46 protein-coding genes and 1 riboswitch (1 of these 47 only partly in view) are annotated in these 52,832 nt (G+C 48.1%); of the genes, 37 read left to right on the top strand and 9 right to left on the bottom strand.

What is annotated here, in order from left to right; all coding sequences use genetic code 11:
- A partial coding sequence (locus tag REC12_RS12810) for an ATP-binding protein (protein WP_308895010.1) occupies window positions 1-254 on the top strand: 254 nt, incomplete at its 5' end.
- Window positions 255-549: 295 nt separating this feature from the next.
- Here REC12_RS12810 and REC12_RS12805 read toward each other — a convergent pair.
- A complete protein-coding gene (locus tag REC12_RS12805; protein ID WP_308895009.1) occupies window positions 550-3,786 on the bottom strand; it encodes a DEAD/DEAH box helicase in 3,237 nt (1,078 codons plus the stop codon).
- A gap of 89 nt (window positions 3,787-3,875) precedes the next feature.
- Between REC12_RS12805 and REC12_RS12800 the strand changes: the two genes are divergently transcribed.
- Together REC12_RS12800 and REC12_RS12795 are read left to right on the top strand one after the other, a co-directional pair.
- A complete protein-coding gene (locus REC12_RS12800) occupies window positions 3,876-5,810 on the top strand; it encodes an APC family permease (RefSeq protein ID WP_308895007.1) in 1,935 nt (644 codons plus the stop codon).
- Between the two features lie 225 nt (window positions 5,811-6,035).
- The gene (locus REC12_RS12795; protein WP_308895005.1) at window positions 6,036-6,623 is read left to right on the top strand and encodes a hypothetical protein; all 588 of its coding nucleotides are present in this window, start codon (window positions 6,036-6,038) and stop codon (window positions 6,621-6,623) included.
- Between the two features lie 133 nt (window positions 6,624-6,756).
- On the opposite strand, the gene REC12_RS12790 is transcribed toward REC12_RS12795, so the two are convergent.
- Window positions 6,757-7,893, bottom strand: a complete 1,137-nt coding sequence (locus REC12_RS12790) for an aldo/keto reductase (RefSeq protein ID WP_308895003.1) — start codon at window positions 7,891-7,893, stop codon at window positions 6,757-6,759.
- A gap of 282 nt (window positions 7,894-8,175) precedes the next feature.
- On the opposite strand from REC12_RS12790, the gene REC12_RS12785 reads away from it, so the two are divergent.
- The 19 genes from REC12_RS12785 to hypD all read left to right on the top strand — a co-directional run bounded on the left by REC12_RS12785 (window position 8,176) and on the right by hypD (window position 32,488).
- Window positions 8,176-9,564, top strand: coding sequence for an aspartate kinase (locus REC12_RS12785; RefSeq protein ID WP_308895018.1), 1,389 nt, complete (start codon window positions 8,176-8,178; stop codon window positions 9,562-9,564).
- A 9-nt stretch (window positions 9,565-9,573) separates the two neighbouring features.
- Window positions 9,574-10,029, top strand: a complete 456-nt coding sequence (locus tag REC12_RS12780; protein WP_308895001.1) for a YbaK/EbsC family protein — start codon at window positions 9,574-9,576, stop codon at window positions 10,027-10,029.
- A gap of 139 nt (window positions 10,030-10,168) precedes the next feature.
- Entirely contained in the window at window positions 10,169-11,164 is a 996-nt protein-coding gene (locus REC12_RS12775) for a DMT family transporter (protein WP_308894998.1), read from the top strand.
- 14 nt (window positions 11,165-11,178) lie between these two features.
- Entirely contained in the window at window positions 11,179-13,359 is a 2,181-nt protein-coding gene (locus tag REC12_RS12770; protein WP_308894996.1) for a DNA topoisomerase III, read from the top strand.
- A gap of 103 nt (window positions 13,360-13,462) precedes the next feature.
- On the top strand, window positions 13,463-15,055 hold the full coding sequence (locus REC12_RS12765; RefSeq protein WP_308894994.1) for a prenyltransferase/squalene oxidase repeat-containing protein: 1,593 nt from the start codon (window positions 13,463-13,465) through the stop codon (window positions 15,053-15,055).
- 193 nt (window positions 15,056-15,248) lie between these two features.
- Window positions 15,249-16,589 (top strand): ABC1 kinase family protein, encoded by a 1,341-nt coding sequence (locus REC12_RS12760; RefSeq protein WP_308894992.1) that lies wholly within the window; start codon window positions 15,249-15,251, stop codon window positions 16,587-16,589.
- The gene (locus REC12_RS12755; RefSeq protein WP_308894988.1) at window positions 16,586-17,539 is read left to right on the top strand and encodes an ABC transporter ATP-binding protein; all 954 of its coding nucleotides are present in this window, start codon (window positions 16,586-16,588) and stop codon (window positions 17,537-17,539) included. Before REC12_RS12760 ends, REC12_RS12755 begins: the two co-directional genes overlap by 4 nt.
- Window positions 17,508-18,308, top strand: coding sequence for an ABC transporter permease (locus REC12_RS12750; protein ID WP_308894986.1), 801 nt, complete (start codon window positions 17,508-17,510; stop codon window positions 18,306-18,308). The genes REC12_RS12755 and REC12_RS12750 overlap by 32 nt, the downstream gene beginning before the upstream one ends.
- Before the next feature lie 41 nt (window positions 18,309-18,349).
- Entirely contained in the window at window positions 18,350-19,384 is a 1,035-nt protein-coding gene (locus tag REC12_RS12745) for a class I SAM-dependent methyltransferase (protein ID WP_308894984.1), read from the top strand.
- Between the two features lie 18 nt (window positions 19,385-19,402).
- A complete protein-coding gene (locus REC12_RS12740) occupies window positions 19,403-20,212 on the top strand; it encodes an ABC transporter permease subunit (protein WP_308894982.1) in 810 nt (269 codons plus the stop codon).
- A 586-nt stretch (window positions 20,213-20,798) separates the two neighbouring features.
- The gene (locus REC12_RS12735; protein WP_308894981.1) at window positions 20,799-21,959 is read left to right on the top strand and encodes a branched-chain amino acid ABC transporter substrate-binding protein; all 1,161 of its coding nucleotides are present in this window, start codon (window positions 20,799-20,801) and stop codon (window positions 21,957-21,959) included.
- A 257-nt stretch (window positions 21,960-22,216) separates the two neighbouring features.
- On the top strand, window positions 22,217-23,137 hold the full coding sequence (locus REC12_RS12730) for a branched-chain amino acid ABC transporter permease (RefSeq protein WP_308894979.1): 921 nt from the start codon (window positions 22,217-22,219) through the stop codon (window positions 23,135-23,137).
- Between the two features lie 3 nt (window positions 23,138-23,140).
- Window positions 23,141-24,097 (top strand): branched-chain amino acid ABC transporter permease, encoded by a 957-nt coding sequence (locus REC12_RS12725; protein WP_308894977.1) that lies wholly within the window; start codon window positions 23,141-23,143, stop codon window positions 24,095-24,097.
- Between the two features lie 130 nt (window positions 24,098-24,227).
- Window positions 24,228-24,998 (top strand): ABC transporter ATP-binding protein, encoded by a 771-nt coding sequence (locus REC12_RS12720; protein ID WP_308894975.1) that lies wholly within the window; start codon window positions 24,228-24,230, stop codon window positions 24,996-24,998.
- Window positions 24,995-25,711 (top strand): ABC transporter ATP-binding protein, encoded by a 717-nt coding sequence (locus REC12_RS12715; RefSeq protein ID WP_308894974.1) that lies wholly within the window; start codon window positions 24,995-24,997, stop codon window positions 25,709-25,711. Before REC12_RS12720 ends, REC12_RS12715 begins: the two co-directional genes overlap by 4 nt.
- A gap of 37 nt (window positions 25,712-25,748) precedes the next feature.
- Window positions 25,749-28,145: a glycyl radical protein gene (locus tag REC12_RS12710; RefSeq protein ID WP_308894971.1), complete on the top strand. Its 2,397-nt coding sequence runs from the start codon at window positions 25,749-25,751 to the stop codon at window positions 28,143-28,145.
- 7 nt (window positions 28,146-28,152) lie between these two features.
- Window positions 28,153-29,169, top strand: coding sequence for a glycyl-radical enzyme activating protein (locus tag REC12_RS12705; protein ID WP_308894969.1), 1,017 nt, complete (start codon window positions 28,153-28,155; stop codon window positions 29,167-29,169).
- Between the two features lie 17 nt (window positions 29,170-29,186).
- Window positions 29,187-30,092 (top strand): glycyl-radical enzyme activating protein, encoded by a 906-nt coding sequence (locus REC12_RS12700; RefSeq protein ID WP_308894967.1) that lies wholly within the window; start codon window positions 29,187-29,189, stop codon window positions 30,090-30,092.
- A gap of 38 nt (window positions 30,093-30,130) precedes the next feature.
- Window positions 30,131-32,488 (top strand): trans-4-hydroxy-L-proline dehydratase, encoded by a 2,358-nt coding sequence (gene hypD / locus REC12_RS12695; protein WP_308894966.1) that lies wholly within the window; start codon window positions 30,131-30,133, stop codon window positions 32,486-32,488.
- Between the two features lie 172 nt (window positions 32,489-32,660).
- Here the strand turns inward: hypD and mazF are convergent, their stop codons facing one another.
- From mazF to REC12_RS12680, 3 genes are all read right to left on the bottom strand, one after another.
- Window positions 32,661-32,999, bottom strand: a complete 339-nt coding sequence (mazF, locus tag REC12_RS12690) for an endoribonuclease MazF (protein ID WP_308894964.1) — start codon at window positions 32,997-32,999, stop codon at window positions 32,661-32,663.
- On the bottom strand, window positions 32,993-33,226 hold the full coding sequence (locus REC12_RS12685) for an AbrB/MazE/SpoVT family DNA-binding domain-containing protein (protein WP_308894963.1): 234 nt from the start codon (window positions 33,224-33,226) through the stop codon (window positions 32,993-32,995). The genes mazF and REC12_RS12685 overlap by 7 nt, the downstream gene beginning before the upstream one ends.
- Before the next feature lie 363 nt (window positions 33,227-33,589).
- Entirely contained in the window at window positions 33,590-33,958 is a 369-nt protein-coding gene (locus REC12_RS12680) for a hypothetical protein (protein WP_308894961.1), read from the bottom strand.
- Between the two features lie 203 nt (window positions 33,959-34,161).
- On the opposite strand from REC12_RS12680, the gene REC12_RS12675 reads away from it, so the two are divergent.
- The gene (locus REC12_RS12675) at window positions 34,162-34,326 is read left to right on the top strand and encodes a GyrI-like domain-containing protein (RefSeq protein WP_308894959.1); all 165 of its coding nucleotides are present in this window, start codon (window positions 34,162-34,164) and stop codon (window positions 34,324-34,326) included.
- 114 nt (window positions 34,327-34,440) lie between these two features.
- Entirely contained in the window at window positions 34,441-35,160 is a 720-nt protein-coding gene (locus REC12_RS12670) for a phosphoglycerate mutase family protein (protein ID WP_308894957.1), read from the top strand.
- A 468-nt stretch (window positions 35,161-35,628) separates the two neighbouring features.
- Here the strand turns inward: REC12_RS12670 and REC12_RS12665 are convergent, their stop codons facing one another.
- Together REC12_RS12665 and REC12_RS12660 are read right to left on the bottom strand one after the other, a co-directional pair.
- Window positions 35,629-36,648 carry a proline racemase family protein gene (locus REC12_RS12665; RefSeq protein ID WP_308894955.1) on the bottom strand — a complete coding sequence of 340 codons (1,020 nt, stop codon included), beginning with the start codon at window positions 36,646-36,648 and terminating at the stop codon, window positions 35,629-35,631.
- Between the two features lie 33 nt (window positions 36,649-36,681).
- Window positions 36,682-37,674, bottom strand: coding sequence for an ornithine cyclodeaminase family protein (locus REC12_RS12660; protein ID WP_308894954.1), 993 nt, complete (start codon window positions 37,672-37,674; stop codon window positions 36,682-36,684).
- A gap of 254 nt (window positions 37,675-37,928) precedes the next feature.
- On the opposite strand from REC12_RS12660, the gene REC12_RS12655 reads away from it, so the two are divergent.
- The 7 genes from REC12_RS12655 to REC12_RS12625 all read left to right on the top strand — a co-directional run bounded on the left by REC12_RS12655 (window position 37,929) and on the right by REC12_RS12625 (window position 43,394).
- Complete coding sequence (locus REC12_RS12655) at window positions 37,929-38,234, top strand: (2Fe-2S)-binding protein (RefSeq protein ID WP_308894952.1); 306 nt, start codon at window positions 37,929-37,931, stop codon at window positions 38,232-38,234.
- Complete coding sequence (locus tag REC12_RS12650) at window positions 38,231-39,325, top strand: NAD(P)/FAD-dependent oxidoreductase (protein WP_308894950.1); 1,095 nt, start codon at window positions 38,231-38,233, stop codon at window positions 39,323-39,325. The genes REC12_RS12655 and REC12_RS12650 overlap by 4 nt, the downstream gene beginning before the upstream one ends.
- Window positions 39,319-39,822 (top strand): 4Fe-4S binding protein, encoded by a 504-nt coding sequence (locus tag REC12_RS12645; protein WP_308894948.1) that lies wholly within the window; start codon window positions 39,319-39,321, stop codon window positions 39,820-39,822. The genes REC12_RS12650 and REC12_RS12645 overlap by 7 nt, the downstream gene beginning before the upstream one ends.
- Complete coding sequence (locus tag REC12_RS12640) at window positions 39,812-40,099, top strand: (2Fe-2S)-binding protein (protein WP_308894946.1); 288 nt, start codon at window positions 39,812-39,814, stop codon at window positions 40,097-40,099. The genes REC12_RS12645 and REC12_RS12640 overlap by 11 nt, the downstream gene beginning before the upstream one ends.
- Window positions 40,083-41,231, top strand: coding sequence for an NAD(P)/FAD-dependent oxidoreductase (locus tag REC12_RS12635; RefSeq protein WP_308894944.1), 1,149 nt, complete (start codon window positions 40,083-40,085; stop codon window positions 41,229-41,231). The genes REC12_RS12640 and REC12_RS12635 overlap by 17 nt, the downstream gene beginning before the upstream one ends.
- 107 nt (window positions 41,232-41,338) lie before the next feature.
- Window positions 41,339-42,970: an L-glutamate gamma-semialdehyde dehydrogenase gene (gene pruA, locus REC12_RS12630; RefSeq protein WP_308894943.1), complete on the top strand. Its 1,632-nt coding sequence runs from the start codon at window positions 41,339-41,341 to the stop codon at window positions 42,968-42,970.
- Window positions 42,971-43,076: 106 nt separating this feature from the next.
- The gene (locus tag REC12_RS12625) at window positions 43,077-43,394 is read left to right on the top strand and encodes a Uma2 family endonuclease (protein ID WP_308894941.1); all 318 of its coding nucleotides are present in this window, start codon (window positions 43,077-43,079) and stop codon (window positions 43,392-43,394) included.
- Between the two features lie 127 nt (window positions 43,395-43,521).
- On the opposite strand, the gene REC12_RS26500 is transcribed toward REC12_RS12625, so the two are convergent.
- Window positions 43,522-43,605: a putative holin-like toxin gene (locus tag REC12_RS26500; RefSeq protein WP_373887467.1), complete on the bottom strand. Its 84-nt coding sequence runs from the start codon at window positions 43,603-43,605 to the stop codon at window positions 43,522-43,524.
- 373 nt (window positions 43,606-43,978) lie between these two features.
- Entirely contained in the window at window positions 43,979-45,715 is a 1,737-nt protein-coding gene (locus tag REC12_RS12620; RefSeq protein ID WP_308894940.1) for a sigma-54 interaction domain-containing protein, read from the bottom strand.
- A 221-nt stretch (window positions 45,716-45,936) separates the two neighbouring features.
- Here REC12_RS12620 and REC12_RS12615 point away from each other — a divergent pair, with 221 nt between their 5' ends.
- The 6 genes from REC12_RS12615 to REC12_RS12590 form a co-directional block, all read left to right on the top strand.
- Window positions 45,937-47,907, top strand: a complete 1,971-nt coding sequence (locus REC12_RS12615; protein ID WP_308894938.1) for a sensor histidine kinase — start codon at window positions 45,937-45,939, stop codon at window positions 47,905-47,907.
- Window positions 47,908-47,909: 2 nt separating this feature from the next.
- Window positions 47,910-48,776: a response regulator gene (locus tag REC12_RS12610; protein ID WP_308894937.1), complete on the top strand. Its 867-nt coding sequence runs from the start codon at window positions 47,910-47,912 to the stop codon at window positions 48,774-48,776.
- 160 nt (window positions 48,777-48,936) lie between these two features.
- Window positions 48,937-49,521, top strand: a complete 585-nt coding sequence (locus REC12_RS12605) for a LytTR family transcriptional regulator DNA-binding domain-containing protein (protein WP_374214204.1) — start codon at window positions 48,937-48,939, stop codon at window positions 49,519-49,521.
- 76 nt (window positions 49,522-49,597) lie between these two features.
- Window positions 49,598-49,782, top strand: a riboswitch (cobalamin riboswitch).
- A 129-nt stretch (window positions 49,783-49,911) separates the two neighbouring features.
- Window positions 49,912-50,100, top strand: coding sequence for a hypothetical protein (locus REC12_RS12600; RefSeq protein WP_308894934.1), 189 nt, complete (start codon window positions 49,912-49,914; stop codon window positions 50,098-50,100).
- A 15-nt stretch (window positions 50,101-50,115) separates the two neighbouring features.
- Complete coding sequence (locus REC12_RS12595; protein ID WP_308894933.1) at window positions 50,116-52,032, top strand: heavy metal translocating P-type ATPase; 1,917 nt, start codon at window positions 50,116-50,118, stop codon at window positions 52,030-52,032.
- A protein-coding gene (locus REC12_RS12590; RefSeq protein WP_308894930.1) for a M20/M25/M40 family metallo-hydrolase crosses the window boundary here: on the top strand, window positions 52,029-52,832 show its 5' portion. Its footprint extends 519 nt past the window's final position; the window shows 804 of its 1,323 coding nt (coding positions 1-804); the start codon lies at window positions 52,029-52,031; its stop codon lies off the right edge, out of view. Before REC12_RS12595 ends, REC12_RS12590 begins: the two co-directional genes overlap by 4 nt.

Raw genomic sequence — 52,832 nt, 5'->3', positions numbered from 1 at the left:
GGAATGGTCTGGAGGTAACCCCGGAAGGCGGTAAAGTTGTCATAGGCACCTTTTTAAAAGCTGACAGCGTCGTCTTGACGATAAAAGATCAAGGACCGGGAATTCCCCCGGAAATCCAGGAAAAGATAGGAACTCCGTTCTGTACTACCAAAGAGACCGGTACCGGCCTCGGTTTAGCAATCTCTACCGGGATTGCCCAGAGTCACAAAGCTGCCTTTGTGTTTACGTCCGGCGACCAGGGCACCGTTTTCTAAGTAACTTTTCCTTTACACCCAAAATAAATTTATTAAATTATATAGATCGTGAGTAAATATTACCTTACCTATCGACCATGTGTTTGATTTTATTGGGGTATGATTTCATTGGGATGGATGAAATCCGGCCGGGCTTGTCCCAAGAATCTTACGCGCGTAAGATTCTTGGGACAAGCCGGGGACAAGGCTCTCATACTTTCTCAGAATTGCTCAGATTCTGATGGGGATATTGGGCGGAAAAATGGTAAGGTTCCGGTCGCTTACTGGGAAAGGGGGGGTGATTAGCAAATCTTAATTACGTTAAATCGAAAAGGTCTCTCAGTTCCTCTTCGGATAATTTAGAAAGAAAGGTTTCTCCCGGTTGAATGACCGAATCGACGAGAGCCTTTTTCTTTGCTTGTAAAGCATTAATTTTTTCTTCAATCGTGCCTTGGGCGATAAGTCTGATCACTTGAACGGCATTTTTTTGACCGATGCGGTGAGCTCTGTCGGTGGCTTGATCTTCCACTGCCGGGTTCCACCAGGGGTCATAGTGGATAACCATGTCGGCTCCAATTAAATTAAGTCCTGTTCCTCCCGCTTTTAAGGATATTAAGAAAACTTGCCCCGTTCCGGCATTGAAGGAATTGGACATTTTCAGGCGGTCGGCCGCTTTGGTTGTACCCGAGAGATAGAAGTGGTCTATTTTCTGTGCGGTTAGAAAGCTTTGAACGATATCGAGCATGGTTGTGAATTGGGAAAAGAGAAGGACGCGGTGCCCACTGTCTAAAGCTTCGGCGAGAATTTCCTGCAACAGGAGCATTTTCCCGCTTTCACCTGAATAATCGTCGATAAACATTGCGGGATGACCGCATATTTGCCGGAGTCTCGTCAGTGCCGCGAGGATTTTAATGTGGCTTTTGTTGAAGCCGGCAGTGGCCAGCTCTTGTGCTATCTGGCCTTTGGTTTCCTGCAAGTAGGCCAGATATAATTTTTTCTGAGGTTCGGTTAAAGGAGCGTAGAGCTGGGTTTCGATTTTATCCGGTAGTTCCTGCAGGACATCTTTTTTGAGGCGCCGCAAAATAAAGGGATTGACATGCCGGCTTAATTCTTTGAGCGAGGAGTTTTCGCCTTTGGCGATAGGTATTTCAAATTTTTTGCGAAATTCCTGAAAGGTGTGGAGATAACCCGGCATGATGAAGTTGAAGAGAGACCAGAGCTCAGAAAGGGAATTCTCAATAGGGGTTCCTGTTAAGGCAAAATATCCTTTGGCCTGAATTTGCTGCGCAGACTTGGCGTTTAGGGTCTGCGGGTTTTTCGTATGTTGGGCCTCATCAAGGAAGCAGTAAGAGAAGGTGAAATTGGTTAAGTTATCAATTTCACGCCGGATGATGGGGTAAGAGATTACCACGAGATCCCATTGCTCCAGACTTTCTATTTGGCTTTGTCTTTCTTGCGGAGTCCCGTCAACGACCAGGACTCTTAAAGAAGGGGCAAATTTTTGGGCTTCCGCCTGCCAGTTATAGAGTAATGAGGTTGGGGCAATGACGAGGGCCGGAGCAGTGGAGTCCTTTTTTGCGGATAAAATAAAGGCCAGAACTTGCAGTGTTTTGCCCAATCCCATATCGTCAGCCAGGATACCGCCCAAACCGTAAGACGCCAGAGTCTTTAACCATTGGAACCCTGTTTTCTGGTAATCTCTCAAAACAAGGCTCACTTCGCCGGGAAGTTCGTACTCGCCATCTTGCGGTTCAAGGATACTTTGGACGAGTTGTTTAAAGGCTTTGTTGCGCTGTATGCCTGGCAGATTCGTATCCCGGAGAAAGCTGTCAAGATACAAAGCCCGGTATTTAGGCAGGTTGATTAATGTTTGATCAAAATCATTGATATCCAGGTTTAAATTATCCAGGAGCTGAACCATAGAGGTCAGCTCAGGTTGGTTTAAATCAAGAAAGGAACCATCGCGGAGGCGGTGGTATTTTTTTTTGATTTGCAGAGAATGGAAAATATCGGCTAATTCGCCTGGATCAATATCATTATATAGGAAGGAGATTTCCAGGATGTCCAGGCTTTCATCTAAGCGGACTTGTCCGGAAAAGGCCGGTGCCAAGCGGATTTTAAGCTTGAATTGATCAGAATAGTATATTTCTGCCAGGTCTTGAAGCTGAGGCAGCCCTTTGGCGGCAAATTCAAAGACTTTATCGTCATCATCGAGGTAAATGGTGCCTTTAGAGACAAGAAAGTCCGCCTGCTCAAAGATGCCGAGGATTTTCCGTTCTTGAGTGACCGAACGAATGAGGATTGAATCGTCAGGGGCTTGAGGGTCACTTTCCCGGTTGGCGGAGAAAGGGTTAATCACCACATTTCCATAATGGAACTCTAAGCGGGCTGTGATAGCGGTACCGTCTCCCCGGTCAAAGTAGATTTTAGTCTCTAAAGCTTCCTGACTGAATTTGTCTTCCAGAATTGGGTCGATAGAGATTGTGCCGAGTTTTTCGATCAAAGGCAATGCCTCAGAGGCAAACAACTCTTTCTGAGTGGCGGGAATGACTAAGTCGTTTCTCAATTCTTTATTAAGGCTGCTTAAAAGAGAAGGAAGAAAATCTTTCTGGAAGGAAGATGCTTGATAAATTGTTTGATGGTACAGGTAATAGTAACCGTCCGAGGTCAATTGCAGGGGGATTTCCGCTGATTCCAGACTTAAGGCCAGGTCCTGTTCCTGAGAATGAAGGGAAAATTCGAGCGGCAGTTCCCGGCGGATAATACGGATGTTTTGTGGCTTAGAAGTATTTACTTTACAGAGAAATTCTTTATTGCCCAGGGAATCCAGGAATTTGCTCAGATAGTAGCCGGATAAAGGCAGGGATTTTTGGCTGAATAGGTTCGAGCTGTAAAAAGATCCCTGCATTTCGATGAGGGAAGCCTGTTGGTCATACATTTCCGTTAACATAGAGATTATTTCCTGGTCTTCCCGGCTAAACGCTTGCCTCGCCGGTTCCAAGGCGAATTGTTTGCCAAATTCCAGAGGCTGTCCTGTCTTGAGCGAGTTGAGAAGCTGCCCAATGTCTTTGACGACATAAAGGCGCTGGAGACCTAATTTGAATTGTGCCTGCGCAGATACCCGGTATGATGTTGTAATGCCGAGTTCGACATTCAACGCCAATTCTTCAAACTGGTGGACATCCTGGCGTTGGTTGGAGAAGGTTTGCAGGAGTTTTTCAACGATCCGGTTTTGAGTTGAAGGGTTTGTCCACGTTGCCGATTTTTGTTGAACGGTTTTCAGGACCGCAATCACATGCTTGCAGGCCCCCGGATATTCGGCAAAAGCCGGACAAGTACAGCGATAGGAGCGCAACGAGCCCTCGCTTGCAAAGGCAAGCTGTACGTCGTAACGTAAACCGCCAATGACGGAAGCGCTGACGATACCTTTGCTCGGTGTTACGCTTAAATTTCGCACTCGGTTCGTTAAGAAATAGGAAACTCCTTTTCTATAAACGTGGTCATTGTCAGATAAGTCCTTGATTTGTTGTTCAGAGATAGAAAATTTAGGCATGAAATTACTCCTTTGGCGGCATAATGCAGTATGAGAAATTTATTTGAAGATGTGAATTCTTCTATCAAGGGAGAGAGGACAGTTTTTAGATGGTAAATAACAATAGATTGTTATGGTTAAGATTACGCACTGCCATTTTTGGCCATCCCTTAGCTACGCGAAACGCTGAGGAAACCAAATTGGGCGTTAGCGGAGGAATCCCGGTTTTTGGCTCAGACATTATCTCTTCTCAGGGGTATGCTCCGGACGAGATATTATACGTCCTTTTACTTGTCGGATCGTTAGGCTACGCTTATATTCTAAAGGTTTCCTTTACCATTGTTGTGCTGGTCATTAGTATTTTTCTTGTTTACCGCAAGGCAATTCAAAAATATTCCGAAGGCGGAGGGTCCTATACCATTGCTAAAGCTTATCTTGGCGAAAACTTTGGCCTTATTGCCGGAGCCAGTCTGACTCTGGATTATGTACTGACGGTTGCGGTCAGTGTCAGTTCGGCGATAGAGAACCTGACGGGAATTTTTTCCTGGCTGGCCCCAACGGATCATAAAGTTTTAGCGGATTGTCTTGTTATCGTATTTATGGCCTGGGTCAATTTGCGCGGTTTAAAAGAATCTGCCCGGCTGTTTGCCATTCCGGTTTACCTTTATATTTTAACATTAGGACTTCTAATTGGAACCGGTGTGATTGAGATTTTTGTGCACGGGGTGACTCCTGCGGCAGTAGCAACAGAAAATTCGGCGCTATCTTCGGCAAGCGGGATGACCTGGTTTATTTTTGCCCGGGCCTTCGCCGGCGGGACGACGGCTTTAACAGGATTTGAAGCAGTGAGCAATGGAGTAACTGCGTTCAAAAACCCCGCTCAGAAACGGGCCGTTCACACTTTATTTGTTCTTGCCGCTATAGTTTCAGTCGGATTAATAGGTTTAACCTATTTAGCGGGTGCCTATCACTTAGTTCCCTCAGAGGGAAATACCGTCTTAAACCAGTTAGGTTTAATTGTTTTCGGAAAAACCTTGCCCTATTTTGTGCTCATGGGGACCGCCGCTGCCATTCTCATTATTGCTTCCAGCACACCCTATGCCGGACTGCCGATTCTCTTGGGTTTAATGGCGCGAGACGGATACACACCAAGGTATTTTAAAAATTTAGGAGATCGCTTGGTTTACAGTGTAGGGATTTGGACGTTGTTTTTTGTTTCCTGCGTGCTGATTATTATTTTTCATGGGGATACCCATACGATGCTTCCTCTCTACGCTATTGGCGTGTTTATCTCTTTTAGTTTAACAGGCGCGGGCTTGGCTAAAAATACCTGGCAAGAAAAAGGTCCTAAGTGGAAGTCTGATTTTGCGATTTTTTGCTTTGGCGGTATTGTCTCATTTCTGGTTTTACTTGTTTTCATCACCACAAAGTTTACCCAAGGTGCCTGGATTATCCTGATAATTATGCCCTTCCTTGTTTTGCTGTTTCGGCGTATTCGCTTTATCTATAAAAGTGAAGTTCAAGAGGTTGAGGTTACTGAAGAAGATACGAAAGTCTTTCACAACTACGTGACTAAAGTGAAACGGCGGAGGGCGCACGTAGAATTGGCGGATTATAAAAATAAAATAATTATTCCCGTTTATGACCTCAACTTAATTGTCTTGAAAACTTTAAAATATGCCTATGCCTTAACTCCTCAAGTTACAGCCGTTCATATAGCTTCCGACCCGGGCCGCACGGCAAAGCTTCTCAAACACTGGGCGGAGCACCACATAGAAATTCCCCTGGAAATTGTTGAGTCTCCTTACCGCGCCACAGTCCATGACTTTTTGAATTATATTGACAAAGTCGAGAGAAAGGGAAATTTCGAAACAATAACCGTAGCAATTCCGGAATACGTTCCTGAAAAATTACGGCATAATATTCTTCATAATCAGACGGGACAATTAATGAAACTCATGTTGCTCTTTCGCAAGAACATTTTAGTAACAAGTGTCCCCTATCATCCGGAGGAGAGAGTAGATTGCCCGGAAAAGACCGTTTAAGGATTTTGCCATGCACCTGGCGCGAAAATGTGTTTTGGGCACAAACTAAGTTTTCTTTAGGCAGATTGCTCGAATATTCAATTTGTGCGGAAAATAGAGCTGCTTTTTAGTATATCCTGATAAATCGTCGGGATAATGTCTGCCCCCCGGTTGCAGGATTAACGGAGGCATATGTAGAAAGGAGATAGACAAGCTAGAATATGAAGCTTTGGGGGGAGATGTGCTATGCTTATCACTTGTGACAACAATATGCAAATGGGCTATATTTACTTGATGCCCACTGAGACAACTGTTGAGTATACCCTCGAGGAAAGCGATATTGGACTTTATTACGACCTCGAAAGCCTCAGTATCCCAAGAATTAAATGGCTGGGCATGGGCCAGGTTTTGAGTAAAATGCGTTTGGCGGTGAAGACCTACCGGGAAGCCGTTAACAATGTGTTTCACTGCGAATACTGGAATGACCTCGATGGAGAGGGCTATATGATGGGAATTGAGCTCTACCTGACAGAGGAAATACTCTTGCCTCTCGTGGCTCATCAGGCCTTTAAACTTTACGATGTGCGCTGGCGGAACCAAGATTTTAGAGTGCTTACCCTGGAAGCCTATCTGGATGTTTTAGATAAGAACAACGTGATTTATCCCTTGACCTCCCAAAAGGATGCCTTTGTAATTCTTTCCATTGATCCCGTTTCCAAGGTAGCCAGAGTTATGGCGCTGATCTCAGCCCGGGATGACCTTTACCCGGTCGATTATCTGCAAAAGCCATTGTTTATGCTGGCTAATTCCAGCCGCTACTATAATAGAGAATAATAAGGTCTTTGCCTTTAGCGGTTCTGAGGATAACTTAAAAGGATATAAATAATAGGGTTTTAACAGGCTTTTTCTAAATAAGTCTTGTTAAAACCCTATTATTTTAAGGCGGCTATGGATTAATTACTAGGGACTATTGGTCAAAGGCTTTTTGGATTTCTTTTAAATGCTCCCGAATAGGAAGCTGCTGGGGACAAGCTTCTTCACAAGCGCCGCATTCGCTGCAGGCCGAGGCTTTGCTTTCCGGTGTAAAGAAGGTGTTGTAGGCGAAACGGGAGGAGCCAAAGTCGTCATAAATGTGGGCGTCATTATAGAGTGCGAAATTACCGGGTATGTTTACGCCGGAAGGGCAGGGCTGACAATAACCGCAGGCTGTACAGTCAACCTTGTTCAAGGATAAATATTGTTTTTTCACCTCGTCGATCAAAGCCAGTTCCTGCTCTGTTAAGGTGTTAGGTTCGGCGACGTTGGCCAAGCGCAAATTTTCAGCAACCTGTTCTTTGGTGCCCATCCCGCTTAAAAGCAAAGAGACCTCCGGATGGTTCCAGACCCAGCGCAAAGCCCACTCGGCCGGGGAGCGTTTGACAGCGGCTTTATCCCAAAGTTTAAGTATGGAAGGCGGGGGATTTTTGACCAGCTTTCCGCCTTTGAGCGGTTCCATGATGACGACGGCCAGGCCTTTTTCAGCGGCATAGCGCAAGCCCTTGGTGCCGGCTTGAAATTCCGTGTCCATATAATTATATTGAATTTGGCAGAAAGTCCAGGGATAAGCGTCAACAATTTCCTGAAAAACAGGGTACTTATCGTGAAATGAGAAACCTGCATAGTTAATTCGGCCATCGGCCAGAGCCTTTTCCAGAAAACGTTCATAGTTAAGACTTTTGACCCTGTCCCAGGTGGCTTTGCTTAGTCCGTGCAGGAGGTAGAAATCGATGTGGTCTGTCTGGAGTTTTGCCAGTTGTTCATCCAGGAAGCGGTCAAAGTCGGCAAAGCTTTGGCAGCGGGAAACCGGGAGCTTCGTAGCCAGTTTAACCTTTGCGCGATAGCCGTCCTGTAAAGCTTTGCCGACGAGAATTTCACTTTGGCCTTGGTGGTAGGGAAAAGCGGTATCAAGGTAGTTTACCCCGTTATCAATGGCCTGGCGGATTAAAGAGATGGCTTCCGGTTCGTTGATTTTACTGGGATCTCCGTCTAGGATAGGAAGGCGCATACAGCCAAATCCCAGAATTGAAGTTTGAAAATCCAAACGACCAAATTTTCGGTAATGCATATCCTGGCATCCTTTCTCTTTGTCTTTATTTTAGAAGGTAAAATAATAGTATCAGCGTTATCGTATACTCTTGAGAGTGACAATGCAAGTCCGCAAGGGTTAATTTTCAAGCTTAAGGATTTGCTGACTAAGTTCATAAAATTGGAGGGATAGTTCTTAAAGGGTGGACAATTGTAGCTGATAGATGTATAACTAAGATACATGTGTTTTAGCCGATCCGGTCTCAGGAATGGTTGGCATTAATTGTAGAAGTAATAAATGAAGAGGGGTTCTGTGTTAACTATGCTAACGGTGGAAAAAATCGGTGGTACGTCCATGTCCCAATTCCAGAATGTGCTTAAGGATATTATCGGTTATCCGGACTCTGAAAGCTTTCGTTACGGCAGAGTCTTTGTAGTCTCTGCCTATGCCGGCGTGACAAATTGGCTGCTGGAGGATAAAAAAACAAAAGCCCCTGGAGTTTATCAGCATTTCATTAAAGGAGAAAACTATGAGTCCTCGATAGAGCAATTATTAGAGAGGGCGCTTCAGATTAACGAGTCTTTTGTGGAGATTGGTTTAGATTACCAGGTTTGCCGCGATTTTATACTGGAACGGGTTAATCAAACCAAAGCCTATCTGAGCAGCATGGAAGACATCATTGCTTCGGGCTACGTTGAAAGGGCGAGCATTTTCTCAGCCGCCAGGGAATTACTGGCCTCCATCGGAGAGGCCCACTCGGCCTTTAATACGGTAAATATTCTGCGGAATCAGGGAATTCGCGCCGAACTGGTAGACTTGACGGGTTTTCGCGATCCTAAACAGCTTTCTATCAGCGACCGCATTGAGAGGACCTTCAAAAACGTCAATCCTTATGAGGCAATTATTGTAGCCACAGGTTACACTAAAGGGACCGAAGGAATCATGAGGGAATATGAGCGCGGCTACTCGGAAATTACCTTCTCCAAAATTGCTACCCATCTGCACGCAGATGAGGCGATTATTCACAAAGAGTTTCACTTGTCCTCCGCCGACCCCAAAATCGTCGGGGTGGAGAAAGCGATCCCTGTGGGCAGGACAAATTACGATGTGGCGGACCAGCTTGCGGATATTGGCATGGAGGCTATTCATCCCAATGCTTCCAAACCTTTGGAAATGGCCGGGATAAACCTGCGCATCAAAAATACCTTTGAACCCAGCCACCCCGGGACTGTTATCTCCCAAGATTATATCGGTCCCAGGGCCAGAATAGAAATTATCGCCGGCTCGGACAAAATTGTGGTTTTAGAGATTCACGATACCTTAATGGTTGGAGAAACAGGTTTTGACTATGAAATTATGAAAAAGTTCAAAGAACACAACATCAGCTATATAACCAAGGCAACCAATGCCAACAGTATTTCCTTGGTAATCTGGGAAGCAGATTTGAATGACCAATTGGTTGCGGAACTGGAAGCGAGTTATCAAACGGTAACGGTTCAAGCAGCGGCTGTCGTCTGTGTCATTGGCTCCAATATTGCGATGCCGAGGATTCTTGCCCGGGCAGCTTATGCTTTGGCCAAAAATGATATCAATATCAAATGTGTTTCACAATCCCTGCGTCAAGTGAACATGCAATTTGTCATTGACCGCAAAATGTATGCCAAGGCGATTATTTGCCTCAATGAAGATCTGTGCGTTGCGGAATATTAGGAGGAAGCTATGTCGGTTGAAGTTGTCAAGCAGTTTTTGCAAGCAAAGAATCGAGAGATGGAGATTTTAACCTTTGAAGATACCAGCACTGTTGCCAAGGCGGCTGAGTCTTTGCAGGTGACTCCCGGAGAAATTGCCAAGTCATTGCTCTTTAAAGTAAAAGATAATTTTGTTATGATTTTGATGGCCGGAGATAAGCGTTTGGACAACAGAAAATTCAAGGATATTTTCGAAGGGAAGGCCAAAATGCCTGAGGCCGAGGAAGTCGTGGCCGTAACCGGCCATCCTGTGGGCGGGGTTTGTCCTTTTGGCTTAAAACAGCCCTTGCCCGTCTATCTGGATTATTCCCTGCAAGCCTATACCCATGTCTTCCCCGCGGCCGGAGAGCCCAATACAGCTCTGAAATTAACCGTCGCTGCTTTGCAGGAATTAACCAATGGTCAATGGATTGATGTCGTTCAATAGAGGAAATCCGTTAAAATTATTTGGTGTTTGGGGAAGGAACCTTATTGGGGTTCTTTCTTTTTGTATATTTGACCACTCTGCCAAGAAGCATTAATATGAAAAGCAGACAAAGGATATCTTATCGAAAGGACAAAACTATATGGATCTAAGGACTCAGAAAAAAGACTCAAGCCCTCAAAATTATTTGCAGCGCAAATACCTTGTCATTCCTATTGCACTTTTTTGTGCGATCCTCTGGGGGAGCGCTTTTCCCGTATTGAAAATCAGCTATGAGGAGCTGAGAATCGCGGCTGATGATCAGTCGGCAATTATTGTCCTGGCGGGAATGAGGTTTCTTCTCGCCGGCTTATTGCTTTTTATGCTGCTGGTCTTAGGGGTTCGGCGTTCGCCAAAGGTCAGCTGGAAGGTTTTTGGCCAGCTCTTTCTCTTAGGTTTGCTGCAAATTAGTTTGCAATATTACTTCTTTTATAATGGTTTAGCGCATACTTCAGGGATGAAAGGAGCCATTCTATCTTCGGCGAGCATTTTCTTTGTGGTTATTTTAGCCCACTTTGTCTACACGGATGACCGGCTGGACTGGCGCAAAATCATCGGCCTTATCGCCGGCTTTGCCGGGATTGTTGTCATTAATTCAGGCCAGAATTTTACCCTGGATTTTTCCTGGCAGGGCGAGGGGTATATGATTTTGTCCGGTCTTGCCAATGCTCTGGGGACCATCTGGGCCAAAGGTATTTCCAAGAAGATTCATCCGTTTGTGATGACGGCCTGGCAAATGCTCTTGGGATCGCTGCTTTTGATTGCCGTTGGGCTGCCCGGATTAAGGCCGGGGACGATGATCTTTACTCATAAAGCCCTGCTTCTCCTTGTATATTCGGGCTTCCTTTCGGCAACCGCTTTCTCTTTATGGTATGCTATTTTAAAATACAATAAAGCCGGGGAAATTAGTGTCTACAAATTTATGACTCCTGTCTCCGGCGCTTTTTTAGCTGTGCTCTTTATTCCGGGGGAGAGTTTAACTCGAAATATGTTTATAGCTTTGGTGCTTGTGGCAATTGGTGTCATTGTGGTTAACTATCAGGCCCGGGGTTCCAAGAATCCTGCAGCGAAACCTCAAGATGCGGGAGATAATCATTGAGATAGGAGTAGGACATGGGAAAAACATTAGTTTTAACTGAAAAACCGTCGGTTGGCCGCGAAGTGGCCAGGATTTTGAATTGCTCTCAGAAGGGAAACGGGTGTTTTATAGGATCGAAATACATTGTGGCTTGGGCTTTAGGGCATTTGGTAACGTTAGCGGACCCTGAAGTGTACGACGCCAATTATAAGACCTGGAGAGCTGAAGATTTGCCGATGCTGCCTTCCCAAATGGAATTAGTGGTCATTAAAGAGACCGCCAAGCAATTTGGGGTTGTCAAGAATTTAATGAAGAATCCAGAGGTGGATGAGCTGATCATTGCGACGGATGCGGGTCGTGAAGGTGAGTTAGTCGCCCGCTGGATTATTAAAAAAGTAGGCTGGCGCAAACCGATTAAACGCCTGTGGATTTCCTCTCTCACTGAGCGGGCGATCAGGGAGGGCTTCAGTCATTTGCGGCCCGGGAAAGACTTTGAAGCGCTCTATTCCGCCGCGGAGTGCCGTGCCGAGGCCGATTGGCTGGTGGGTTTGAACGTGACGCGGGCTCTGACTTGCAAGTTCAATGCGCAGCTTTCCGCCGGCCGGGTGCAAACCCCCACTTTGGCTATGGTTGTTGAGCGGGAAAAGGAAATTAAGGAATTTGTTCCGCAAAGTTTTTGGACGGTGGTTGCTGCAACAGCGTCCTTCGTCCTTCAGTGGCAGGATAAAAACGGGCAGGCTCGAATTTTTGCCAAAACGAAAGCGGATGACATTTTGGCTAAAGTAACGGGGCAGCCCGGAGAAATTGTGGATCTGAAAAAAGAGGCCAGAAAGGAACCGCCTCCCTTAGCTTATGATCTGACGGAATTGCAGCGGGACGCCAATCGCAAATACGGTTTTTCGGCGAAGACAACCTCCAACATTATGCAGCAGCTTTATGAAAATCATAAGGTCGTGACTTATCCGCGCACTGATTCACGCTATATCAGCGAGGATATTGTGCCGACCCTTCCCGAACGGCTTAAAACTGTGGCTCAAGGTCCCTATGCGGAGCTGGCCCGGACGATTCTCAGAACCAAGCCTAAGGTTAGCAAACGTTTTGTGGACAACTCCAAAGTCTCGGATCACCACGCGATTATACCTACGGAACAACCTGCTATGCTGGCCAGGCTCAGTTCAGATGAGCTCAAGATTTACGATTTAATTGTGCGGAGGTTTTTGGCGGTCCTCTTGCCGGCCTTTGAATTTCAGCAAACGACGGTTAAAGTGAGAATCAATGGTGAGATTTTTACAACGAAAGGAAAAATTGTCCTGGGGCAAGGCTGGAAAAAGGCTTATTCAGGTTCTTTTTCAGATATGGAGACTGACCCTGAAGAAGCGGAGGAAAGTATTCAATCCTTGCCGGAGATCAATCTGGGGGATAAACTGAACGGTTTGTCGTTTAAGCTGGAGACTGGTAAAACGAAACCGCCGGCCAGGCATACGGAGGCAACCTTGCTTTCCGCTATGGAGCATCCCGGCAAACTGATTGAAGACCGGCATTTGCGGGACGTGATGGATCAAAGTCACGGTTTGGGGACTCCGGCAACCCGTGCCGAGATCATCGAGAAGCTGTTTAATTCATTCTATATGCACCGCCAGGGCAAAGAGATCGTTCCCACGTCGAAGGGGATTCAACTAATCAGTCTCGTGCCCGGCGAACTTAAGTCCCCTGAATTAACCGCTCAATGGGAGCAGCAATTGAGCGAGATAAGTAAGGGGCAGGCCAAGCCTCAGGTTTTTTTGCGAGGAATGAGGGAGTATGCGGCTCAACTTGTTTCCACAGTCAGTGACAGTGCTCATACGTTTAAGCATGATAACTTAACAAGAACGAAGTGTCCTAATTGCGGAAAGTTTCTTTTGCAGGTCAAAGGCAAAAAAGGCGAGATGTATGTCTGTCAGGACCGGGAGTGCGGCTACAGAAAAGGGATCTCCCAAATTTCTAATGCCCGCTGCCCGGAATGCCACAAAAAAATGGAGATCCGGGGAGAGGGAGAAAACAAACTGTTTCACTGTACCTGCGGATATCGCGAAAAGCTTTCCGTTTTTAAAAAGCGCAAAGAAAATGAAAAAGGAAGCGTCAATAAAAGAGAAGTCAGTTCTTATTTGCAGCAGCAAAATAAGGAATCCTTGGTTAACACCGCTTTGGCCGATGCTTTGGCGAAACTTAAAAAGTAAAGGTTGTTTAAACTGAGGCAAGAACTGCCTTTGGAACGCTTCTCCGTCCTCCGACATAAATCATATTATGGTGTGCTTTAAATTGGAGGACGGAGACGGTGCTATGGAGCTAAAAAGTGAAGTCAGCGAAAGCCTTGTGAAGGCAAGGGAGTATGTGGTCGAGGGTGTCGAAAGAATCCTGGCAGGAAAGCTGGACGAAATGCATGGGGTATCTCCGAGCCCGGGCGCGTCGGCACTTGCGGCACTAGCATTACTTGCTGTCGGCAGAAGGTTTGAAAGTTCTCAGAGGCGAGGAGTTCAGTGGTTATGGCAAAATCGCCGCGGAGGTTGGGGGAAATTTCCTGGTGACAAACCGGATGAAGAGATCACTAAGATTGTTAATTCGGTTTTACAAGGAAGCGAAGGCGGATGGAGGGCCAAAATCAGACTCTTATCTCAAGCCCGGCAATTTTCGGAAATGATTTTGTCCTTGGGTCAAAGGGTAGTCCCCGGCTTAGAAGGACCTACCCCGGAAGAAATTGTCCTTCCTAATATTCTGGAAAACAGAGTTTTGGCCAAGCTGCCCCTTTATGGGCGGCCTGTTGTTGTAGCGGCTTCGCTCCTTGCCTCGGACTCACCGGAAGGCATTAGGAGAGGAATCCAGTACCTGCTGGAAACTCAAATGCCTGACGGTTCCTGGGCTGAGGACATTGTGGCGACAAGTTTGGGGATTTTGGGGATCATGCGCCGGGGAGGCAATGCGGAGCGAGTGGAAAAGGCCGGACAGTGGCTGGCGGAAAAACAGTATCCCAGCGGCGGGTGGCCGGCCTTCGATCAATTGAAAATATGGGCAATGGGCTGGGCGGTCTGTATTTTTGCTGAAACAATGAAAAGGCCGTCAGACTATCCCTGGCTTCATCAGGCAGCCGTCTGGTTAAAGCAGGGGCAAAACTCAGACGGCAGTTATGGCAGCACTCCGCCACATACTCATCCGGATTTGGACGATACGTCAGTGGCTTTAATTGCTTTGCGTCAAGTCGGGGAGGAGAATTCAGAGGGGATTAAGCTCTTGCGGAGATTACAAAACCCTGAGGGAAGCTGGGGAACGTTCCCCAGCTTCCAAGGGACACCTCCTGCCGTTTCCTCGGAGTTTCCTGTCTATATTCCCAGCGTTGACGTAAGTATTCACGCTCTGGAGGCCTTGTGGCGGCCGGCTCGCTCTCAGGACGGAGCGATTTGGCGGGGATTGAATTGGATCTTGTCTCAGCAGGATGAGCAGGGAGCCTTTCCGGCATCCTGGTTTGAGGGAGGAGTTTACAGTACGGCTCAAGCCGTAGAGCTGCTCAGCAAGTGGAAGATAAGTTGGGATCACTGGACGACGCCGCGCACTATTTTGCTGGCCCGCAGAAAAGGGCTGGAATTTTTAATCAAGGCTCAGAAGGGCGATGGGGGCTGGGGCTCGGTTGTTGAGACAGGCTTAGCTCTATCTGGATTGTGGAGATATGCCAAAGCCGTTCCCGGAGAAGTGCTGGATAAAGGAATAACCAATCTTCTCGCCGCTCAAAATCCGGACGGCTCTTTCAAGCCTTCTTATCGGGGAATCTACGCTAAAGGCTGGAACTATGAGGAACCGTTAACCACTGCTTTGACGGCTATTCGGGCCCTACAGCGGTACCAGACCTTACAGGTGCCCAGGAGATCCTTCTTAAAACTGTAAAATAGCGAAAGACAAAGACATTGACCGAGCTCTTGTAAATGATTATGAGAACTCGGTCTCTTTTTATTTTTTGATTTAAGGAGAAACCGTTTGGCATATGCTGGAATATTATAGAGCATCACTTTTCCTGCCCGCGTAAGAGAATTTGTCTTAGAAAAGTGTTTTGGCAGTCTGAAAAAGGAGCGCGTTTCCTGTGCTTGCAACGATTTTCCGGCATTTCAGCCGGTATCAGGAGATCTTGTCCGTTCTAATGCGCCACGGATTTGGCTTTATTCTTTTGGAAAATATGGGTTCGGGCAATCGAAGAATAACAGAAGCGGGAATGGCTTCTTTAGGCCAGGGCATCCGGCGCGTTTTGGCTGACCTGGGTCCGACGTTTATAAAAATAGGCCAATTCGCCAGCACACGCCCTGACCTTATTCCCGGGCCAATTATCAAAGAATTGGAAAAGCTTCAAGACAGAGTGCCCCAGCTTCCTTTCGAGCTTATACGGCGAACCATTGAACAGGAACTGGGAGCTCCTCTCCAGTCGCTTTTCTCTGATTTTAATCCCTCCCCTTTGGCCGCCGCTTCAATAGGTCAGGTCCATTATGCGCGTTTAAAATCGGGAGAACCCGTCGCGGTCAAAGTACAACGCCCTAACATTGCCGGAATAATTCGCACGGATTTGGAAATCATCGCAGAAATTATCCCTTTACTGGAACGCCGTTTTCCTAAAGTCCAAAACTATTTTCTGTCAGGAATATTGAGAGAGTTTTCGCGCTGGCTGGAAAATGAGCAAGATTATCTCCGCGAGGGAAAAAATGCCGAAACAGTAGCCCAAGGGTTTGTTAAAGATCAGCGGGTTGTTTTTCCGAGTATTTATTGGAGCCATACAACCCGGCGTGTGCTGACCATGTCTTATCTTGAAGGGGTAAAACTTAACGAGCGGGAGAAGGTTTTAGCTCTTTATGACGGCAAAAGAATTGCTGAGCTTCTCAGCCACTCTTTGCTTCTGCAAATTGTAAGAGACGGTGTCTTCCATGGGGACCCGCATCCGGGGAACATTCTCGTTTTGCCCGGAGAGAGAATTGGCTATGTGGACTTCGGCATTGTCGGAACCTTGACTCCGGCTTTGAAAGGCGCTTTGTTTGATTTAATCATGGCCTTGAACCGGCGGGATACCCGGGCCATGGCTAAGGCGCTGCTGCAGCTGGGCTTAACTGCCCGAAATTCAGAGTTGGAGAGTTTGTGTCAGGATCTGGCGGAAATGCAGAGGAAACATTTAGACGTTCCCATCGCTCAAATAGCTCTGCATAACCTGGTGGATGACTGTATGAATTTGGCCTTCCGGCACGATATCGAATTTCCTCCGGAGTTCGTTTTATTGGGAAAATCCCTTTTGACCCTTGAAGGGATCGTTCATGAGCTTGATCCTGGCATGAGTCTGGCCGAATTAGTCAAGCCCTTCCGCAAACGCTTGATTGTAGAGCATTTTGCGCTGAGATCCTGGCTAAAGAAAGTTTTCACGTTGAAGAAGGTGTTAAAACCATGATCGAGGTTAAAGATCTGTCCAAAACCTATATTAGAGCGGGAGCAAAAAGCAAAAAAACGGCGGGGAGCAGCGTTGCCGGGCTGAAGGCGGTGACCTTTCAGGTTCGGGAAGGAGAAGTGTTTGGTCTCTTGGGGCCTAATGGAGCGGGGAAGACAACCGTGATCCGGCACTTAATGGGCTTTATTAAAGCCGATGCCGGCTATGCCAGAATTCATGAATTGGATTGCTGGCACAACTCTAAAGAGGTCAAAGCCTTGGTGGGGTATCTTCCCGGGGAAATGAATTTTCTCAAAGAGATGTCGGGGCTGGAGTTTTTAAATCTTATGGCCGGGATGCACGGGGATAGACCGGTTTTTTTCCAACGCCGTGCCGCTTTAGCGGAAGACTTGGATCTCAATCTCAAACAACCTATCAAAAAAATGTCCAAAGGCATGAAGCAAAAGTTAGGCATCATTAATACTCTGATGTTGGATGCGGAGGTTTTAATTTTGGATGAGCCGACATCAGGTCTTGACCCTCTGATGCAAAAAGTGTTTATCGATTTGGTTCTGGAAGAAAAAAAACGGGGCAAGACAATATTGATATCCTCTCACATGTTTCCGGAAATTGAGCGGACCTGTGATCAGGTAGGAATGATTCGGGCGGGGGAGCTGGTTGCTGTCGAGGAGATTCAAAAGCTCCGTCAGGAACAGCAGCGGACGTTTGAAATTGTGGTAGAAACTCCGGAACAGGCCGAATTTATCTTCCAGAGCGGTTTAAAAGTGTCCAGGGTTCAGGAAAATCAAGTTATCGTGGAAATTCAGGGGGATTTAAACCCGCTCTTAAAAACCTTGGCTCAAGTTCAGGTTAGGGAGTTCACTCAGAAAATGACGGAATTGGAAGAGGCGTTTATGTTTTTTTATGAGAGGGGGGAGGGTTTTGAACAGGGCATTATTCCGGGCCATGTTTAAGAAGCAAGGTAAAAAAACCTTCAATTATGCCCTCGGCCTGACGCTCTATAATCTTCTGCTGATCGGGGTTTTTCCGACTCTATCCCAATCGAAAGGCCTGGCGCAACTCTCCAAGGGCTTACCGAAGCTGGCGCGTGTCTTTAGGGTAACCTCAGATTCCGCGCTCAACCGTTTTGAGTCTTTTGTTGCCAGCCAATGCTTCGGGCAAGTTTGGATACTCGTGATGGGGATTTATACCATAAGTACGGCCAACGAATTAGTCGCTCAACTCGTTTCCGATGGAGGGATGGCCTATCTGCTTTCCTCTCCCGCGGGACGTCTTGATGTCCTGTCAACTCAAATCGCCGTAATCATCAGCGGCCTGGCTTTGATGCTGCTCTTAACGGAGCTGGGGATTTGGGGAGAAAGGAAACTCTTTGCCATCTCTCAGGATGAAGGGAATTATTTTTATTTGGGAGTCTTGGGCTTTGCCTTGTTCCTTGCGGTGGGCTCCTATAGTTTGCTGTTTTCAAGCTTATTCAGCAATGAAGAGCAGGTAATTTTAGCCTCGGCCTGTGTGACCTTTGGCTTCTATGTTCTGGATGTTCTTGCCAGTCTTGACGAGCGCTTTTCAGGGCTTAAAAACTTAACGATCTTTGGCTGGTTCCGCCCTCTTGAGGCCTTGGAGGGAAAGAGGCCTACGGCTCAGACTCTGTTATTATTGGCTCTTTCGGCTGTTTGCCTAAAGCTCTCCGCCTATATTTTTGCGGAAAAAGATCTTTGCGTTTAACTTGTGAAGAAGGTTAAAAAAACCAAGAGGAGTGAGATTACTTGGATGTAAGTATGTTGGCGTTGCTGGCCAAAACTACGAGTTTAATGGAATATTTAGGTTTTCTGTGGGTAGTTCAGACCGGTTTGGAATTGGATCTGTGGACAGAGATGGAAACGGCAAGCAGTTTGCACGAGGTGATGGTTTTACATCCGGGTTGGGATGAAACGCTGCTGGAGCATTGGCTGGAGCAGGCTTATTATCTGGATCTGCTCACTAAGCGGGAAGGCCGCTTCCAAGCGACGAAGCTTGCCAGAGCCATCAACAACTATAAAAACTTAGGCCTGCAAGCGTTATATAAAGAATTGATGGGGCATTGGGCGGCAGGGTTTGCCGAGCTCCCGCGTCTTATCACGAAACAGAGGGAGAAATTGAAGATAGGGTCCGATATGGAGGATGAACTGATTTCTAAAGCTTCCATGGCTTCCGAGCCTTTTGTATGGCCTTTCCTGCGCACGAAATGCCAAAAGGAGCAGTGGCGGAAGGTTCTGGATCTGGGCTGTGGGGAAGGCCGCTATTTAAAAAGGTTGGCCGATGAATTCCCGGAACTTCAGGGAGTGGGTTTAGAGATGAATCCCATTGTTGTTGGCCGGGCCCGGGAGCGGGTTCAGGACTGTGAAGGGAGAGTTCAGATTCTCTGTCAGGACATTTTAGCCCTCGGTGAGCAAGAAAACCCATTTCTCAAGGAATTCGGCCCCTTTGATCTTTGCCTTCTGAACAACAGTATTTACTATTTCAGCCAGGCCCAAAGGATCGAACTGTTAGAAAAAATTAAAGGGCTATTGGTCCCGGGAGGTCAAGTGGGGATCTTGACGGCCGTCCGTCAGGGTGATCCGGTCCGGGTTTTTCGGACTCATCTGCCCCAGAATCTTATGAGTTTCTTTCTAGCCTGCCATCAAGGCTTTGAGGGCCTGCCAACCGAACAGGAGGTTACCTCGGTTCTGCGGCAGACCGGATACAGGGACATCAATATTTCAGTGATGCCTTTGGGAACATCCCACTATTTCTTTGCCGCTCAAGGAGCGGATGAGGGCTAAAACATCGAGGTGACTTTTATGAATGACACCTTATATTGGGCAATGCTCAAACATGAAAGCAAAAAAATTCTGGGCTGTTCGCTGGGGTTGATTTTCTACGAATGGCTTGTAACCTGGGTTTATCCTGTTCTCGTCGAGTCCCCCGTAATAGAAGATATACCCCAAAGTTTTCCCGATCCTGTAAAGCGGGTCTTTGGGGTTTCCACGGGGGAAGAAGTAGATATGTCCTATGAGGCTTATATTTCGGCCCAGCTGTTAGGCCGGTTGTGGACGTTGCTTATTTCTGTTTATGGAATAAGCACATCAAATACTTTAGTGGCGCATATGGTTAAACAAGGTTTCCTGGCCTACCCTTTGTCCTCTCCCCTTTCCCGGTTCGAAATTCTCAATACTCAAATCGGCGTACTTTTAACGGAATTATTTATGGTTACGGGTGCAACGTTGGGGGGATTGTACACGACCACGTCTTTTTTCGGGGTGAAAATTCCCCGCTGGCAATATTTCCGAATGGCAATTTCAGGCTTTGGTTTGGGCGCTGTAGTAGGTGCTTACAGCTTGTTGCTGGGGGTGCTCTTTGATTCGGAGGAAGAGTCCCTGCGTCTGGCTGGTGCTTTAAGCGGTTGTTTCTACGGGCTTGATGTTGTGTCCTGTCTCAGTGAACGATTTTCTAATCTTAAATACTTCACACCCTTTGGCTTGTTCCGGCCTCAGGAAATTTTGCAAGGAAGGATTTTACCCGCGAAAGGGTTCCTTGTCTTAAGCTCCATCTCCGGGACAGCCTTTCTCCTGGCCGGAGCGCTATTTCGGCGGAAGAGTCTGGCTCTCTAAAGGTGCGCCTGGTCCTTCTATATAACACGAGAGATTAGCGGCGAGTATACAATATAATTATTGACAGAGTAAGTACTGGTACTATATTATCATAGTTAAAAAAAGAGTGAATTATTATAAAATATGTACTCGCTTTTATGGTGAAGTTTCAAGATTCGAAATAAAAGCGAAGACAAATAGTTTAATATATGGAAATTTTCTGCCTTCTAAAGAAAAACTAAATTACAAGCATACTTCTCTTTAACGGAGAGTATGGTACAGGTTTATACAAATTTATACGGATAAATGTCTTGTCCTTCTCCAATATACTTTGCTGGTGGCACCGCTCTTTGCGGCGCTTTGCCTTCTATAAGGATTCTCTTACTTCAACATTGAATGTTAGCGCTGTGAACTTTTTACCAAGTTTGAGCATAAAGGTTATTCACTGATTCCTTGGTTAGGTTATTTTGACCGGATCAAAGTGTTATGCAAACCATTTTGTTTAATTTTGGCGATAGTAAGTTGGGTCCGGAACTAGGAGGTGAGGCGTGGGAGGAAAAAGTTGAGGGTGCTACATAGGAAAGGAAATGAGGAGGGGTAATTTAAAATGTCCAAAAAGTTTCTCAGTACACTTGCGGTGACACTTCTTTCCATTTCGGTAATGGTTACAGGATGCGGCTCGCAGTCGGCCGCGTCGGCTCCCGGTACATCGAATACACAAACAGCCGGCAGCGGAGACATTAAAATAGGTGTGCCTTTGCCGATGACCGGTTCTGAGGCTACCTACGGAAAAGATATGGAGAACGCCATTAAAATGGCCGTGGATGAAGTGAATGCCAAGGGCGGTATCAACGGCAAGACTTTAGGGACTATTACCGGTGATGATGCCTGTGATCCGCAACAAGCAACAGCGGCGGCCAATAAGCTGGTTTCCGAAGGGGTCGTGGCCATCGTCGGCGGTTATTGTTCCGGTGCCGTTGTCCCGACACTGACGATTTACAATGAAAAGAATATTCCCTTTATCGTTGAAGCGGCTAATTCATCGAAAATTGCCGAGCAAAATCCCGGCAATACCTTCGAAATTAACGGCACAGCCGTCCACCAGACCCAGAAAGCGGTTGAACTCTTCAAAAAGTTGGGTGCTGCCAAGGTTGCCATTGTCGAACAAGGAGACGCCTATTCCTCCGATTTGGCCAAGCAGACTGAGACAGCCTGGAAAGCAGCCGGAAACACGGTTGTTTCCCATGATGTTACCACGAAGGGAGAGCAGGACTTTTCTTCTTTAGTGACCAGTTTGAAATCCAAAAATGCGGATTTGGTCTTCTGGACGGCCTACTACGCGGATGGGGCCCTGTTGATCAAGCAATTGCGCCAAGGCGGTTATAAAGGTTCAATTGTTGTTGGAGACGGGAGCAGCGATCCCAAACTCATCCAGATGGCCGGTGCCGCAGGTGAAGGCACCTATGTGCTCTCGCCGCCGGTTGCAGATTACCTGCCCGCAGCCAAACAGTTTGCCGATGCTTATAAAGCTAAATACAATCAGACCCCGGGGGCTTATGCTCCGCTGGCCTATGACGGCATTAACCTGCTTGCCGACGCTTTAAAACGGGCTGGAAGCACGGATGGCAAGGCTGTGATCAAAGCCTTGAACGAGACCAATGACTTCCCCGGTTTGGCCGGTAAAGTATCCTTCGCTCCGGATAAAACTTTAAAAGAGAGTAACTTCATCGTACTCCAAATTAAGGGCGGAAAATTCGTTTTGCAATAAGAATAAAGCTGTTTTTAAGGACGACCGGGAAGCTTTCCCAGTCGTCCTTAGACAACCGTAAGAAATTTCCGGAATAAAGCAGACTTGATTCAGGTGGAGTTTTTAACTCCATCTGAATCTTAGTCGCACTTATCCAGGGAATTAGCCGCTCTTAACTCACCGCTTCCGGAAGCGGGAGTCGTAGAGCGAATTAGTCAGCGGATAAAGAGAGAAAGAATTTTTTCTGCTAGCTCAAAGAGGGTGAGGGGTGTTGTGCCATGTCAGTGTTTTATCTCGTAATTCAGCAGCTTGTCAATGGGTTGATTCTGGGTTCCTTTTATAGCCTTGTCGCTCTCGGCTATTCTATGGTTTATGGAATTATTAAGCTCCTCAATTTCGCTCACGGCGATATTTATATGGTGGGGGCGTTTGTCGGCTTCGGAGCTCTTGGTATTTTCGGAAGTATATTAGGTGTCGGTTGGTTGGGAATTACCGTGGCCTTGGTGATCAGCATGGTTCTGGTGGGACTTCTGGGAATGGTGATTCATAGAGTTGCTTATCAACCGCTCTTAAATAAACGGGCACCGCGCATGTCGCTGCTGATTACGGCGGTAGGTGTCTCTTTCACCTTGTTTAACACAGTTATGGTTATGACCAGCGGAGAATATAAAGCTTTTACTACCAGTTTGGGCTATGACGGAATCAGCGTTGGTCCGGTAAATATTACTTATACTCAGATCATTATGGTCGTGGCAACGGCAATTCTGATGCTTTGTTTATACTGGTTCATCAACCGGACTATGTACGGCAAAGCTATGCGCGCGATAGCCCTTGATCAGGACGCCTGCCGTTTGATGGGGATTAATGTCACGAAAACCATCGGCCTGACTTTCTTTGTCGGCTCTGCTTTAGCGGCGGCGGCGGGAGTCATGGCCGGTGTCTATTACGGCAGTATTAATTTTTACATGGGCTTTATCATTGGCTTGAAGGCTTTTACGGCAGCGGTTATCGGCGGCATCGGCAGCATACCGGGGGCTATGCTCGGGGGTCTTATTTTGGGCCTTTTGGAAACTGCCGGAACGCAAATTCCTTTTGTTGGCTCCGCCTGGAAAGACGTTTTTACCTTTGGGATTTTAATCCTGCTGCTGGTTTCCAAACCGACGGGCATTTTAGGTAAAAGCGAGATTGAGAGGATGTAGAGGATGGGTAATTCTGTTGGCTCGAAAGAGGGTCTGAGAGAAAGACTGAATGGCAGCAAGACGCGCGGAATTTTCCTGACAATTCTGATTCTGGCCGTGGCTTTACTGCCTTTGGTAGCAAATAACTACGTTGAAGAAGTCATGACCAACACTTTTTTCTATGTCATTTTGGCTTTGGGTTTAAATATTGTGATCGGCTACGCCGGGTTGGTAGACCTGGGGTACGCTGCTTTTTTTGCGGTCGGGGCTTATACAACGGGAATTCTCATGCACTACGGTTTGAATTTTTGGCTGACCATTCCGATTGCGGTGATCTTCTGTGTTATTGCCGGCATTATCATTGGGGGGCCAACCTTAAGACTGCGCAGCGATTACTTAGCTATTGTTACTTTAGGATTTGGAGAGATTACCCGCATTACTGCCCGCAACTTAAAAATTACGGGCGGAGCCAGCGGCCTGGTAGGGATTCAGCGGCCGAGTATTTTTGGCTTTAAGCTTTATCAGATTACGCATTTTTACTACACATTTTTTATTTTAGTTATCATCGGAATTATCGTTGCCCTGCGCGTCCACAACTCCCGTTTGGGGCGGGCCTGGCAATATATCCGCGAAGATGAAGACGCTGCTGAAGCCATGGGGATTGATCCCGTCAAGACCAAGCTTTATGCTTACATGATCGGGGCGGCCTTTGGGGGAGTAGCCGGAGCTTTCTTTGCCGTTAAAATGACGGCCATCTCGCCGGAGACCTTTGCTTTTACGCAATCCGCCATGATTCTCCTGGCTGTAATCTTGGGTGGAATGGGTAAGATCCCCGGCGCTATTTTGGGGGCGGTTTTCTTAGTCTTTTTCCCGGAGATTTTCCGGGACATCGGGCAGATGCGGATGCTCCTTTTTGGCATTTTGCTGGTTATTGTTATGGTGTTCCGTCCACAAGGGCTTTGGCCAGAACGAAAAAGCTAGCAGGCCCTTTTCGTACTGTCAGAAAGTGGGACGGTGTTGCGCATTTATCCGGCAGGGAATTAGCGCCTCTCTGACTCCTTGCCCAAGGTGCCTGTAATTCCCGGAACTTAGATAAAGAAGGATGAGTAGAATGCCTATCTTAGAAGTAAAAAAGTTAACTCTGCGTTTTGGCGGGTTAACTGCCGTCAATAACCTCAGCTTTGATATAGAAGAGAATTCCATCATGAGCCTGATTGGTCCCAACGGGGCGGGCAAGACGTCGGCTTTTAATTGCCTGACCGGTTTCTATAAAGGCAGCGATGGCGACATTCTCTTTCAAGGGCAAAGTATTTTCCGCCAGAAACCGTATAAAATTACGAAGCTGGGGATGGCCAGAACCTTTCAGAATTTGCGTCTGTTTAAAGATATGACGGTTTTAGAAAATGTCATGTCCGGCATGCACAGCCGTACCTCTGCCGGAATTTTGGGAGCGATTTTCCGACTGCCCGGCCAGCTGCAGGAAGAGAAAAAAATCCGGCAGGTCAGTGAAGAATGTCTGGATTTCGTAGGTATTTTAGACAAAAAGGACCGTTTAGCCAAAAACCTGGCCTATGGCGACCAGCGACGGGTAGAGTGGGCCAGAGCTTTGGCGACACAACCCAAACTTCTTCTCCTCGATGAACCGGCCGCCGGGCTGAACCATGATGAGAAGGGACAACTCGTTGACTTAATTCGCCGTATTCAAAAGGAATTAGGGATTACGGTACTGTTGATTGAACATGACATGGGTTTGGTTATGAAAGTTTCGGAAAAAATCGTAGTCATTGATTATGGACAGAAGATTGCTGAAGGGACGGCGGAGGAAGTTAAAAACAATCCTAAAGTCATTGAAGCTTACCTGGGTAAGGAGGATGAGGAATGAGCGACTTGGCACTCGTCCTGAAAAATGTTGAGACGTATTATGGCAAAATTCATGCCTTGAAAGGGGTCAGCCTGGAAGTTCCCCAGGGGAAGATTGTGACTTTGCTCGGTTCCAATGGCGCCGGAAAGACCACCACCTTAAGGACGATTTCCGGTCTGATCCAGTCTTCCGCCGGCACGATGGAGTTTTATGGCCGGAATATTGCCAAAGAGAAAGCCCACAATATTGTCAGTATGGGATTAATCCAGGTACCGGAAGGACGGCGGGTTTTTAAGGATTTAACGGTCAAAGAAAATCTCGAATTGGGGGGATTCACCCTTAAAAACGAGACACTGCGCCGCAAGCGCATAGAACACGTTTATGAAATGTTTCCGCGCTTAAAAGACCGGCAGAAGCAAATCGGGGGGACGCTGTCCGGCGGAGAGCAGCAAATGCTGGCGATCGGGCGCGCCATGATGACTGATCCCAAACTGCTGCTGCTGGACGAACCGTCGATGGGTTTGGCTCCCTTGATCGTCCAGGATATTATGAGGATTATCAAGCAGTTGAATTCCGAAGGAACGACCATCCTGCTGGTTGAACAAAATGCCAAAATTGCCCTAAAGCTGGCGGATTACGGTTATGTTTTGGAAACAGGCCAGTTAGTGATGGAAGGGAACAGCTCTGAGCTAAAGGACAACGAGAGTATTACTAAGGCTTATCTAGGGGAGTAAGTGTTGCCTTTAAGGGATTTGCGAACGGGGGTGCGATATGTTTCAAGCAACTCAGATTCCGCACTACATGGAGCGGGTGAATCGTCTCAAGAGCCGGGTGCTGGGCACCAGGCCGGAGATGGACCTGGAGAACGCCGGGATTTTGACTGAGGGTTTTCGGGAGGCCGAAGGAGAGCCTCTTGTCCTGCGCAAAGCAAAAGCGTTTCGCAAACAGTGTCAGGAAAAGACCGTGCAGATCTGGGATGACGAGCTTATTGTGGGCAGTTCCGGCAGCAAGATGCGGGCAGGTATTTTGTGCGCGGATACTTGCTGGTCTGTGCTGGACGAGGAACTGGAAACGATTAATCAACGCCGCTATGACCCCTTTTATTTGAGCCCGGAGGACTGCAGAATTTTCGAGGAGAAAATCCGCCCTTATTGGCAGGGGAGATCCACCTATGAGGAGTGGCTGGCTCAGATTCCTGAGGACACGCGTCTGCTCCGGGATCACGGAGTCGTCTATATCGACCGCAAGGCAGTCCGTGGTTGGGGAGAGACGACGGCCGGTTATGAACTGCTGATCCGGGAAGGGGTCAGGGGCATCCTGAAACGGGTGCAGGAGAGAAAGGAAACCTTAGATATTGCGGTAGCGGGGGATTATGAAAAGGACTGCTACTTAAACGCTCTTCTGATCGTCGGCGAAGGGCTGATAAGCTTGGGAGAACGTCACGCTTCAGAGGCGGAACGTCTGGCGGCTCTGGAAAACGATCCTCAGCGGCGGCAGGAGCTTTTAGAAATCGCGGCCGTTTGTCACCAGGTCCCCGCCAACCCGGCACGGACCTTTCGCGAGGCCCTGCAGTCTTTCTATTTTTATCAGACGGCAATTTTCCTGGAGCAGAACGCCGCCAGTTATAACCCGGGACGTATGGACCAGTATCTCTGGCCCTATTATAAAGCGGATCTGGCAGCGGGACGCCTTACGGAGGAGGAAGCTCAGGAGCTCCTGGATTGTCTTTGGGTTAAGTTCAGCGAGCCTTGCCTCTTTCAGGATGCCCTTACCGCGGAGTTTGCCGCGGGATATCCGATGTTTCAAAATGTTTGCGTTGGTGGCGTAGATTCTACGGGCAGGGATGCCGTTAATGATCTTTCTTATTTAATTCTGCAAGCGACGATGGATGTGCAGCTCTATCAGCCGTCCCTGTCGGTGCGCTATAGCCTGGCCAAAAATCCCAACAAATTCCTGAGAAAAGTCGTTGAGCTTATTCGCCTGGGAACAGGATTTCCGGCCTTTCATAACGACGACATCGGGATCAGAATGCTTATGAATAAAGGAATTCCCCTCAAGGAAGCCTTTGACTGGAATCCCTGCGGCTGTGTGGAAACCAATCTTGAGGGCCGTTTGCGGCAGTACACGGCTCTGGCCGATATTAATCTGGGGAGTATCGTCGAGTTTGTGCTTCTGGACGGCAGAAACAGGAAGAGCGGCGACTATATATCCGTGCGAACCGGAAATCCCCTGAGCTTTAAAACCTATGCCGAGTTTCTGACGGCGGTCAAGAAACAGATTGAATATGTGACGCATGCCGTTGTGAAAGGGAGTCATGTCATTGACGAGATTGGCCTGCATCGTCCTGTCCCCGCCCTCTCTTTCACCTTTAAAGAATGTATCGAGCAGGCCAGGGATTATGCTTGGGGCGGCGCTAAATACAATGTCGGCAACGGAATCATCTTAATTGGGGTCGCCGATTTAATTAATAGTTTGGCCGCTGTCAGACATATCGTGTATGAAACGGGACAAGCGACTATGGAGCAGTTGCTTAAAGCCTTGGACTGTGATTTTGCCGGGTATGAGGAGATCAGGAAGCTCTGTCTGGCTTCACCGAAGTACGGCAACGATGAGCCCCTGGTCGATGATATTGCCGGGGATATCTTTACCTTTATTGCCGATGAGATTGAAAAATACAGCAGCAAGTTTGGACGCATGACCCCGGGGATTCTCCCTGTGTCCGGAAATACGCCCTTCGGGCTTGAGGTCGGGGCGCTTCCTTCCGGCCGCCGGGCCTGGAAACCCTTGGCGGACGGTGTCAGTCCGAGCGGGGGCACGGATTTCAACGGACCGGGAGCGGTCCTGAAATCCGTGGCCAATATCCCTCACGACCGCTTTGTTCAGGGAACGTTACTGAACATGAAAATCGAACCGGAACTGCTGTCGACGGAAAACGGCATCAGGCAAATGATGGCTCTGCTCAAGAGCATGTGCAGTCTGGGGGTCTTCCATGTGCAGTTTAATGTTATTGATCAGGAGAAACTGCTGCGGGCTCAAAAAAATCCTGAAGAGTACAGGGGCCTTTTAGTCCGGGTAGCCGGTTATACCGCCTATTTTGTGGAGCTGGGCAAGGACGTGCAGGATGAGATTATTGGGCGTACCGTGCAGCAGGGTATTTCTGTGGGGTGAGAGTGCGATGAGGGAACTGACTGACTGTCCGGCCAACGGGTTGACATCCATCAGGGGTACCGGGGATCAGCCGGGGAATAGTTCCGGCGAATTGACGGGGATGGTGCTCAGAATTGAACGGACCTCGATTCACGACGGGCAAGGGCTGCGCACCGTGATTTTCCTTAAAGGTTGTCCTTTGCGCTGCGCCTGGTGTTCGACTCCCGAATCTCAGAGGCCGGAACCCGAAAGAGGCTATGTTCCTGCCCGCTGTGAGGGCTGCGGGCTATGTGTCAGGGCATGTCCCGCAGGGGCCCTGGCGCTGTCCGCCCAGGATGGCAAGGTCAGCCTTGATCCGGCCAAATGCCGGCACTGTTTTACCTGTGCGGCCAAATGTCCGCACAATGCCGTTAAGCCCTACGGGCGCCTCCTGTCTGTGACAGAAACGGTTCGGGAAATCTCTAAGGACGAGATTTTCTTTTTTTACTCGGGCGGTGGTGTTACTATTAGTGGAGGGGAGCCTTTAAACCAAGCGGGGTTTGTGGCGGAGGTGCTCAGGCAATGCCGGGAACTGGGGATTCACACGGCACTGGAGACGAGTTTTTACGCCCCCTTTGAGAGTATCCAAAGTATCCTGCCTTGGCTTGATGTCCTCTATGTGGATATCAAACATATGACTGAGGAAGCTCACCGCCACTGGGTTGGTGTCAGCAACTCCCTGATTCTGGATAACCTCAGAAAGGCCGACAGCTCCGAGGATTCGCCGGATATCATCCTGCGCCTCCCGCTGATTCCGGGAGTCAATGATTCCGATGAGAATCTTGCCGCAGTTGCGGAATTTTGTCAATCTCTGAGGAGACTTCAAGAGATCGAGTTGTTGCCTTATCACCGGCTGGGTTTAGAAACCTATAAAAGTCTTCAGAAAGACTATCCCTTGCAGGATCTGGTGCCGCCGCAGCGGGAAAGGGTCCGGGAACGGGCTGTTTTTCTGGCCCGGCAGGTTCCCGCTGTACCGGTCAGAGCCGGCGGTGAGTTAGTAAAGTGACATACGGAGTGTGGAATGTGACAAAGGGTAACATTATCAATATCATGAAATATTCGATTCATGATGGACCGGGTATCCGCACGGCAGTTTTCTTTAAAGGCTGTCCTCTGAACTGTCAGTGGTGTCATAACCCGGAAAGTCAAAGGTATGACCAGGAGTTGTTCTATTGGCCGGACCGCTGTATCGGCTGCGGGCAGTGTTTGGCTAATTGTCCCAACGGAGCAATTAGAACGCTGTCGGGGAAACTGGAATTCCGGCGCGATCTCTGCAAGGTTTGCGGCGCCTGCTGCAAGGTCTGCCATGCCGGAGCCAGATCCCTTGTGGCCAAAAGGATGTCCGTCAGCGAGGTCATGGCTGAGGTCGAGAAGGATCTGATCTTCTATGACGAATCGGGGGGCGGGGTAACCTTTACCGGAGGAGAGGCTATGATGCAGCCCGCTTTTCTGGCAGAGCTGCTTAAAGCCTGCCGGAAAAAGGAAATTCACACGGCCGTTGAGACCTGCGGTTTCGTCAAGCCGGAAATCCTCCAAACCATCAGCGCCGAGGCGGATCTTTTTCTCTACGATCTGAAGCTCATGGATTCGCAGAAGCATCAGGCCTACACCGGGGCGGCGAATGACCTGGTCCTGGCTAATTTGCGCTGGCTGGCGGAGCGGCAGGCGGAGGTTCTTGTCCGTGTTCCCGTTATACCGGGGTGTAATGATGATCAGGAAAATCTTCACCAACTCGGGGAATTTTTAACCTCTTTGCCAAGGGTCAAGGAACTTCATTTGCTGCCCTATCACCGGGCGGGCGTGGATAAATATAAACGGCTGGGCCGGGAGTATTTGCTGCCAGAGGTTCAAGCCCCGGAGAATGAGCAGATGGAGCGGATTAAAGAGACTTTGGAGGAGTATGGTCTTAAGGTCAAAATCGGCGGTTAAAGTGATGCCGCAGTGTCTAAGGAAGGAGAGAGGTCTTAATGAATCAGCGGGTGGCTGCGCTCAGGCAGCAAAGTCTGGCAACCGAAGCCTATATTTCTGCCGAGAGAGCGGAACTGATGACGGAATTTTACCGCACGGCGGGCAATACGTCTGTCCCTGTGCGGAGAGCCCTGGCTTTTAAGTACATGTTGGAACACAAAGAGATTTGCATTAATCCGGGAGAATTAATTGTAGGGGAACGGGGGCCTGCTCCTAAAGCTACCTACACTTATCCCGAGCTTTGCTGTCATTCTCTGGCTGATTTGGATATCCTCGATTCGCGGCCCAAGATTTCCTTTAAAGTCAGCCCTCAGGTGCGCCAGGCTTATGAAGAGCGGATTATTCCTTACTGGGAAGGAAACTCCATGCGCGATCTTATTTTCCGGGAGATGTCCGGGGCCTGGAAAGCGGCCTATGACGCCGGTATTTTCACCGAATTTATGGAGCAGAGGGCCCCGGGGCATACGGTGCTTGACGATAAAATTTATCGCTTAGGTTTTGTGGATTTTATCCGGAAAATCGACGCCGGTTTGGCAGAGCTTGATTATTTGACGGATGCCGAGGCTTATCAGAAACAAGAAGAATTGAAAGCCATGCGGATCTGCGCCGAGGGAATTATCGCCTTTGCCGAACGCTACGCCCAAAAAGCTCGGGAAATGGCTCAAAGTGAGACGGATGCCCTGCGCAAGGCGGAGCTGGCGAAGATTGCCGAGGTTTGCGCTTACGTTCCCGCTCACGCCCCGAGAAATTTCTGGGAAGCTTTGCAAGCCTATTGGTTTGTCCATTTAGGGGTTATCCTGGAATTGAATACCTGGGATGCTTTTAACCCCGGAAGACTGGATCAGCATTTATATCCTTTTTATAAGAAGGGTTTAGCCGAGGGGGCGCTGACGGAAGAGGAAGCTAAAGAGCTTTTGCAGTGCTTCTGGGTGAAATTCAACAATCAGCCGGCGCCGCCTAAAGTAGGGGTTACTGCGGCGGAAAGCGGAACTTACACGGATTTTGCCAATATTAACAGCGGGGGGCTGAAAGCGGATGGCTCAGACGGCGTTAATGATGTCACTTACCTGGTTTTAGATGTGATTGATGAGATGCGCCTCTTGCAGCCCAGTTCCAATATTCAGTTGAGCAAGAAAAATCCCGACCGTTTCATCAGGAGAGCGGCCCGGATTATCCGCCAAGGCTGGGGCCAGCCTTCAGTTTTCAATGCTGATACTGTTGTCGAAGAACTGTTGCGCCAGGGCAAGTCCATCGAGGATGCCCGTCAGGGCGGAACCAGCGGTTGTGTTGAGACAGGGGCCTTTGGCAAGGAAAGTTACATCTTGACCGGGTATTTTAACCTGCCTAAGATTTTAGAACTGGTCTTGAATAACGGAATTGATCCCAAGACAGGGAAACAATTAGGCTTAGAGACGGGAGATCCCCGAAACTTCGGCTCCTACGAGGAACTTTTTGCGGCTTTTAAAAAGCAGCTGCATTATTTTATGGACATTAAAGTAAAAGGCAGCAATATTATCGAGCGCCTGTACGCTTTCTATATGCCCTCGCCCTTCCTGTCCATCCTGATCGACGATTGTATTCTTAGGGCCAAGGACTACAATGACGGCGGCGCCCGTTATAACACGAACTATGTCCAAGGAGTCGGTTTGGGAAGCCTCACGGATACGTTATCAGGCATTCGCTATCACGTTTTTGCCGAGAAGGACCTGACCATGGAACAGCTGCTCAAGGCTTTAGAGGAAAATTTCTCAGGGCAGGAAGGGGTGCGCCAGCTTCTTTTGAATAAGACTCCTCATTTTGGCAATGACGACGATTATGCCGATGAGATCATGACGGATATTTTTAATGCCTATTATCATGAAGTCAACGGCAGGCCGAACACGAAAGGCGGAGTTTACCGCATTAATATGCTGCCCACGACTTGCCATGTCTATTTCGGCTCGGTTATCGGGGCTACGGCTGATGGCCGCCGGGCCTGGGAACCTCTGTCCGAAGGGATTTCTCCGGTTCAGGGATCTGACCGTTTAGGCCCGACAGCAGTCATCAAATCTGCCGCCAAAATGGACCATGCCCGGACAGGAGGAACCCTGCTGAATCTTAAGTTTACGCCTCAAGTGCTGGAAGGGGACGAAGGGCTGGAGAAGTTAGTTCAGCTGGTCCGCTCTTATTTCAAATTGAGCGGTCATCATATTCAGTTCAATGTTGTGAGCGCCAAGACTCTGCGGGCGGCTCAAAAGGAACCCGAAAAATATCGCGATCTCATTGTCCGCGTCGCCGGGTACAGTGACTATTTCTGTGATCTCAGCGAGGCGCTGCAGGAGGAGATTATCGCCCGGACGGAGCATGCGGCATTTTAAGGCGAAGAGCCTGATTAAATTAAGGATTCTGTTGCAGCATCTGCTACAGCAAACGGTGATATCCGGCGTGATTTTGTCCTTAATTTTTGCTGGCAAGCCGCAAATAACGCTTAAAAATTCCAATAAGGCTGGGGGGTGGCTCAACGAACCAACTCCCAGCCTTATTTACAGCTCAGTTTATGATCGCTTCCAGTTTAAGAATAACCTCTTCCAGTGTTTCCTCCGGCACTTTGCCTATAAAACTCGCGTTTCTGGCTCTCCAGTCCAGGGATTTAATCTGATCGGCCAAAACGACGCCTCTGATTTCTAATTCCTCCGGAAGTTTAACTTCAAATGGGAATCCTTTTATCCGGCTTGTGATTGGACAAAAAATACCCATCCCGGTCTTGCTATTATATTCCTTTGCGGACAAAACCAAAGCCGGTCTGGTTCCCTGTTGCTCATGCCCGACCTGTGGATTTAACTGAATCCATACGATATCACCGCGTTCCGGTGTGTACTGGCTCACCATTTCTCTTCTCCCACTGGTTCTCCCCAATCAATTTCTTCCGGCTCGTAATCATCAGGAATCTGTGCGAGTAATTCCTTTAGGTTGTATTTTTTTCGGGTGACGATGATCTTTTCCCCATCAAGTTCGATATCAATTGGGGTTCCGTCATTGATTTTTATTGAATTAGCCATTGAAGCCGGAATTCTTATGCCGATGCTATTTCCCCATTTCCGGGCCATTGCTTGCATAGTGTCCCTTCTTTCCTTGAGCTTTGTTTATACAAAGTATAGACAATTTTATAAAATTTATCAAGTAAATTCTAATTTCAATCATTGATGTGGTATTTTGGCCGGGCTTGTACCAAGAATCTTACGCGCGTAAGATTCTTGGTACAAGCCAAGGAAAGGCTCTTATGCTTTTCATTCAGGATTGCTCAGATTCTGATTGGATATTGGGCGGTAATCTGATTGCAGGGAAGCCCTCATAGGCGAAATGGCAAAGAGAGCAAACAATACAGTTCACGCTTTACGCGCAGGAAGATAGGGTTGACTACTAGCGGAAACCTACGGTTCGGTTTGTGTTCCTGTAGATATAAGTTAAAAGAGTGTCGTTTAAAACAACACCCTTTTCAAATCTTTTATTTCCTTATCGTGGATAATGAATTTTATTTCTAAGGCTTCAACTTTAGTGCTTAATTCTTCAATCTTAGTCGTAACCTCAGCATTGAACTGTTTCTGTGTTTCGCGGAAGTCAAAGTACAAGGCATCAATTTTCCTAGTGAGATTTGTCTCTAATCGTGCTTGAGAATGTTCTACTGACGTGAGTCTGGATTTCACATCAGATAGTTCTGACTTTGCGCCGGATAATTCCGACCTCACATCGGAAAACTCCGATTTTACATCCTGTTTAAAGGTTTGGATTTCGCCAAATAATTTAGCAAATTGGTCGGCCATAAACTCTTGAAAATCATTGTTATCCAATGGCATCCCCCTTACCCTTTTTATCACGTTAAGTATAACATAGTTACCTGACAATATCTTGTCAGAATATGCAAGCCGCAGAAAAAGGGGATGTTGAAATGGAGCATCGTATTGGGAAAATTGATTCGTGGTGCGTTTTGTTGGAAAACGGCAAGGTATAAAAACTTCTCGTGCCTTCAAGGAGATTCTTGCTTTGTGGAGGTATGGAGGAACTTGATGCTTGGAAAAGGCTATATTCAGAATGGCTTCCTGCATCAGGCTATGAACTTGCAAATCAACCTTGTATAGAGCATTTTCTGGGACCAGGACATAAAACCAAACATGAGTTGTGGGTGCCGATCGTCGAAAAACAAGACTTATCTTGGTAAGTTGAGATAATGACAGCCAAGTGCAAAGCAGATTAGCAGGGGATTTGCTTCTTGTAGATATGGACTAAACTCACTTGCTGTCTGCAAAATAAGTGAAAGGAAGGTTATGTTATAATGAAAAAAATTTTAATTGGAATTTTAATAGTTATAGCTTTGGTATTTTGCGGATTGAAGTTTTTTCCTCCCAACAATCAGCTAGCGGCAACGGAATCATCAAAAAACTCCACATCCCAGAACAGTGAGACCAAAAGTTTAAAGCCAAAGCAAATTATCTTTATTCGTCATGGAGAAAAAGAAAATTCAGATGGCAGAATACAAAAGGCGGATCTTTCTTCTAACGGGTATAAAAGAGCAAATGAGCTTCCTGATTTCTTCAAAAATCATCTTCCTGCTAATATCAGTAAACCTGATGTTATCATAGCTATGAAGCAAAAGACAAGTAAAAATAGTAATAGACCCTTTGAAACAGTTGAACCATTGTCAAAAGCCCTTAATATACCAATAATCGCAAACTATAAAAAGACGGAAATCGGCCAAGCAGTTGAGGATATTAACAAATTTGGTGAAAATAAAGTAGTCCTTGTTTGTTGGGAGCATCAAAACATCGTTAAAATGGCGCAATTACTCGGAGCACCTGTGAATAGCTGGGGATATAATCCCCAAGCCCAAAAAGACAATAAAAATTATGATGCAATTTGGGTAATAACTAAAATCGATGATACAAAAGCTGAATTGGCAGTATACAAGGAGTTTTCAGTTCTTGATAATGGAGAAATATCTTACGGAGGAGTATCTAATTTACCATTGTATAAACAAGAATTTCAATATCAATAAATTTTTATAATTAGGGGTTTCACCATGCATCTTCATGGTATTCCGGATTTTACTTAGTGCTTGTGCAATTTATGCAGTCTGTTCATGCAGGCTTTATGCAGGGATATTGATAGAGTGGCATCATCGTATTTCAGACTGCTGCTTCGGAAGGGGTCAAAAACGTAGACAGCCGGTAAGTTATCAACAGGGCAGGCATACGCGTGTGACAATCTCATCTAAAATAAAGGTCCTGTCCTCAATACAAAGGCACCTTCGTATTGAGGACAGGACCTTTGATTCTTTGTCCATCCCAGTCTATTCACCTGCTTTAAAAAATTTTAGTGCCCGATTTCTTTTGCCTAATAAGCCTTTGCTTGTATTATTCCCCACAAAATAGCCTCAGGGTTCAGAATTACGTTGGGAAGTGAAGTGTTCAAGTTGTTCAAAGTGTTTAAACACTTTGAACAACTTGAACATATTAACGGCCTCTCAGCTGCCGATAATCCGAAATCCTTCGGGCAGCGGGTCCTTGGGATCAAGAACTAATTGATTAAAGCCCATAATCTGTGCCGTGCCGGCGACTTCAGTCACTACGGCAGGGTAATCTCCGACCATGGTTTCCTGGACCAGTCTGCCCGTAAAAGGGGTATTGATAATGCTGTAATTGACCAGGGTGTCTTCTTGGCGGAGCTCTCCTTTGTGGTAGTGCAGGGCAACTCTGCCGCCGGTTCCGGTTCCGGTAGGCGAGCGGTCGACCTGGCCCTCCGCGAAAATGCAAACGTTTTTGGTCAGGAGTTTGTCGCCTTCGCGCAGGGGTTTTTCATAAAATATCGTGCCGTAGAGCCAATTGACGCCTGAGGTCGGATGCTTGAACTCCAGCTCGGCCATGACCTTGTGTTTGATCTCCATACCCACCCGGACCAGTTCTGCGGTGTTCTCAGGGGAGACCGCCAGGTCAACCTGCTTGGAGTCCAGATAAACGTAGAAAGCGCCGCAATAGACGACGTCTGCCAGAATCTCCCCGATACCGGCGACGCTGACTGTGAGGTTTTCCCGGTAAACAAAGCAGGGGACATTCTGAAAGCGCACCTGTTCAACCTCCCCGTTTTTGACATCGGCAAAAGCAGTGATTCGTCCGGCCGGCGAGTCGATTTTGACGACGGTCACTCCCTCCTGAGCCGCAATCATCCCGGTTTCAATGGCAACCTTGGTCACACCGATGATGCCATGGCCGCACATGGAACTGAGCCCCTCGTTGTGCGTAAAGAGGACCCCAAGGTCCCCGTCCTCGCTGACCGCCGGGACGAGAATACAGCCGTACATGCCGCTGTGTCCGCGCGGCTCCAGCATGATCAGTTTGCGCAAATGGTCGTAGTTTTCCAGCATATAGCGCCTTTTTTCCAGCATCGTCTTGCCGGGAAGCGGCGGTAAGCCCGAGATGACAATTCTCAGAGGTTCACCTGCGGTATGGGCGTCAATACAGTGAATGTAATGTTTGAACTTCATCATGTTCGGAACTCCTTTCTTCACTACTTTTGTGGTTTATGAGAATGAAAACTCGCGGCCAATTCCCTGCTCCAGGGCTCTTTGGTAGATTTGCTGAGCCGTAACGATATCTAAAACGGCAATTCCCACAGTCTTAAAGATCGTAATTTCCTCGGGAGTTTCCCGCCCGGGGAGGTTTCGGGAGACAACCCTGCCGATTTCACCTGAAAAGTTATCCGCAGTGATGGTTCCCTTGGCCAAGGGGATGATCAGGTCGCCGGATTCCGACAATACCGCCTCTTGGGAGTCAAAGAAGATCTTATCCGCCCGCCGCAGGATAAACTCGTCCAATTCCTGCATCTCAGGCAAATAGGAACCGACGCCGTTGATATGTGCGCCGGCTTTGACAAGCCGGCCGTCGAATACCGGTTGGGCCGAGGTGGTGACGGCCGTGATAATATCGGCGTCCGTTACGGCTTCCTCAGAGGTCTCGACAGCGCGCAGCAGCGTCCCAAAGTTCGCAAGCTCCTCCTGGCTTTGCCGGACAAAAGAGCGGGTGTGGTCCGGATTGCGGCCCACGATACGCACCTCCCGGAGATTTCTGACGGTTAACATGGCTTCGAGCTGAGTCAGCGCCTGGCCTCCTGTGCCAATCAGAGCCCCTATGCGGGCATCCTGGCGTGCCAGCAGGTCGGCAGCCGCACCGGCGGCGGCTCCGGTGCGCAGCTGAGTCAGGTAGGTTCCGTCCAGCAGGCAGCAGACCTGACCGTTTGTGCCGTCGATCAAGACCATGGTTGCCGGAACCGAGGGCAGCCCTTGGGCACTGTTGCGGGGAAATACGGAAACAATCTTCACCCCCAGGCTGTCCAGCGCTGGGACATAACCGGGCATAAACAGAGTCTGCCCCTCATAGTGGGGCGCCCCGATATTTACCCTGAGAGGAACAACGCTTCCTCCCTCCGAGTAGATCCGCAATGCTTGTTTGGTTGCCGCGACAGCATCGTGCATGGTAAAGACCTTTTGCATGTCTTTTTTGCTAAGCAGTAGCATATTACCCCTCCGGTCCTTCGCTTTATTATACTACACTAGCTACTGGCCTGAAATTTGTCAATGGTTAGTTAGGCAGTCATCTTGGAGAACAAGCTGCTTTGCTTATCATGGTTCTATGGCAAGAAAGTTAAGGCTGCGCGGCAGGAAAGAGAAGTAAAACTATAAGAATTATTGCCTGCCACTTAATCTTGGCATGAAAATTGCTATTTATAATTAAACTCTATGGATTTTAGCAACCGGGGAGAGTGAATTTTGTGCGAATTAGTGAACATCCGATTTTGGATTTCCAGCGAGGAGAGGAGATAACCTTCTTCTTTGACGGTCAGGAAATTAAAGGGTATGAAGGCGAGACTATTGCCGCCGCCCTTCATGCCGCAGGGATTAAAGTGTTGGGCCACAGTCCGGCAAAGCACAGGCCGCGGGGACTGTTCTGCGCCATCGGCAATTGTTCTTCCTGCCTGATGATTGTCAATGGGGAACCCAATGTCAGGATCTGTGTGGAAAAGGTTAAACCTGGCATGCAGGTGGAGACTCAGCAAGGAAAGGGGTGCCTGAGTTGAAAGAGGTAGAAATTCTTATTATCGGAGGCGGACCGGCCGGTCTCAGCGCCGCTGCCGCGGCTGCCGGTTTAGGCGCCAATATTCTCCTGCTTGAAAGGGATGACCGGCTCGGCGGACAATTGGTCAAGCAGACCCATAAATTTTTCGGTTCTAAGAAGCAGTATGCCGGTGAGCGCGGTTACCAGATCGGCGATTTGCTGATCGGGCAATGTTCGGCTCAGCCAAAGGTTGAGGTATGGCCGGAAACGACAGTTCTCGGTATTTACGAAGACGGAGTCGTCACGGCCGAAAAAGACGGACAGCACCTGAAAATCAAACCGCAGAAAATCATTGTGGCTACGGGCGCTTCCGAAAAAATGATTGCTTTTCCTAACAACGATCTGCCCGGCATTTACGGCGCAGGCGCTGTCCAAACTCTTATGAATGTGCACGGTATAGTTCCGGGCCGGCGTGTCTTGATGGTCGGCGCTGGAAATATCGGGCTTATCGTCTCTTATCAACTGCTCCAGGCAGGCGTTGAAGTGGCGGCGATTATTGAGGCCGCGCCAACGATCGGCGGGTATTTGGTACATGCTTCGAAAATCCGGCGCGCGGGCGTTCCCATCTTAACCTCGCATACAATTCAGGAAGCCTATGGCCAGGAAAGCGTCGAAGGCGCCAGAATCTGCCGGCTTGACGAGAATTGGCAGGCCGTTGCGGGGAGCGAGCAGGATCTGAAGGTTGATGTCATCTGCCTGGCCGTCGGTCTGAGCCCTTTGACAGAACTTTGTTTCCAGGCGGACTGTGCCATGAACTATATTCCGGAGCTTTCCGGGCACGTGCCCTTGAGGAATGACTATTTGGAAACGACCCGGGCCGGACTCTATGTAGCGGGAGATGTCAGCGGGGTTGAAGAGGCCAGCTCCGCTATGGTGGAAGGGCGCTTGGCCGGTGTGAGCGCCGCTTATAGCCTGGGCTATGGCCAGGATGTGGCTCCGCGGCTGCAAGCGGAAGCTTTGGCAGAGTTAAGCGAGCTGCGCTCCGGTCCCGCCGGACAAAAGACGCTGCAAGGGCTTAAAAAACTGATGGCAAAGGGGGAAGCAGTATGCTGAACAAAACCGGAATTCCCACGGCAGAGGATGTGAAATCTGTTACCCCGTCTCCGGAACGGCTTAAAAAAGGTCCTGTTGCCATTATTGAATGCTTTCAAAAAATCCCCTGCAATCCTTGTACAGAAGCCTGCAAGCAGGGGGCCATTCTGCCCATGGCAGACATTAATGATCTGCCCAAGATGGAGTTTGACAATTGCAACGGCTGCGGACTCTGTCTCAGCCGCTGTCCGGGACTGGCAATCTTCGTGGTGGATGCTTCCTATAGCGCCACTGAAGCCATTGTCAGAATCCCCTATGAATATGTACCCGTGCCGCAAGCCGAGGATGAGGTCGTGGGCATGGACAGAGCCGGTAAAGAGCTGGGCCTGTTTAAGGTGCAAAAGGTTCAGTCCGGCGGAGCGAAAAATAAGACCTACACCGTATGGCTGGTCGTTCCCCAAGAGCTGGCCATGGAAGTGCGCAGTATTCGCTTGGGAGGGGTTAGGCATGCTGGATAAAGAAACGATTGTTTGCCGTTGTGAAGATATAACCTTGGAGGAAATACAATCCTTGATTAAACAAGGTTACCGTACTATTGACGAGATTAAAAGAGTTATCCGGGCCGGAATGGGACCCTGTCAAGGGCGAACCTGCCGGATGCTGATTGCCCAGGAATTGGCCAAGGCCTATGGCATTCCTGTCTCAGAAGTCCTGATGCCCACGTTTCGGCCGACAGTCAAACCGGTGAAACTGGGAACGTTTGCGGGGGGTGAATCACTTGCAGAAAACGGCTGATATCGTGATTATTGGCGGGGGGATTACAGGCTGTGCTTTGGCCTATGAGCTGGCCGTCCGCGGGATGAAGAATATTGTCGTCATTGAAAAGCAGTATCTGGCCTCGGGAGCAACAGGGCGCTGCGGCGCGGGTGTTCGCCAGCAGTGGGGGACGGAAACCAACGCCATTCTTGCCCGCGATAGTGTCAAACGCTTTGAAGGCATGAATGAAGAGCTGAAGTATGATCTGGATATAGAATTTAAGCAGGGCGGATATTTGATGGTTGCCTATACTCCGGGGGAGTGGGAGCAATACAAAAAGAATGTGGCCGTGCAGCACAGCCTGGGGATTCCTACGAAGATGATTTCCCCTCAGGAGGCCAAGGAGATTGTGCCCCATCTGAACACTGAAGGCCTGATCGGCGCCACTTTCTGCCAGACGGACGGACATGCCAATCCCTTTCATGTGGTCGATGCTTACTATAAGGCGGCCCTCAGGTTAGGCGTTAAATTTGAAACCTATACCACGGTGACGGATATCAAAAGAGAAAACGGCAGAGTCACGGGGGTGCGGACTTCCCGCGGGGACATTGACGCGCCGCTGGTGGTTAATGCCTGCGGTTATGCCGCCGGCACCATCTGCAAGATGGTCGGCTTTGATTTGCCCCTTTATCCTCAGCGCCATCAAGCCCTGGTGACTGAACCGGTCGAGCCTTGTCAGGGACCGATGGTCATTTCTCTCCACCATCGTTTATACTGCCAGCAGACGCCTCACGGCAGTTTCATTATGGGCGTGGGAGATCCCAATGAGCCCAAAGATTTTGATATTCATTCCACCTGGGAGTTCTTGGAGGACGTTGCCCGCCAGGCGACTACGGTCTTACCCCTTTTGAAGAACCTCCGTGTCGTCCGTCAGTGGTCGGGCCTTTACGACATGAGTCCTGACGCCAATCCGATTTTTGATCAAATTCCTGAGGCCCAAGGCATGTGGGTGGCTGCCGGCTTCAGCGGCCATGGCTTTATGGTGGGCCCCCAGACGGCCGTCCTCTTAGCTCAGAAAATCCTCGGCCAGGAGTGTTTTATGCCCATTGAGAAATTCAGTGTGGATCGTTTCCGCAGGGGAGAATTATTACTGGAGCCTGCCGTGGTATAATGAGCGGGAGAACGCTGCGCCGGATTTGGAAAACCGGCAAGCCTGAAACCAACGAATATGAGACTTAGAACATACTCTTAGATTTAAGGATATGGGGAGGTTTAAAAATGAACAACGCCTACTTTCAACTCAAGCTTCCGGAGAATGAACTTGTCAAAGGTTACCTGCCGGGATCACCTGAACGAGCCGCTTTAAAGGCCGAACTTGAACGGCAATTAGCCAATCCGGTGGAGATTCCGATGATTATCGGGGGGAAAGAAATTCGTTCCGAGCACAAAGCAACGATGATTTGTCCTCACGATCATCAAAAGGTACTGGGAGAATATTATGTAGCGGGGGAAAAAGAGCTTCTGATGGCTATCGAAGCAGCCGAAGCAGCCAAAGAAGAATGGGAAAATATGCCCTGGGAACACAGAGCGACTATTTTCTTAAAAGCAGCGGACTTGCTGACCGGAAAATACAGGGCCAAAGTGTCCGCCGCTTGTATGCTGGGACAAAGCAAGAATGCCTATCAGTCCGAGATTGATGTGATCTGTGAGCTGGCAGATTTCCTGCGCTTCAATCCCTACTATGTGCAAGAGATCTACAAGCAGCAGCCCCTCAATACGCCCGGCGTCTGGAACCGGGTGGAATACCGCGCCCTTGACGGTTTCGTAGCGGCTATCACGCCTTTCAACTTTACCTCGATCGGCGGCAATCTCTCCACAGCCCCGGCTATGGTCGGCAATACGGTGCTTTGGAAGCCATCGTCAACGGCTGTGCTTTCCAACTATTATTTCATGCAGATCCTCATGGAAGCCGGCTTGCCCGCCGGTGTCATTAACTTCGTGCCTTGTAAAGGCGCCGACTTCGGCAGAGTCGTAGTCAGCCATCCCCAAATGGCCGGTTTCCACTTCACCGGATCGACAGGGGTATTCAATGGAATTTGGGATCAAGTGGGCAAAAATATCGCTAAGTATGTCACTTACCCGCGCCTTGTGGGGGAAACGGGCGGCAAAGACTTTATTTTCGCTCACGAATCGGCCGATATTGAAGCCCTGACTTGTGCTATTGCCCTTGGGGCTTTCGAGTACCAGGGACAAAAATGCTCGGCGGCCTCCCGCGCTTATATTCCCGAGAGCCTTTGGGGCGAGCTGAAAGGACGCCTGGAAGAAGAAATCGGCAAAATCAAGGTGGGGGATGTCCGTGACTTTACCAACCTTATGAACGCCGTGATTGACCGCAATTCCTTCATCAATATAAAAAACTATCTCGATTACGCCAAGAACTCCGACGAAGCGGAAATCATCATTGGCGGCGGCTGCGATGACAGTGTAGGATATTTTGTGGAACCCACTGTGATCTTAGCGAAAACACCGACCTTTAAGACCATGGTGGAAGAAATCTTCGGACCGGTTATGACGATCTACGTCTATCCGAACGACAAGCTGGATGAAACCTTAAAAGCTTGCGACAGCGCGACGATTTACGGGCTGACAGGTGCTGTCTTTGCCCAGGACAGAGCGGCGATCATCAAAATAGCCAAAGCTCTGGACCATGCGGCAGGCAACTTCTACATCAACGACAAGCCTACCGGTGCGGTTGTCGGTCAGCAGCCTTTCGGCGGCAGCCGCGCTTCAGGAACAAATGATAAAGCCGGCAGCGCTATTAACCTCTACCGCTGGATGAGTCAGCGGGCCATCAAAGAGACCTTGGTTCCGCGCACGGTTGTTAATTATCCTTACATGACGGAGAAATAAGCAAACTGCCTGCGGACCGGGTTGGGACTTAGAGCGCATTTCAGCATTGCTTCCGCAAATCGGCTATGGTATGATTTGGGAAAATGCTGGAGTGGTGAGGTGTAATATGGAGAAGGCTCGTAACCCCAAGGAATTTTACACCTACAAAGAGTATCGGCAGTGGCCGGAAGACGAGCGCTGGGAAATAATTGACGGTATCCCTTTCAATTTGACCCTGGCGCCGTCCCCAAATCATCAGCGGGTATTGGGAGAACTTTTTTCCGCCTTCAAACTTTATCTTAAGGGAAAGCATTGTGAAGTCTTTGTCGCTCCTTTTGAAAAAAGCGTTTGCAATCATCAGTACTATACGGCATCTCTAATACTAAAAGAAAAAACACCTGCAGGTGTTTTCTTTTGGACAAAACTATCAATAGTGATATTTTGAATCAATATGTGATATAATATAAGCAAAAGGAGCCATGCTGCTAACATGACTCCAATGTAACAGCCGCTTGAAGAGCGGTTGGCTTTAATAAGGGACGGAATAGACCGAACCTTTGTGCAGAGGCGGTCTATTTCCGTTTATGGAAAGAAAGTATCAGCACAACCAGTGTCGCAAATGAAATCATCAGCGTCAAAGTTTGGTATACTTCCATGACATCACCTCCCTTCGGAGGAATGCCGGCCGCCCTGCAAGCCTTATCTTGTTACAAAATTTATTATAGCATACAAACACTCTAAATAGGGTGTTTTTCTTTTGGTCAAAAACTATCAATAGTGATGCTTTGAATCAATATTGGTATAATTGCCAAGGTAGTGTTTCCAAGGCCGGCAAATATTTTATTGAAAAAATAGTATAAATTTATTGTGCTATTATTGGTTGCGCCCAGCCGGTGGCGTTATCCTTAAGGCTTTTCATCCTTCTTGAGTTCTCATTAAAAAGGATTGGGGCTCCTCATATAGGGAATTTGTCTGCGTTTTTTGGATTATGTGCTCAATAATTGGTCTGGTCAGTGGCGCTATCTTCGCCTAATCTAAATTGTACTGTCGGAGTCTATTGTAGAGAGTTCCGCGGGAAATGCCCAGAAGTTCCGCTGCCGCGGATTTATTGCCGTGGGTTTTCTCCAGGGCGGCAAAAATCTGATCAAGCTGCTGGGGGTTGTGGAACTGCTTGGGGTTGACCAGCAGCGGGGAAGTGATGGACTTAGAGAGGTGAAGAGGTTCAATTTTAGAACGCTGCAGGGCCAGAGGTAGGTATTGGGTTTCAATGATCCCTTCATCCGCCAGGACTGCCAAGCGTTCCGTGACATTGTGGAGTTCTCTGACGTTGCCCGGCCAGTGATAGTTCAGAAAAGCTACCATAACGGCGGGGTCCAGGGCGGGCAGAGATTTATGGTACTTGAGAGCGGATTCCTGTAAAAAAGCTTGAACCAGTTCTGGGATATCCTCTGTCCGTTCGCGGAGGGGCGGAACTTCCAGGGTTATGACATTGAGACGATAATACAGGTCTTCGCGAAAATCTCCCGCTTGCATCATTTTTTCCAAATCACGGTTTGTCGCGGCTATGATACGGGTGTTGACGGTAATTGGCTCCGTACCGCCCAGCCGGTAAAAGCAGCGGTCCTGAAGAACGCGCAGAAGTTTGACCTGAAGACTTAAGGGCAGCTCTCCAACTTCGTCTAAGAAAAGGGTTCCTCCATGGGCAAGCTCCAGCTTACCTGGTTTGCCCTTTCTTTCTGCGCCGGTAAAAGCTCCGGCACGGTAGCCAAAAAGTTCGCTTTCAAAAAGAGCCGGCGGGATAGCGCCGCAGTTGAGAGCTATTAACGGCTTGTTAGCCCTGGGGCCGGCCATGTGAATTGCCTGGGCAAATAACTCCTTGCCCACGCCGCTTTCCCCTGTAATCAGGACGGTAGCCTCGCTGGAGGATATTTTGCGGGCCACAGATATTGTATGGCGAATGGATTTCCCTTTGCCGATGATCTTGCCGAAAGGATCGTCGGGAAGGGAAATTTTTTTCTGGAGGTTGCGCAATTCGGAACTGGTATTGGATAATTTTTCATTAAGCTTGACAATTTGCGTGATATCCTGCTCGCAGGATATGGCACCGAGGATATCCCCCTCATAGATGACCGGGGAAGCGTTGATTAAGACATGAGTTCCCGGACGAGGGCTGTGGTAGGATTGGCGGACAGGATGCCCTTCATCTAAAATTTTCAGTGTTGTCAAAGCTTCCTGTTCGAAAAAATTAGCAATAGGCTGGCCGAGAATGTTTTGCTGCGGAATGGAATAGATTTCCTGGGCCATGGTATTCCAATGACTTACAGTTCCTTCTTTGCTGACGACAGCCACGGCCTCGTTGACCGTGTCAAGCAGAGTTTGAAAAAAGGAGTTCATAATTTCGCAATGCCGCAGGAGCTTGGAGATGAAAAGAGCCGGTGAGATGATTCCCGCCACGTTTTGCTCCTTGTCCAGGACCACGACCGGACGCCAATCTCCCAGGTGCTGCTGGTAAAAAGCAAGGGCTTTCGTATCGGCGGAAGCCAATAGGGCGGGTTCCCAAGGCAATTGCTCCGGGGATGGCGGGGCGGGAGGTGAAGCGGAGGGCGCCTTTTTTAAATCCCGGATAAGGACTTCGCTGGGTCGATCATCCTGGATTAAGACAAGATGATAGGTATTGCTTAAGGCGGAAATGTCCGTGAGCTTTGGTCTGTCTTTAAAGACTTTAACATTTCTGTCCATGAGATCACTAAGGAATAAAGGGTTCAAAATTCATCCCTCCCTTACTCCTAAACTAACACAATAAAAAGGGGTTGTCACTACCTTCCGGCAACGCTTGAAGAGCAGCGAGCAATGTTGCGAGAGCGTCTTGATTAGAACAAGCAGATAAATTAGACTATACTCATGTGGATTGAGGCCTATTTCCCCGGCCTACAAATTTTTCCTGGCTGAACTTAAAGATGATTCTGTTCAGGAGTTGGTAATTAAACTTGAATTCTATAACAAATTTAAAGCCAATAAGAAAAACTTTAAACAAAGGTACCAGGAAAATCCTGGACAACGCCGGATCAAAGTGGCGAATTACTTTTGTCATAATTTGTACCGCTTTCATGCTTTTGGCCATTGACCTGATGTATTCACCGGGCTCAGAGCTGGTTGACAATGGCAGGGCCTATTTGTCGGGGGTGGATTTTGCGTCCAACAAATTGGTGACCTTGGACGGTCATTGGGAGTTTTATTGGGGCCGCTTATTAACTCCTCAGGATTTTAAGTCGGGAAACCCGCCGCAAGCGGATGCCTATATGAAAGTGCCGGGTGTCTGGCAAGACCGGGAAGCAGGCAAAACGTATCCCCCTCATGGGGTTGCCACCTATCGCTTGGCTTTGCATTTACCCTCAACCTTAAAAGATCCTGCTATCCATCTTCAACACGTGTCGGATGCTTATACTCTCTATGCCAACGGCCGGCTTATTGCGGAAGTTGGCAAGGTATCTGAGAGCGTTTCCGACTTCCGAGATGATGAAAAATCCCTTATTTTAGATTTACCCAAGGATACGCAGGATCTTGAACTGGTTTTTCAAGTGGCTAATTGGAAATATAATGGTGCCGGAGGACTTCGTCAAAGTCCGGTAATTGGCTCAAAGCAGGTACTGGAACGGCAAAGAATGATGCTGTTTGTACTACAGGTACTTTTTATTGGGAGCATTTTTATTTTTGCCGTTTATTATTTCCTGCTCTTTCTTTTGCAGACAAAAAATAAAAGCGCTTTACTTTTCAGCCTGTTTTGTCTTATCACAGTCCTGCGTTCCCTGATATGGGGTGAAGCACCTCTGGTAATTTTTTTTCCGGATGTTTCTTTCGATGCCAGGTTATTTATTAATTATCTCACAGGGAATAATCTGATCCCCATCATGATCTTGTTTGTGCTTAGTATGTTTCCTCGTGAATACCCAAAAACCATATCTGCTTTAGCGTTGCTGCCGACGCTGTTTTTTGATGCGCTGCTGGTGACACCGCCTTCTTTTATCTCGACATTTACCAAATACATGTACATTCTGGTTTTTCTGCAATTAATTTATTTACTGTGTATTCTCATCAAGGCGATATTCAGTCGAAAGGAACACGCAATAGTAATGTTTATGGCTATTTGCGTCTTTGCTTTATCGATTAGCGCAGATATCTTATACTACATAGGGGTTGGAAGTATAACTTTATCCTATATGTTTTTGTTTGGCAATTTTGCCGTTATTGTCGCTATGTCCTTTATCCAGGCCAGACAACAGGCCAATATCTATAAAAAACTTGTTGTGTACAATGAAAAGCTGGTTGAAGCGGACAAACTGAAAGACAAAATAATGGCCACAGAATGGTCGTTTTTACAAGCGCAGATTAAACCGCATTTCCTTTACAATGCTTTTAACGCCATTGCTAATGTCTGCGAAAAGGATGGAAAAAAAGCTGCTAAGCTCATTTTAGACTTAGCAATCTATTTAAGGGGAAGTCTTGAATTTAACAATCTGGACAAAATGGTGACGATAGAAAAAGAACTGGAATTTGTCGACACCTATTTTAACATTGAACAAGCGCGCTTTGGACCCAAAATACATCTGGCGAAGGAGATTGCCATAGCTTTAGATTGCCAAATTCCTGGGTTCATCCTCCAGCCTTTAGTGGAAAATGCAGTGCGGCACGGTATTTCTAAAAAACCGGGAGAAGGAACAGTTTCTATAAGAATGAAACAGGATAGCGCAGGTATCTGCATAGAAGTTGAAGATGACGGTATGGGCATTGACAGCGCAAAGCTTGCACTGCTTTTAAGTGGAGAAAAAAAAGGACAGGGCGTTGGTCTCCTTAATATCCACTACCGGCTTCTCAGACTGTATGGCAGAGGGCTTACTATCAGCAGCGAAGTGGGGTGCGGTACTTGTGTGCAAATAGTGATACCGGAAGAGAGGGAATAAGCGTGATACGGATTGCGGCAGTGGATGATGAAAGCCATGTTTTGGAAAGATTCGAAAGAATGTTGTTGGATGTTACGGAACTTAAGTTGTGCGGCCTGTTTAGAACTGGAGAACAGTTATTAGCTTATTTAAAACAGCATCCTTTGGATGCCGTTTTCGTAGATATTGAAATGCCGGGCCTTAATGGTCTTCAGCTTTCTGAGCAGATATTGGATCTGAATGAAACGATAGATATAATTTTCGTGACAGCCTTTAATCAATATGCGGTCGAGGCTTTTGAACTCCAGGCGATGGATTATATTATGAAGCCTTTAACAGAAGAAAGACTGAGGAAAACTGTCAAGCGCTTATTGAAAACCAAAAGTGCGGTTAGCCGGCCGGAAAAGCCTTTTATTCAATGCTTCGGTGACTTCGAAGTTTTCCTGAGAGGGGAAGCCTTGGTCTGGAAAAACTCCAAGGCTAAGGAAATATTAGCTTTTTTGGTACACAAAAAAGGCGTGCCGGTAAACTGGGAAAAAATAAGTGCTGCCGTATGGCCGGACTATGATTCCGAACGGGCCCAAACAAACTTTCATGCCACTACTTATTTACTGCGCAAACGATTGGCTGAAGTAGGGCTGTCTTCAATACTTGGAAACGGCCGCGGAAATTATAGAGTCATGCCAGACCAAGTCAACTGTGACTTTTACCAACTGGAAGACTTGGTCGAAAGCAAGCAAATAAACGGTCAGGAAGGTTTGCGCTTACTGGAACAGTTGCAGCAAAAAGGATATCTGGAAGGGAGCGGATATGCCTGGGCTTATGCAAAGGCTGCCGAGCTCGATGGAATAGGCAGAAGAGTAAGGCAGGATTTGCTGAAAAGCAGATAAAATTTTTTGCTTATCGTCATATTGGGATAGGAGCGTGGAACCCTGATATAAGGCTCACCTTGAAGTGTCTCATAGGACAATTATCCTCTGAGGCACTTCTCATTTAGGGTTCATTTAGGGTCGATGTTTTATGATACAGCTAGAGGGTATTTAGCCAAATATCTTTTTAATACGAAACTCCGATTGGTATTTCGGCAAAGGGAGGAGATTTATTATTTTTACAATAGCAAGAAAATCTGGTGAGTATGTTGTAATTGGCGAAAATATTGTTGTAAAAGTAATAAGTAATGATAAAGAAGAACTGCAATTAGCGATTGAGGCACCGAAAGGCATAAATATTAAACCAGGGGAAATGAGCAAAGCTGCGCAGCAATCAGTGAGCTCCCTGAATGATAAAGAGGATATAAGGCAGGTAATTGATCAGATTGCCGTATGGAAGGAAAACAGCATTGTCCTAATCGATCCTGCGATGATCTTATATTTTACCATGGATAAAAAAAGGGTGCTAATCTATACGAACTACGGTATTTTTGAAAGCAATAACTCGCTGGAGTATCTGGAAGGCAGGCTGTCCAACAGGGGTTTTTTTAGATGCCATAAGAGTTTTGTCATAAATATGGATCATGTTGATAAAATAGTACCGTGGTTCAATTCCACATATTTGGTGAATTTGAAAGCGGCAGCGGAACCAATTCCTGTCAGCAGACATTATGCCAAGAGACTGAGAAGTTTGTTAAACATCTGAGACGAGCTGACAGAATCTTTTTATAAGATAAATTGTTTATGCTATGCAAACTATTAGGTCCGTGCTACAATTAATTTAATTGCATAGGGGTGTTGAGTAATTCTTTCCGAGGAAAGAACGAAAGGGAAGTCAGTTGAAGCTGACGCGGCTCCCGCCACTGTAAAAGGGAGTTAACTCACATGGTGTCACTGGGTGGACCCGGGAAGACGTGAGTTGATGAGGAACTTGAGCCAGGAGACCTGCTCACACCAAAATCTGGTATACCTACGGGATGTTAGGGAGGTGGATGCTTATAGGGACTATTGGCTGCTTCTCAGGCGAATAGTTTTTATTTTGACTCAAATATCCCCCTAGGGGGGATAAAGTGAAATTAGGAGGAGGTTTTTGATCATGCATGAAGGAGACCATGGAATTTTAGATAAATTAATAAATCAGGCGGCAAATAAATATGATCAAAGAAGCAGTCGCAATCACAGTCATGATGCCCACCAAAACGACGGCACAACCCTCAAAATTGTGGTCGGCGTTATTGTGGTGATCGCCATCGTTGGAGTCTTGATCTGGAAAATGCACGCTTAAGAGAGGGAATCTAAAATGAGAGTTTCCTACCTACTGATGAAATACCGGAAATTTTTCTTTCCCGGAATCTTGTTGTTTTTCATTATAGCCGCCGCCCTTTCAGGCCGAGAAAATGGGCTGGGGTTTAATTTGGCCGTTATTCCGCTCATACTTGGGGGAGGCTTTATTACCTGGTCGACGCTGGTCACCATGATCGAAAAGCGAAAAATAACGGCCGGTTTGCTGATTATATTCGCCCTCATCGGGACAACGTATGTCGGGGAATATCTGGCCGGAGCGATTGTCGCCTTTATGATGGTCGCCGGAGAATTCCTGGAGGATATTACCTTGGACCGCACGCGCGACGCCGTGCGCGAATTGATTCAATTATCCCCGGATACGGCCTGGGTCCGCCGCCATGAGGAGTACATCTCAGTTCCTCTGGAAGAAGTGCTTGTCGGAGAAAAGGTTTTAGTCAAACCCGGGGAGCGCATTCCGGTTGACGGGGTTATTTTATCCGGGCAGGCCGTTATCAATGAGGCCTCGATTACGGGAGAATCTTTGCCGCGGGAAAAAACAAGCGGGGCAAAGGTTTTTGCCGGGACAATCAATCAGAGCGGAGCCTTTGAGCTGCAGACTGAGAAGATCGGCAGTCAGACCACTTTGGGAAAAATTATTCAGGTAGTGTATGAAGCACAGGAAAATAAGGGGAGTACGCAAAGAACGGCGGATCAGTTTGCCAAATATTTTACTCCGGTTATTTTAGGAATCTGTGCTTTGGTTTGGCTATTTACTCAGGACCTGCTGCGAGTGATGTCGGTTCTGGTCATTGCCTGCCCCTGTGCTCTGGTTTTGGCGACGCCGACAGCCGTTGTGGCGAGTATCGGCAATGCCGCAAAGCGCGGAGCCCTGATTAAGGGCGGCATTACTTTGGAGTCTGCCGGCCGGGTGACTGCCGTTTGCTTAGACAAGACCGGGACTCTAACCTCAGGCCATCCTCAGGTCATAGAGCTTCAAACCTTCGCCTCCTATACGCAGGAGGAGGTCCTTTTTACGGCGGCCCTCGCCGAAAAACGCTCAGAACACCCGCTGGCCGAGGCAATTATGAAAGAAGCGGGGAGAAAAAAGCTTTCCGTTCCGGAACCGGAGGAATTCCAGGCTGTTTTTGGCCGCGGGGTCTACTGTCAATATGAAGGTGCCGCAATTGAGGTCGGCAATCGGCGCAGTCTGGAACAAGTGGCAGACACCGGCAACAAAGCGGCAGCCCAGGCATTTCTGGACAGACAAGAGGAGCAAGGGCGAACGGTACTGCTGGTGCTGAAAAACGGGGAGGTTGTCGGCGGCATCGCCATTGCGGATACTCTGCGGGAACAAGCCCCGGGGGTAGTTGAAGACGTAAGGAAATCCGGTGTCGAGAGGATAATTATGCTTACCGGCGACAATGAAAAGTCAGCCGCCGCGATCAGCCGGCAAGCCGGCATCAGCGAATACCAGGCCAATTTGTTGCCCGAAGAAAAGCTGGAGTTCATCAGATCTCTGCAGCAAGCAGGAGAAGTCGTAGCGATGGTCGGCGACGGCATTAATGATGCTCCCGCTCTCACTCTTGCCGATGTAGGAATCGCCATGGGAGCGGCAGGAGCGGATGTGGCGATTGAATCGGCCGATATGGCTTTCATGGCGGACGATTTGCGCATGCTGCCTTTTACCCTGGGCTTAAGCCGCCGGGCTTTGAAAATCATCAAACAGAATATCTGGGTCTTCGCCGTGGGTGTAAATCTTGTGGGCATTACTCTGGCCACCTCCGGCTTCCTCTCTCCGATCGCCGCGGCTGTTGTGCATAATGTTGCTTCTCTCTTTGTGGTTTTGAACTCCGCCCGGATGCTTACCTATAAGTTGGACAATTCCGCCTCGGAAACTTCCTCCCTCTCTCAGCCGGCAGAATCCGCCCTATGAGCGGGGGATCAGTGCAGGAACCGGAAACGGAAGCGGATATCAATTGGGATGATGTCAAGCAGGAGATGGTGCATTATTTGCAGCGGCTGCTCCAAATTGACACTTCGTCAAGCCGCCATCGGGAAACTGTGGCGGCTCACTATCTGCGGACCGTGTTGACAGCCAATGGCTTGCCGGCCACAGTCAGAGAACCGATTTCCGGCAAAGGTTCCTTGATTTGCCGCCTGCCGGGTAAGGTGCCGAATCAGGCTTTGCTGCTGCTCTCGCATCTTGATGTCGCTCCGGCGGGCAATGTGTCCGCCTGGCGTCACCTTCCCTTTAGCGGGGATAGGGATTCCGGGGAGGTTTGGGGCCGGGGGGCCATTGACTGTAAAGGTCTGGCAGTTGTCTGGCTGATGCTTGTCTTGCTGATCCGGCGCAAAAGGATTCCTTTGCAAAGAGGCTTGGTTTTTGCCGCAACGGCTGACGAAGAAGCGGGAGGGAGATGGGGGGTGGATTGGCTTTTAAAATCTACCGACGATTTCCGGGAATGCCGCTATGCCTTAAATGAAGGAGGAGGTTTTTCCTTTCACCGCAAAAGAGGGGACGTCTATACCTGCCAATATGCTGAAAAAGGGCATTTGGTCTTGGACTGTCAAATGAAGGCGGAGGGTTCAGGCAATCTTTGCTTCAACTTTCCTTCCCGGCAACTCGGCCCGCAGAATCCTGACCTTATGCAGCCCATGCTGCAGGCTTTATGGCGAATTCACCACCTGCCCAGGGCTTTGGAGTCATTATTTTCTTGCCGGGGGAAACTGGCC

The organism is Candidatus Desulfosporosinus nitrosoreducens, assembly GCF_030954495.1.
In the GTDB taxonomy this organism is placed as follows: Bacteria; Bacillota; Desulfitobacteriia; order Desulfitobacteriales; family Desulfitobacteriaceae; genus Desulfosporosinus; species Desulfosporosinus nitrosoreducens.
Note: the sequence above shows the minus strand (reverse complement) of the source record. Positions and strands in the feature narration are given on the sequence as shown.

Coding starts and splice junctions, on each gene's coding strand:
- REC12_RS12805 (WP_308895009.1), bottom strand. CDS start 3,786: ATGCCTAAATTTTCTATCTCTGAACAACAAATCAAGGACTTATCTGAC.
- REC12_RS12800 (WP_308895007.1), top strand. CDS start 3,876: ATGGTAAATAACAATAGATTGTTATGGTTAAGATTACGCACTGCCATT.
- REC12_RS12795 (WP_308895005.1), top strand. CDS start 6,036: ATGCTTATCACTTGTGACAACAATATGCAAATGGGCTATATTTACTTG.
- REC12_RS12790 (WP_308895003.1), bottom strand. CDS start 7,893: ATGCATTACCGAAAATTTGGTCGTTTGGATTTTCAAACTTCAATTCTG.
- REC12_RS12785 (WP_308895018.1), top strand. CDS start 8,176: ATGCTAACGGTGGAAAAAATCGGTGGTACGTCCATGTCCCAATTCCAG.
- REC12_RS12780 (WP_308895001.1), top strand. CDS start 9,574: ATGTCGGTTGAAGTTGTCAAGCAGTTTTTGCAAGCAAAGAATCGAGAG.
- REC12_RS12775 (WP_308894998.1), top strand. CDS start 10,169: ATGGATCTAAGGACTCAGAAAAAAGACTCAAGCCCTCAAAATTATTTG.
- REC12_RS12770 (WP_308894996.1), top strand. CDS start 11,179: ATGGGAAAAACATTAGTTTTAACTGAAAAACCGTCGGTTGGCCGCGAA.
- REC12_RS12765 (WP_308894994.1), top strand. CDS start 13,463: ATGGAGCTAAAAAGTGAAGTCAGCGAAAGCCTTGTGAAGGCAAGGGAG.
- REC12_RS12755 (WP_308894988.1), top strand. CDS start 16,586: ATGATCGAGGTTAAAGATCTGTCCAAAACCTATATTAGAGCGGGAGCA.
- REC12_RS12740 (WP_308894982.1), top strand. CDS start 19,403: ATGAATGACACCTTATATTGGGCAATGCTCAAACATGAAAGCAAAAAA.
- REC12_RS12735 (WP_308894981.1), top strand. CDS start 20,799: ATGTCCAAAAAGTTTCTCAGTACACTTGCGGTGACACTTCTTTCCATT.
- REC12_RS12730 (WP_308894979.1), top strand. CDS start 22,217: ATGTCAGTGTTTTATCTCGTAATTCAGCAGCTTGTCAATGGGTTGATT.
- REC12_RS12725 (WP_308894977.1), top strand. CDS start 23,141: ATGGGTAATTCTGTTGGCTCGAAAGAGGGTCTGAGAGAAAGACTGAAT.
- REC12_RS12720 (WP_308894975.1), top strand. CDS start 24,228: ATGCCTATCTTAGAAGTAAAAAAGTTAACTCTGCGTTTTGGCGGGTTA.
- REC12_RS12715 (WP_308894974.1), top strand. CDS start 24,995: ATGAGCGACTTGGCACTCGTCCTGAAAAATGTTGAGACGTATTATGGC.
- REC12_RS12710 (WP_308894971.1), top strand. CDS start 25,749: ATGTTTCAAGCAACTCAGATTCCGCACTACATGGAGCGGGTGAATCGT.
- REC12_RS12705 (WP_308894969.1), top strand. CDS start 28,153: ATGAGGGAACTGACTGACTGTCCGGCCAACGGGTTGACATCCATCAGG.
- hypD (WP_308894966.1), top strand. CDS start 30,131: ATGAATCAGCGGGTGGCTGCGCTCAGGCAGCAAAGTCTGGCAACCGAA.
- mazF (WP_308894964.1), bottom strand. CDS start 32,999: ATGGTGAGCCAGTACACACCGGAACGCGGTGATATCGTATGGATTCAG.
- REC12_RS12685 (WP_308894963.1), bottom strand. CDS start 33,226: ATGCAAGCAATGGCCCGGAAATGGGGAAATAGCATCGGCATAAGAATT.
- REC12_RS12675 (WP_308894959.1), top strand. CDS start 34,162: ATGGAGGAACTTGATGCTTGGAAAAGGCTATATTCAGAATGGCTTCCT.
- REC12_RS12670 (WP_308894957.1), top strand. CDS start 34,441: ATGAAAAAAATTTTAATTGGAATTTTAATAGTTATAGCTTTGGTATTT.
- REC12_RS12665 (WP_308894955.1), bottom strand. CDS start 36,648: ATGATGAAGTTCAAACATTACATTCACTGTATTGACGCCCATACCGCA.
- REC12_RS12660 (WP_308894954.1), bottom strand. CDS start 37,674: ATGCTACTGCTTAGCAAAAAAGACATGCAAAAGGTCTTTACCATGCAC.
- REC12_RS12645 (WP_308894948.1), top strand. CDS start 39,319: ATGCTGAACAAAACCGGAATTCCCACGGCAGAGGATGTGAAATCTGTT.
- REC12_RS12640 (WP_308894946.1), top strand. CDS start 39,812: ATGCTGGATAAAGAAACGATTGTTTGCCGTTGTGAAGATATAACCTTG.
- pruA (WP_308894943.1), top strand. CDS start 41,339: ATGAACAACGCCTACTTTCAACTCAAGCTTCCGGAGAATGAACTTGTC.
- REC12_RS12625 (WP_308894941.1), top strand. CDS start 43,077: ATGGAGAAGGCTCGTAACCCCAAGGAATTTTACACCTACAAAGAGTAT.
- REC12_RS26500 (WP_373887467.1), bottom strand. CDS start 43,605: ATGGAAGTATACCAAACTTTGACGCTGATGATTTCATTTGCGACACTG.
- REC12_RS12600 (WP_308894934.1), top strand. CDS start 49,912: ATGCATGAAGGAGACCATGGAATTTTAGATAAATTAATAAATCAGGCG.
- REC12_RS12595 (WP_308894933.1), top strand. CDS start 50,116: ATGAGAGTTTCCTACCTACTGATGAAATACCGGAAATTTTTCTTTCCC.